Origin of the sequence: Amycolatopsis sp. NPDC051106 (assembly GCF_040682775.1) — a bacterium.
Classification (GTDB): Bacteria; Actinomycetota; Actinomycetes; order Mycobacteriales; family Pseudonocardiaceae; genus Amycolatopsis.
Genome location: NZ_JBFBBQ010000010.1, coordinates 110847 through 168250, shown reverse-complemented (window position 1 = coordinate 168250; position 57404 = coordinate 110847). Strand labels below are relative to the sequence as shown.

Annotated in this window: 55 protein-coding genes and 1 tRNA gene (2 of these 56 cut by a window edge); 38 read left to right on the top strand and 18 right to left on the bottom strand. The window is 71.0% G+C overall.

Features of this window, described 5'->3' with window-relative positions; genetic code table 11:
- Both AB0M83_RS11330 and AB0M83_RS11325 read left to right on the top strand, forming a co-directional pair.
- Positions 1 to 230: the end of an aldo/keto reductase gene (locus AB0M83_RS11330; protein WP_364515795.1), read on the top strand. 739 nt of this gene lie to the left of the window's left edge; 230 of the gene's 969 nt are visible here — the last part of the coding sequence; its start codon lies beyond the left edge, outside the window; its stop codon occupies positions 228 to 230.
- Positions 227 to 1084: an amidohydrolase family protein gene (locus tag AB0M83_RS11325; protein ID WP_364515793.1), complete on the top strand. Its 858-nt coding sequence runs from the start codon at positions 227 to 229 to the stop codon at positions 1082 to 1084. The genes AB0M83_RS11330 and AB0M83_RS11325 overlap by 4 nt, the downstream gene beginning before the upstream one ends.
- A 34-nt stretch (positions 1085 to 1118) precedes the next feature.
- Here the strand turns inward: AB0M83_RS11325 and shbA are convergent, their stop codons facing one another.
- The 4 genes from shbA to AB0M83_RS11305 form a co-directional block, all read right to left on the bottom strand.
- Complete coding sequence (gene shbA / locus AB0M83_RS11320; RefSeq protein ID WP_364515791.1) at positions 1119 to 1775, bottom strand: RNA polymerase sigma factor ShbA; 657 nt, start codon at positions 1773 to 1775, stop codon at positions 1119 to 1121.
- 255 nt (positions 1776 to 2030) lie between these two features.
- A complete protein-coding gene (locus tag AB0M83_RS11315; protein WP_364515789.1) occupies positions 2031 to 2327 on the bottom strand; it encodes a DUF202 domain-containing protein in 297 nt (98 codons plus the stop codon).
- Between the two features lie 364 nt (positions 2328 to 2691).
- Positions 2692 to 3045, bottom strand: a complete 354-nt coding sequence (locus AB0M83_RS11310; protein WP_364515787.1) for a DUF202 domain-containing protein — start codon at positions 3043 to 3045, stop codon at positions 2692 to 2694.
- An 11-nt stretch (positions 3046 to 3056) separates the two neighbouring features.
- The gene (locus tag AB0M83_RS11305; protein ID WP_364515785.1) at positions 3057 to 3536 is read right to left on the bottom strand and encodes a GtrA family protein; all 480 of its coding nucleotides are present in this window, start codon (positions 3534 to 3536) and stop codon (positions 3057 to 3059) included.
- 148 nt (positions 3537 to 3684) lie between these two features.
- Between AB0M83_RS11305 and AB0M83_RS11300 the strand changes: the two genes are divergently transcribed.
- Together AB0M83_RS11300 and AB0M83_RS11295 are read left to right on the top strand one after the other, a co-directional pair.
- On the top strand, positions 3685 to 4095 hold the full coding sequence (locus AB0M83_RS11300; protein WP_364515783.1) for a hypothetical protein: 411 nt from the start codon (positions 3685 to 3687) through the stop codon (positions 4093 to 4095).
- 81 nt (positions 4096 to 4176) lie between these two features.
- Positions 4177 to 4470 carry an iron-sulfur cluster biosynthesis family protein gene (locus AB0M83_RS11295; protein ID WP_284743642.1) on the top strand — a complete coding sequence of 98 codons (294 nt, stop codon included), beginning with the start codon at positions 4177 to 4179 and terminating at the stop codon, positions 4468 to 4470.
- A gap of 44 nt (positions 4471 to 4514) precedes the next feature.
- Here the strand turns inward: AB0M83_RS11295 and AB0M83_RS11290 are convergent, their stop codons facing one another.
- The 4 genes from AB0M83_RS11290 to AB0M83_RS11275 all read right to left on the bottom strand — a co-directional run bounded on the left by AB0M83_RS11290 (position 4515) and on the right by AB0M83_RS11275 (position 9680).
- Positions 4515 to 5636, bottom strand: coding sequence for a glycerate kinase (locus AB0M83_RS11290; RefSeq protein ID WP_364515781.1), 1122 nt, complete (start codon positions 5634 to 5636; stop codon positions 4515 to 4517).
- Entirely contained in the window at positions 5633 to 6565 is a 933-nt protein-coding gene (locus AB0M83_RS11285; protein ID WP_364515779.1) for a D-glycerate dehydrogenase, read from the bottom strand. The genes AB0M83_RS11290 and AB0M83_RS11285 overlap by 4 nt, the downstream gene beginning before the upstream one ends.
- Positions 6566 to 6595: 30 nt before the next feature.
- A complete protein-coding gene (locus AB0M83_RS11280; RefSeq protein ID WP_364515777.1) occupies positions 6596 to 7483 on the bottom strand; it encodes an SGNH/GDSL hydrolase family protein in 888 nt (295 codons plus the stop codon).
- Between the two features lie 106 nt (positions 7484 to 7589).
- Entirely contained in the window at positions 7590 to 9680 is a 2091-nt protein-coding gene (locus tag AB0M83_RS11275) for an alpha-galactosidase (protein WP_364515775.1), read from the bottom strand.
- A gap of 76 nt (positions 9681 to 9756) precedes the next feature.
- Between AB0M83_RS11275 and AB0M83_RS11270 the strand changes: the two genes are divergently transcribed.
- From AB0M83_RS11270 to AB0M83_RS11135, 28 genes are all read left to right on the top strand, one after another.
- A complete protein-coding gene (locus AB0M83_RS11270) occupies positions 9757 to 10947 on the top strand; it encodes an ROK family protein (RefSeq protein ID WP_364515773.1) in 1191 nt (396 codons plus the stop codon).
- Positions 10948 to 10966: 19 nt separating this feature from the next.
- A complete protein-coding gene (locus AB0M83_RS11265) occupies positions 10967 to 12235 on the top strand; it encodes an extracellular solute-binding protein (protein ID WP_364515839.1) in 1269 nt (422 codons plus the stop codon).
- Positions 12235 to 13188 carry a sugar ABC transporter permease gene (locus tag AB0M83_RS11260; RefSeq protein WP_364515771.1) on the top strand — a complete coding sequence of 318 codons (954 nt, stop codon included), beginning with the start codon at positions 12235 to 12237 and terminating at the stop codon, positions 13186 to 13188. Before AB0M83_RS11265 ends, AB0M83_RS11260 begins: the two co-directional genes overlap by 1 nt.
- Positions 13188 to 14021 carry a carbohydrate ABC transporter permease gene (locus AB0M83_RS11255; RefSeq protein WP_364515769.1) on the top strand — a complete coding sequence of 278 codons (834 nt, stop codon included), beginning with the start codon at positions 13188 to 13190 and terminating at the stop codon, positions 14019 to 14021. The genes AB0M83_RS11260 and AB0M83_RS11255 overlap by 1 nt, the downstream gene beginning before the upstream one ends.
- 23 nt (positions 14022 to 14044) lie before the next feature.
- Complete coding sequence (locus AB0M83_RS11250) at positions 14045 to 15352, top strand: glycoside hydrolase family 27 protein (protein ID WP_364515767.1); 1308 nt, start codon at positions 14045 to 14047, stop codon at positions 15350 to 15352.
- Positions 15353 to 15519: 167 nt separating this feature from the next.
- Positions 15520 to 16329 carry a CoA transferase subunit A gene (locus tag AB0M83_RS11245; protein WP_364515765.1) on the top strand — a complete coding sequence of 270 codons (810 nt, stop codon included), beginning with the start codon at positions 15520 to 15522 and terminating at the stop codon, positions 16327 to 16329.
- 151 nt (positions 16330 to 16480) lie between these two features.
- Entirely contained in the window at positions 16481 to 17233 is a 753-nt protein-coding gene (locus AB0M83_RS11240) for a CoA-transferase subunit beta (protein WP_364515763.1), read from the top strand.
- A gap of 159 nt (positions 17234 to 17392) precedes the next feature.
- Entirely contained in the window at positions 17393 to 18574 is a 1182-nt protein-coding gene (locus AB0M83_RS11235) for a thiolase family protein (protein ID WP_364515761.1), read from the top strand.
- Positions 18575 to 18586: 12 nt separating this feature from the next.
- A complete protein-coding gene (pcaH, locus tag AB0M83_RS11230) occupies positions 18587 to 19324 on the top strand; it encodes a protocatechuate 3,4-dioxygenase subunit beta (protein ID WP_364515759.1) in 738 nt (245 codons plus the stop codon).
- On the top strand, positions 19321 to 19875 hold the full coding sequence (gene pcaG / locus AB0M83_RS11225) for a protocatechuate 3,4-dioxygenase subunit alpha (RefSeq protein ID WP_364515757.1): 555 nt from the start codon (positions 19321 to 19323) through the stop codon (positions 19873 to 19875). Before pcaH ends, pcaG begins: the two co-directional genes overlap by 4 nt.
- Before the next feature lie 13 nt (positions 19876 to 19888).
- A complete protein-coding gene (gene pcaD / locus AB0M83_RS11220) occupies positions 19889 to 20692 on the top strand; it encodes a 3-oxoadipate enol-lactonase (RefSeq protein WP_364515755.1) in 804 nt (267 codons plus the stop codon).
- Between the two features lie 11 nt (positions 20693 to 20703).
- Positions 20704 to 21108: a 4-carboxymuconolactone decarboxylase gene (gene pcaC / locus AB0M83_RS11215; RefSeq protein WP_364515837.1), complete on the top strand. Its 405-nt coding sequence runs from the start codon at positions 20704 to 20706 to the stop codon at positions 21106 to 21108.
- Positions 21109 to 21118: 10 nt separating this feature from the next.
- Positions 21119 to 21949: an IclR family transcriptional regulator C-terminal domain-containing protein gene (locus AB0M83_RS11210; protein WP_364515753.1), complete on the top strand. Its 831-nt coding sequence runs from the start codon at positions 21119 to 21121 to the stop codon at positions 21947 to 21949.
- A gap of 156 nt (positions 21950 to 22105) precedes the next feature.
- Entirely contained in the window at positions 22106 to 22693 is a 588-nt protein-coding gene (locus AB0M83_RS11205) for a nucleotidyltransferase family protein (protein WP_364515751.1), read from the top strand.
- 289 nt (positions 22694 to 22982) lie between these two features.
- Positions 22983 to 23861 carry a MoxR family ATPase gene (locus tag AB0M83_RS11200; protein WP_364515749.1) on the top strand — a complete coding sequence of 293 codons (879 nt, stop codon included), beginning with the start codon at positions 22983 to 22985 and terminating at the stop codon, positions 23859 to 23861.
- A 39-nt stretch (positions 23862 to 23900) separates the two neighbouring features.
- Positions 23901 to 25628, top strand: coding sequence for a hypothetical protein (locus AB0M83_RS11195; protein WP_364515747.1), 1728 nt, complete (start codon positions 23901 to 23903; stop codon positions 25626 to 25628).
- Between the two features lie 255 nt (positions 25629 to 25883).
- A tRNA-Arg gene (locus AB0M83_RS11190) sits at positions 25884 to 25957 on the top strand.
- Positions 25958 to 26099: 142 nt separating this feature from the next.
- Positions 26100 to 27212 carry a VWA domain-containing protein gene (locus tag AB0M83_RS11185; protein ID WP_364515745.1) on the top strand — a complete coding sequence of 371 codons (1113 nt, stop codon included), beginning with the start codon at positions 26100 to 26102 and terminating at the stop codon, positions 27210 to 27212.
- Positions 27205 to 28317 (top strand): XdhC/CoxI family protein, encoded by a 1113-nt coding sequence (locus tag AB0M83_RS11180; RefSeq protein ID WP_364515743.1) that lies wholly within the window; start codon positions 27205 to 27207, stop codon positions 28315 to 28317. Before AB0M83_RS11185 ends, AB0M83_RS11180 begins: the two co-directional genes overlap by 8 nt.
- Before the next feature lie 222 nt (positions 28318 to 28539).
- A complete protein-coding gene (locus AB0M83_RS11175; protein WP_364375056.1) occupies positions 28540 to 29064 on the top strand; it encodes a (2Fe-2S)-binding protein in 525 nt (174 codons plus the stop codon).
- Entirely contained in the window at positions 29064 to 31505 is a 2442-nt protein-coding gene (locus tag AB0M83_RS11170) for a molybdopterin cofactor-binding domain-containing protein (protein WP_364515741.1), read from the top strand. Before AB0M83_RS11175 ends, AB0M83_RS11170 begins: the two co-directional genes overlap by 1 nt.
- Positions 31502 to 32356 carry a xanthine dehydrogenase family protein subunit M gene (locus AB0M83_RS11165; protein ID WP_364515739.1) on the top strand — a complete coding sequence of 285 codons (855 nt, stop codon included), beginning with the start codon at positions 31502 to 31504 and terminating at the stop codon, positions 32354 to 32356. The genes AB0M83_RS11170 and AB0M83_RS11165 overlap by 4 nt, the downstream gene beginning before the upstream one ends.
- Before the next feature lie 87 nt (positions 32357 to 32443).
- Complete coding sequence (locus AB0M83_RS11160) at positions 32444 to 33208, top strand: SRPBCC family protein (protein WP_364515737.1); 765 nt, start codon at positions 32444 to 32446, stop codon at positions 33206 to 33208.
- A 723-nt stretch (positions 33209 to 33931) separates the two neighbouring features.
- A complete protein-coding gene (locus tag AB0M83_RS11155) occupies positions 33932 to 35227 on the top strand; it encodes a GGDEF domain-containing protein (protein ID WP_364515735.1) in 1296 nt (431 codons plus the stop codon).
- Positions 35228 to 35529: 302 nt separating this feature from the next.
- Positions 35530 to 36597 carry an NAD(P)-binding domain-containing protein gene (locus AB0M83_RS11150; protein WP_364515733.1) on the top strand — a complete coding sequence of 356 codons (1068 nt, stop codon included), beginning with the start codon at positions 35530 to 35532 and terminating at the stop codon, positions 36595 to 36597.
- Between the two features lie 495 nt (positions 36598 to 37092).
- Positions 37093 to 38649: a discoidin domain-containing protein gene (locus AB0M83_RS11145; protein WP_364515835.1), complete on the top strand. Its 1557-nt coding sequence runs from the start codon at positions 37093 to 37095 to the stop codon at positions 38647 to 38649.
- Positions 38650 to 38657: 8 nt separating this feature from the next.
- Positions 38658 to 39890 (top strand): MFS transporter, encoded by a 1233-nt coding sequence (locus AB0M83_RS11140; RefSeq protein ID WP_364515730.1) that lies wholly within the window; start codon positions 38658 to 38660, stop codon positions 39888 to 39890.
- Positions 39887 to 40819 carry a hypothetical protein gene (locus AB0M83_RS11135; RefSeq protein WP_364515727.1) on the top strand — a complete coding sequence of 311 codons (933 nt, stop codon included), beginning with the start codon at positions 39887 to 39889 and terminating at the stop codon, positions 40817 to 40819. The genes AB0M83_RS11140 and AB0M83_RS11135 overlap by 4 nt, the downstream gene beginning before the upstream one ends.
- Before the next feature lie 233 nt (positions 40820 to 41052).
- On the opposite strand, the gene iolD is transcribed toward AB0M83_RS11135, so the two are convergent.
- The 8 genes from iolD to AB0M83_RS11095 form a co-directional block, all read right to left on the bottom strand.
- On the bottom strand, positions 41053 to 42888 hold the full coding sequence (iolD, locus tag AB0M83_RS11130) for a 3D-(3,5/4)-trihydroxycyclohexane-1,2-dione acylhydrolase (decyclizing) (RefSeq protein WP_364515724.1): 1836 nt from the start codon (positions 42886 to 42888) through the stop codon (positions 41053 to 41055).
- On the bottom strand, positions 42885 to 43775 hold the full coding sequence (iolB, locus tag AB0M83_RS11125; protein ID WP_364515721.1) for a 5-deoxy-glucuronate isomerase: 891 nt from the start codon (positions 43773 to 43775) through the stop codon (positions 42885 to 42887). The genes iolD and iolB overlap by 4 nt, the downstream gene beginning before the upstream one ends.
- Positions 43772 to 44662, bottom strand: coding sequence for an aldolase (locus AB0M83_RS11120; protein WP_364515718.1), 891 nt, complete (start codon positions 44660 to 44662; stop codon positions 43772 to 43774). Before AB0M83_RS11120 ends, iolB begins: the two co-directional genes overlap by 4 nt.
- Positions 44659 to 45588: a 5-dehydro-2-deoxygluconokinase gene (gene iolC, locus AB0M83_RS11115; RefSeq protein WP_364515716.1), complete on the bottom strand. Its 930-nt coding sequence runs from the start codon at positions 45586 to 45588 to the stop codon at positions 44659 to 44661. Before iolC ends, AB0M83_RS11120 begins: the two co-directional genes overlap by 4 nt.
- Entirely contained in the window at positions 45585 to 46364 is a 780-nt protein-coding gene (locus tag AB0M83_RS11110; protein WP_364515713.1) for an ATP-binding cassette domain-containing protein, read from the bottom strand. The genes iolC and AB0M83_RS11110 overlap by 4 nt, the downstream gene beginning before the upstream one ends.
- Positions 46361 to 47392 carry an ABC transporter permease gene (locus tag AB0M83_RS11105; protein ID WP_364515833.1) on the bottom strand — a complete coding sequence of 344 codons (1032 nt, stop codon included), beginning with the start codon at positions 47390 to 47392 and terminating at the stop codon, positions 46361 to 46363. The genes AB0M83_RS11110 and AB0M83_RS11105 overlap by 4 nt, the downstream gene beginning before the upstream one ends.
- A gap of 77 nt (positions 47393 to 47469) precedes the next feature.
- Positions 47470 to 48465, bottom strand: coding sequence for a sugar ABC transporter substrate-binding protein (locus AB0M83_RS11100; RefSeq protein ID WP_364515710.1), 996 nt, complete (start codon positions 48463 to 48465; stop codon positions 47470 to 47472).
- A 24-nt stretch (positions 48466 to 48489) separates the two neighbouring features.
- Entirely contained in the window at positions 48490 to 49368 is an 879-nt protein-coding gene (locus tag AB0M83_RS11095) for a TIM barrel protein (RefSeq protein WP_364515707.1), read from the bottom strand.
- A gap of 112 nt (positions 49369 to 49480) precedes the next feature.
- Here AB0M83_RS11095 and AB0M83_RS11090 point away from each other — a divergent pair, with 112 nt between their 5' ends.
- From AB0M83_RS11090 to AB0M83_RS11080, 3 genes are all read left to right on the top strand, one after another.
- Positions 49481 to 50515: a LacI family DNA-binding transcriptional regulator gene (locus AB0M83_RS11090; RefSeq protein WP_364515704.1), complete on the top strand. Its 1035-nt coding sequence runs from the start codon at positions 49481 to 49483 to the stop codon at positions 50513 to 50515.
- Between the two features lie 82 nt (positions 50516 to 50597).
- Positions 50598 to 51596, top strand: a complete 999-nt coding sequence (locus AB0M83_RS11085) for a Gfo/Idh/MocA family oxidoreductase (protein ID WP_364515701.1) — start codon at positions 50598 to 50600, stop codon at positions 51594 to 51596.
- Positions 51597 to 51605: 9 nt separating this feature from the next.
- On the top strand, positions 51606 to 52085 hold the full coding sequence (locus AB0M83_RS11080; protein WP_364515698.1) for a GNAT family N-acetyltransferase: 480 nt from the start codon (positions 51606 to 51608) through the stop codon (positions 52083 to 52085).
- Between the two features lie 73 nt (positions 52086 to 52158).
- Here the strand turns inward: AB0M83_RS11080 and AB0M83_RS11075 are convergent, their stop codons facing one another.
- Positions 52159 to 52467: a hypothetical protein gene (locus tag AB0M83_RS11075; protein WP_364515695.1), complete on the bottom strand. Its 309-nt coding sequence runs from the start codon at positions 52465 to 52467 to the stop codon at positions 52159 to 52161.
- A gap of 96 nt (positions 52468 to 52563) precedes the next feature.
- Complete coding sequence (gene asnB, locus AB0M83_RS11070; protein ID WP_364515692.1) at positions 52564 to 54405, bottom strand: asparagine synthase (glutamine-hydrolyzing); 1842 nt, start codon at positions 54403 to 54405, stop codon at positions 52564 to 52566.
- A gap of 403 nt (positions 54406 to 54808) precedes the next feature.
- On the opposite strand from asnB, the gene kdpF reads away from it, so the two are divergent.
- The 3 genes in view from kdpF to kdpB are tightly spaced (each overlapping or abutting the next) and all read left to right on the top strand, a layout consistent with a single transcriptional unit that may run on beyond the window.
- Positions 54809 to 54910 carry a K(+)-transporting ATPase subunit F gene (gene kdpF / locus AB0M83_RS11065; protein ID WP_364515690.1) on the top strand — a complete coding sequence of 34 codons (102 nt, stop codon included), beginning with the start codon at positions 54809 to 54811 and terminating at the stop codon, positions 54908 to 54910.
- Positions 54910 to 56571: a potassium-transporting ATPase subunit KdpA gene (gene kdpA, locus AB0M83_RS11060; RefSeq protein WP_364515687.1), complete on the top strand. Its 1662-nt coding sequence runs from the start codon at positions 54910 to 54912 to the stop codon at positions 56569 to 56571. The genes kdpF and kdpA overlap by 1 nt, the downstream gene beginning before the upstream one ends.
- Positions 56568 to 57404 carry the beginning of a potassium-transporting ATPase subunit KdpB gene (kdpB, locus tag AB0M83_RS11055; protein WP_364515685.1) on the top strand. The gene runs 1221 nt beyond the window's last position, so only the first 837 of its 2058 coding nucleotides appear in the window; it begins with the start codon at positions 56568 to 56570; its stop codon lies off the right edge, out of view. Before kdpA ends, kdpB begins: the two co-directional genes overlap by 4 nt.

Here is a 57404-nt window from a genome sequence, read left to right as displayed (position 1 = left end):
GGATCGCCGAGGTGTGCGCGCGGCACGGCGTCGAGCTGCCGGAAGCCGCGCTGGCGCTGCCGATGGCGCATCCCGCGGTGGCGTCGGTCGTCGTCGGCGCGCATGATCCGGACCAGGTCGCCGTGAACGCGCGCCGCGCCCGGGCCGCGGTGCCGCTGCGGCTGTGGAAGGAACTGGTCGACGCGGGCTTGCTGCGCGCCGACGTCGTCATCGCCGGAGGCGCTTCATGATCGACGCCCACCACCACCTGTGGGACCCGTCGCGGCGCGAGTACCGGTGGATGGCGGGGACGGCCCTCGACCCGATCCGCCGGCCGTACACGGTGGACGACCTGCGCGCGGTCACCAAGGCGGCGGGCGTGCACGCGACGGTGCTGGTCCAGACGGTTTCGTCGGCCGAAGAGACGGCGGAGTTCCTGGCGACGGCTTCGGCGGAGCCGGTGATCGCGGGCGTCGTCGGCTGGGTGGACCTGGCGGCTCCGGATGTCGTGGACCGTTTGGCCGCACTGCGTGAGCAAGGTCCGCTGGTGGGGATCCGCCACCAGGTGGAGGCGGAGCCGGACGACGACTGGCTGCTGCGGCCCGGCATCGTCGCCGGGCTGAGCGCGGTGGCGTCGGCCGGGCTCGCGTACGACCTGCTGGTGCGCCCGGCGCAGCTGCCCGCGGCCACCGAGCTGGCGTTGCGGTTGCCGGAGCTGCGGCTGGTGCTGGACCACGCGGCGAAGCCCCCGATCGCGGCGGGGGAGTGGGAGCCCTGGGCGTCCGGGGTGGCGGCGCTGGCCGCGCGGGAGAACGTCGTGTGCAAGCTCTCCGGGCTGGTCACGGAGGCGGACTGGACGGGCTGGGAGGTCGGGCACCTGCGCCGGTACGTCGACCACGTGCTGGACGTCTTCGGCCCGTCGCGGCTGGTGTTCGGTTCGGACTGGCCGGTCTGCGAGCTGGCCGCGTCTTATGAGCTGGTCCTGGACGCGGCGATCGCGCTGACCGGCGGGCTTTCGGATGCCGAGCGGCTGGGCGTGTTCGAGCACAACGCCCGCCGCTGCTACGGCTTGGATGCGAGCGGGGAGACCTCTTCCAGGGGGTAAAAGAGGTGTCCCCGCCCGCCGCTGGGGTGGTCTGTCAGAACTCGTCGTCGTGGATCATGCCGCGCAGCCGGGTCAGCGCGCGGTGCTGCGTGACGCGGACGTTGCCCGCGGAAATCCCGAGCGCTTCGGCGGTCTCCTGCGCCGAGAAGCCGACGGCGATGCGCAGGGTCAGGATTTCCTGCTGCACGCGCGGCAGCGAGGCGAGCAGCCGGCCGAGGCGGGCGCCGAGGTCGAGGTGCAGCGCGTGGGTCTCGGGCTCGTTGCCGCCGGCGAGCGGGCGTTCCGGGAGCTCGGGGACGGGCTCGGAGCGGTCGCGGGCGACGGCGCGGTAGGCGTCGGCGACCTTGTTGGCCGCGATCGCGTGGACGAGGTAGAGGAAGGAGCCGCCGCGGTCCTGATAATCCGGAAGGGCCTTCAACACCGCGAGGCAGACCTCCTGGGCGACGTCGTCGGCCGACAGGTAGGAGAGGTCGCGGCCCCCCATCCGGGCCCGGCAGTACCGCACCACGACCGGCTCGATCATCTGGAGCAGGTTGTGGATGGCGGCCGGGTTGCCCTCGCCCGCGTCCTTGACGAGCGGGTCGAGGTCCTCCTTGGTGAGGCGTCCACCGGGCCGCGGCAATGACTCCGGGGTCCGATAATCGCGGACGTCGCTGGCGGATTGCTCGGTGGTCCTCGGCGGTGCAGTCATGAGTCGTCTCCCCGGCCGACCCTCGACCGTCGCTGCCGGGGGGTCAACTCTCTGTGACGTTCTGATCGCAAGATACTCCGGGAGACCCGGTCTTATCTGCGTTCCGTGCGACGCTGGGTAATCGTAAGCATGTGGTGGCACATCAGTCCAGATTTCAAGTACCAATACCCCGTTAGCAGCAGTGGTCGTGATGTTACCGCGACCAGGCCCCGCACATTGCGATTAATCGGTTTCAGGATGTGCCGACTTCACTCGTCAGTGGAGGACCGCCACGGAAGTGGCAGTCACGGTCACGGCGAGCGACGCGATGGCGGGCAGGACGGGGCTCATCACGACCGGCCGGGCGATCCGCAGCGCCCGTTCGCGGCGCACGCCCACGGCTGCCAGCAGGGCGGATGTCACCGCGGCGAGCAGTGCGGGGACCAGGGAGACACCCCAATGGCGCTGGGCGGCGGAGTGCAGGAGAAGTACGGTGCAGGCGGCGGAGGCGAGGGCGGTCCGCCGCCAGGCGAGCCCGGTGCGCTCCGCCTGAGCGCCATCGGGGGCGGTCATGGGATTACCCGCAGAAGGATGACGGTACTTCTGACGTCGCGATAATCGCGAAGTGGCGGTATTCGGGGGGCGAGCCGAGGTTGGGCGGCGCTGGGCCGAATGGCGCGAACGGCGGTCGGCAAGGCTCGGCGGGGATGTTCGGACGGCTGGACGGTGTGTGCGCTGCGTGGCCGAGCGTGCGGATCCGGTTCGGCTCGGGTGGTGCCGGGGCAGTGGTGAAGGTTCACGCTGGGCTGCACCCGGATGGCCCGGTGCGGCTGGTGCGGGTGTCGGATCGGTGTGGTCCGAGTGGCACGTGGCCGGGAGACTTCGGACCGCTGTCGGCCGGGCCTGCGCGGCGGCGCGATCGCCACGTGCCGCCGGCTCACGACAGCACCAGCAACACCGCCGCCGCCACGGTCAGTGCCAGCAGGCCGCCCGTCAGCGCCACTATCGTCCAGCTTCGCGGCAACGGCTGCCCGGCCCGCATCGCGATCTGCACCCGGCGCCACCGCGGATAGGCCGTCGCGGCCAACGCCGCCGCCAGTACCACGCACAGCCCGGCGAGCACCGCGCTCGCCGCCGCCGGGGCGGGGACCAGCTGGTGCACCGCGACCCCGCCCGCCAGTAGACCCAGCGCCGTCCGGATCCACGCGAGGAACGTCCGCTCGTTGGCCAGCGTGAAGCGATAGTCCGGTTCACTGCCGCCCTCGTGGGGCGTGATGTCTTCCGAGGCCACGCCTCCAGACGCTAGCCGCTGTGGGCCGCCGCAGCCCTTTCGGCGCGGTGCGCGAACACCCACCAGCGCAGCACCGCGAACCGCACGAACCCGCCGACCAGGCTGGCCAGCAGCAGCGTGCCGGTCTCCTCCCACGACGTCGGCCGGTCGACGACCGCGTCGAGGATCGCCAGGACGGCCGAGCCGTACCCGGCGTAGAAGGCGAACGTCAGCAGGTCCTGCAGGTGCCGCTTCCCGGCGTTGCTGGGCCGTCCGGCGAAGGTGACGCGGCGGTGGAACTCGGTGTTCCCGACCGTGGTCAGCGCGATCGCGACCAGGTTCGCCACCTGGGAGCCGAGCTCGTCGTGCAGCAGGAGGAACAGAACGGCCTGCACGCCCGTCGTCACCACGCCGGCCACGACGTACCACGCGGCGTGCGTGCCGAGCTCGTGGTGCCGGTCGGGGTCGGTGGCGAGCAGCCGGTGTCCCGGTGCGCACCTGGTGGTGGCCATGATCCGAACCTACCCCGCGTTCACAAACTTGTGAATATGTTAAACCAGTTGAAGAATTGTGATCCCGGTGACACCGCCGCGGTTTCGGTCCCTGTCGCCTCGGGTAGGTCACCGGCGATGACTACTGCCTACGCGCCTGGAGAAACCCGTGAGTGACCGTGACGCGGCCGAACCGGAAAGCCTCGACCCCAGCGAGGCGCTGGACGAGGACGAGCTGCGCGTCGACCCCCTCGAAGAGGGCATCGAGCCGCCCGAGCACTGGAGCGCCGCCGACCGCTTCGGCACCACGCCCAGAGAAGTCCGCGAAGGCGAGCCGATGGACCAGCGCCTCGCCGAAGAGGTGCCGGACACCGAGTCGGAGCCGGTCCCGGAGCGCCCGCTCGCGGTGACCCCGGCCGACCAGCTCGACGAAACCGTCGAGGACGCGCCGGCCGACTTCGAGCAGGTGGCCCCGGCCGACGAGGTGCCGCACCGCCACTCAAACTCCGATCCGCGCGAAGAGGCGGACTACGCGGGCGGGTCCGTGGCGGACGCCATCCGTGAGGCGCGGCAGGGCTGATCCGCTCAGACTGCACGGCCGAACGGACGCCCCTAGCGTGGGGCCCCAGTGCACCGGACCGCGACGAAGGGAAGGCCGAAGATGCTGACCGTGACCGAAGCCGCCGCCGAGGCGATCACCGCACTGACCAGCCAGGGGGAGGGTGACGCCGGGCTCCGCCTGGCGGTCCAGAACGCCGACGGCGAAAGCGCCCAGCTGGCGCTGTCCGTCGCCCCCGAGCCCGCGGCGGGCGACAGCGTGCTGGGTGCCGAGGAAGGCCCGAAGGTCTTCCTGGAACCGCAGGCCGCGGCGTTGCTCGACGACAAGGTGCTCGACGTCCAAGAGGACGAAGCCGGCGGAGTCGCCTTCGCCGTGCTGCCGCAGCACACGAGCTGACCACGGCGGACGGGCCTTTCGCAGCGGTGCGGGAGGTCCGTTCGCTAGCGGGCCGCCCACTCGCTGACCAGCACCGCGGCGCGCACCCGCAGCAGTTCCGCCGCATTCGCCTGCGCGTGCTCGACCGACGGAGCGTGGTCGATCAGCGCGCTGCTCCCCACCACTCCCAGCCGCGCCAGCCCGGCGGCATCGAGCTGGATCCGCCCGGCCAGCGCCAGCAGCGGAACCCCGCACGGCCGTGCCCGGTCCGCGATCCCGGCGGGCGCCTTGCCGTTCAGGCTCTGCTCGTCGAGCGAACCCTCCCCGGTGATGACGAGATCGGCGCCTTCCAGGGCCTGATCGACGCCGGTCAGCCCGGCGATGAGGTCGAACCCGGATTCGACGATCCCGCCGAGGGCGATCGCGCCCGCCGCGACCCCGCCGCCGGCACCCGCGCCCGGGATCCGCGAGACGTCCGGAGCGCCCCCGACCTGCAGCGCGTGCGCCCACCGGCCCAGCGCTTCGTCGAGCAACGTCACCTCCGCCGGCCCCGCGCCCTTCTGCGGCCCGAACACCGCCGCGGCGCCGTCCGGGCCCAGCAACGGGTTCGTGACGTCGGTGGCGACGGCGACGCTGACCCCGTCGAGACGTTCCCGCACCGGCGTCAGCTCGGTCGACGCGACCCGCGAAAGCGTCCCGCCGCCCAGGCCGACCGGCGCGCCGAACGCGTCCAGCACCCCGGCCCCGAGCGCACTGAGCATCCCGGCCCCGCCGTCGGTGCTGGCCGTGCCGCCGACCGTCAGGACGAGGCGGCGAGCGCCGTGGATCAACGCGTCCGAGAGCAGTTCTCCGACGCCCCAGGTGTGCGCGCCCAGCGCGGTTTCCGGGCTGGGCTGGACGAATTCGATCCCGCACGCGCGCGCCGATTCGATGTACGCCGTGCCGTCCAGCACCGCATAGGAAGCCTGGACCGCGTCTTCGAGCGGCCCGCGAACGGTCAGCCGGACGATCCGCGCGCCCGCCGCTTCGAGGACGTCCAGGGTGCCTTCGCCACCGTCGGCGACCGGGCACGAGACGATCTCGGCGTCCGGCAACGCGTCCCGGACGCCGAGCGCGATGGCCTCGGCGGCCTCGACCGCGGTGAGACTGCCCTTGAACTTGTCGGGTGCGATGACGATCCGGGTCACGGCTTCACCTCCGTCAGCGGGGGACGCCCGGCGAGCACCGCCGCGACGTTGCGGGCCGCCAGCACGGCCATCGCCGTGCGGGTCTCGACCGTGGCGGACCCGAGGTGCGGGCTCAGCACGACGTCGTCGCGGCCGAGCAGCCGCGGTTCGACGTCGGGCTCGTGCTCGAACACGTCCAGCGCGGCGCCGGCGATCTCTCCGGCTTCGAGCGCGTCCGCCAGCGCGGCTTCGTCGACGACCGGGCCGCGTGTCGTGTTCACCAGGTAGGCGCCGGGTTTCATGGCGCGCAACGCGGCCGCGTCGATGAGGTGCCGCGTCTCGGGGGTCAGCGGGCAGTGCAGCGAGACGACGTCCGCGCGCGCCAGGAGTTCCTCGAAGGAAACGGAACCCTGCTTCGACCGTCCCGAGTGGATGATGTCCATGCCGAACGCCTCGGCGCGTTTCGCCACCGCCCGGCCGATCTGCCCGTACCCGACGATGCCGAGCGTCTTGCCCTGCAGGCCCGAGCCGAGCAGGAAGCCGAGGTGGAACGACCACGGCGTGCGCGAGCGCAGCAGCCGTTCCCCTTCGCCGATCCGCCGCGTGACGGCGAGCAGCAGGCCGAACGCGAGGTCGGCGGTCGCGTCGGTCAGCACTCCTGGCGTGTTCGTGACGACGACCCCGCGGGAAGCCAGCGCCGGGACGTCGACGTTGTCGTAGCCGACGGCGACGTTCGCGACCACCTTCAGCCCGGGCCCGGCAGCGTCGGCGAGCGCGCCGTCGAGCCGGTCGTGCAGCATCCCGACGACGGCCGAAGCGCCGGAGACGAACTCGTGCAGTTCCCCGGCCGTCAGCGGACGGTCGGCGGGCGACACCACCACGTCGCCCGCCTCGGCCAGGACCTTCACCGCGTCGTCGGGAATCCATCGGGTCACCGCGATCTTGGGCACCCCGACAGCCTAGTTCACGGGACCGACAATTCAGCCTCGCTGGACCGCGGCGAGGACGATCTCCGACTGCGCGGCGGCTCCGGCGCCGTTGGGGTGGAAGGGGAACGCGAGGAGCAGCGGGTTGCTCGCGGAGATCGGGAGCAGGCCTTCGGCGTAGCGCACGGTGGGCGCCTGGCACGCGTCGTGCCCGACGGTCGGGGTGTAGGTGTCGACGAGTTCGGCGTCGTCGGCCGCGGCGACCCGCGCCAGCATGGCGTTCATCGAGAGGAACTTCGCCTGCAGGTAGGCGACGTCGCCGTCGGCGATCGGGATCACCGGCCAGCACCCCTTCCCGCTCGCGGGCAGCCCGGCGAGGTAGTTCACCAGCAGGACCCGTGCCTGCGGTGAGCGTTCGTGGATCTGCCGCAGCGCGTTGGCGACCTTCGGTTCGCTCGCCGTGACCGCGTTTTCCAGCTGGTCGACGCCACCCGCGGTGAACTTCGCCTTGCACGTGCTCACCGGCAGCAGGTTGAGGCACTTGGTCACGGCCGAAGCGAGCCCGATGTCGTTGCCGCCGATCCCGACGGTGACCAGGTCAGTGGTGGCCGTGAGCCGGTCGAACTGCGGCGGGTTCGTGCCGCCCAGCGGCAGCTTCTGCGGCTGCGTGAAGTCGGTCGTCGTCGCGCCGCCGCAGCTGGCGTCGCGGAACGTTTCGACGCCCAGCGCGCCGGCCACCTCGTGCGGATAGTCCGAAGTGGACTGTGCGCAGTCGAGCGGGGTGAACTCGGTGGTGGGCGGGAAGGTGACGAAGACGTCGGCGGTCCACGAGTCACCCAGGGCGACGTATTCGTGGTAGCCCGCGCTCGCCGACGCCGGAGCGGCGAAGGCGAGCATGGCGAGCGCGGGCACGACGAGCAGAGCGGACAGGCGCTTGCGCATGCTGCCTCCGTTGGCGAGCGAAGTGAAGGACTTTCACATTCGACTCACGTCCGGTGAAAAGTCAATGCGGCTCACCCGTGCCGGTCACGCCGATCGGCGTGGGTAATCAGACCCTGGTCAGCCGCACCACCGCGCTCGCGTACCCGCTCCCAGGCAGGTCGACGTCGAGGCCGTGGCTCAGCAGCACCGCGCCGTCGTGCACGACGCCGCCGGAGTCGCGGTACCGCCCCGCCGGGTCCAGCCCCGCGAGCCGCGGCGGCGTGACCGGGCGCGCGAACTCCGCGGGCCGCCGCCAGAAGAAGACCACGACCTCGGCGTCCAGCACGTACTGCACCGCGGTCAGCGCCGACGTCGCCGGGTCGGTCAGCCGGTACAGCTCGCCGTGCTGCACCACGGGCCGGATCTTCTTGTACAGCGCCACGAGGCCGGCGGCCTCGGAAAGCTCGGCGGCGCTCCAGCGCGGCAGGTCGCCGCCCAGGCCGAGCACACCCGCCATCGCGACGTGGAACCGGAAGCTCAGCGGCGCCTCGCGGCCGGTGGTCGGGTTCGGGCTGTCGGTGACCCAGGCCGACATCGTGCCGGCGGGGTAGAGCTGGCCGTAGCCGTGCTGGATGCTGATCCGATCGGCGGCGTCGGTGTTGTCGGACGCCCAGATCTCGTCGGTGCGCGCGAGGATTCCGAGGTCGGTGCGCCCGCCGCCGCCCGCGCAGCCCTGGATCCGCAGCGCGGGGTGGTCGGCGCGCAGCCGGTCCAAGATGGTGTGCACCGCGCGGACGTGCTCGACCCAGAGCCGTCCCGCGTCCTCGCCCGCCGCGGGCCAGCCGGCCTCGGTGAACGCGCGGTTCATGTCCCACTTGAGGTAGTCGATGCCGTGCTCGCCGACCAGGCGGTCGAGCCACTCGTGCGCCCAGTCCGCGACGTCGGCGCGCGCGAAGTTCAGCACGAGCTGGTTGCGCAGCGTGGTGCGTGACCGGTTCGCCATGTGCAGCACCCAGTCCGGGTGCGCGCGATAAAGCTCGCTGTCCGGGTTGACCATCTCCGGCTCGACCCACAGCCCGAACTTCATGCCCCGGGCGTGGACGGCGTCGACGAGGGGCTGCAAGCCGGCCGGGAAGCGCTCGGCGTTGGCGGTCCAGTCGCCGAGCCCGGCGGTGTCGCCGGTGCGGGCGCCGAACCAGCCGTCGTCCATGACGAACAGCTCGGTCCCGAGCTTCGCCGCGGCTTCGGCGAGGGAGGTTTCGGTGGCTTCGTCGACGTCCCAGCCGGTCGCCTCCCAGGAGTTGTAGACGATCGGCCGCAGCTCTTCGGGGTGCGGTTGGACGAACTCGCGGACGTAGGCGTGCCACCGCCGGCTCGTGCCGCCGAAGCCGTCGGCCGCATACAGCCCGGCGAACACGGGCGTCTCCCACGTCTCGCCGCGCAGCAGCCGCCAGCCGACGTGCTCGTGGCCGAAGCCGCCGGTCCACGTGACGCGGCCGGTGTGCGTGTGCTCGACGGTGATCCGCCAGCTCCCGCTCCACGCCAGCGCGGTCGACCACACCTCGCCCGACGTCTCGGTCGCGTCGCCCGCGTCGAGCATCACCCAGGGGTTGACCTGGTGGCTGGAGACGCCGCGACGGCTGGTCAGCGTGGTTTCGCCGACCGGCAGCGGTTCGCGCAGCACACCGTATTCGGCGCTCCACGCGCCGGACGTCCGGGTGAGCCGCGCGCCGGCGCGCCGGGGGAGCGTCCACGACGCGGAATCCGTGCGCAGCAGGGAAATCGGGACGTCGCCGGTGTTGCGCAACGACGTCCAGCGCTCGATCACCTCGCCGCGGGCGCGGTAGTGCAGCGAGAGTTCGAGGGGGTAGTGCCGGTCGGCGAGCCGGACGACGAGCGCGTCGTCTTCGATCGCGAAGCCGTCGTAACGCCACTCGAGCGCCGACGTCCCGTCTTCGTACCTCACGGCCAGCGCCGCGACGCCGAAGAAGGCGCCGCCTTCGGCCGGCAGTTCCTGCCGCTCGTCACCCGGCTCGTCGAAGCTGCTGTCGGCCGGGTTGCGGCGCGCGGCGACCTGCGTGGCCTGCGCCAAGGTCAGCGGCGGGCCCCAGTGGACGTGCCGCGGCCGGTCGTCGGCGTCGAGCCGGAACGCGTACGAGCTGTCGGGGGTGTGCAGCAGCCAGAGCCGGTGCGCGGGGTCGTGTTCGACGAGCGACATGATCCCGAGCGTAGGCAGGACCAGCCAAAAAATAAATTCTTGACGAAGTTAATTAATCCTGCCTACCCTTCCGGCCATGCCTCGCAGTGCACCGGCAAGGGCGCCGATCACCAGTCCCGCGGCAGCGACCGTGTTCACCACGGTCCTGACCGAGGGGCCGGTCTCCCGCGTCGACGTCGCCCGGCGTACGGGTCTGTCGTCGGCCGCGGTCACCAAGGCGGCCCGGCCGTTCATCGAAGCCGGTTACCTCGAAGAGCTCGCCTCCGAAGGCCGCACGGGCCCCGGCGCCGGGCGCCCCGCGAACCCCCTGGCCATCCGGCCCGACCGCGAGTACTTCGTCGGCGTCAAGATCACCGGCGACGACCTGATCGGGGTGGTCACCGACCTGCGCGCCGACGTCCGGGCCAGCGCCCACCACGCGCTGAAGAGCCACGACGTCGGCCACGTCGTCCGCGCGCTGGCCGACCTCGTCGGCGAGCTGCTGGCCGGCCCGACCCCGGACGGCACGAGCAACCTCCGCGAGCGCGCCTACTGCCTGGGCGTCGCGGTGTCCGGCGACGTCGACCGCGCGTCCGGCGTCGTCCGGTACTCGCCGTTCCTCGGCTGGCGGGACGTGCCCCTGGCTTCACTCTTGGGAGAAGCGACCGGTCTGACCGTGACGCTGGAGAACGACGTCAAGGCCCTGGCCGTCGCCGAGCAGTGGTTCGGCGAAGGCGTCGGCGCGTCGTCGTTCGCGCTGGTCACGGTGGGAACCGGGATCGGCAGCGCGCTCGTGGTGAACGGCGACCTGGTCCGCGGCGCGCACGGCGTCGCGGGCGAGATCGGGCACGTCCCGGTCGCCGACGGCGGACCGCCGTGCCACTGCGGCGGCCGGGGCTGCGTCGAGGCGATCGCCTCCACCGAAGCGATTTTGACGCGGGCTCGCGAGGTCTCCGGAGAACCCGCGCTGGACATGGAAGACGCCGTGGCCCGCGCCCGGGGCGGCGACGAACCGCTGCGCGAGGTGTTCGCCGGGGCCGGCCACGCGATCGGGCTCGGCCTGGCCGCGCTGGTCAACCTGTTCGGCCCGGAGCGGGTCGTGGTCTCCGGCGAGGGCGTCGCCACCTACGACCTGTTCGAGGAGCAGATCCGCCGGACCTTCGCGGTCCAGGCGTTCGGCAGTGCCGCCCGCTGCGGCCTGGTGATCCGGCCCCTGCCGTTCGAGGAGTGGGCGCGGGGCGCGGCCGCCGTCGCCATCCAAAGTCTTTTCGTCGCCGAGAGCGTCTAAGGAGTCCCTTGTGAGCCCCATGAATCGCCGAAGCTTCCTGGTCGGTTCCGTCCTCTTCGCCGGTGGCGCCGCACTCGCGGGCTGCACGAGCGATCCGCTGAACAAGAACGCGGGCGCCGCTTCCGGCGCCAAGGTCACGCTGCAGCAGTGGTACCACGCGTACGGCGAATCCGGGACACAGCAAGCCGTCCAGCGGTACGCGCAGGAGTTCACCAAGGCCCACCCGGACATCGCGATCAACGTCAGCTGGATCGCCGGCGACTACGAGACCAAGCTCAACTCCGCGATGCTCACCGCGCAGGCACCGGACCTCTTCGAACTCGGCGACTTCCGGTACCAGAACGTCAAGAACGGCCTGCTCGCACCGCTCGACGACGTCATCGCCCCGGCCAAGGCCGACTTCAGCCCGGCCGCGCTGGACACCGTGACCGTCGACGGCAAGATCTACGGCGTCAAGATGATCGACGACGTCATGATGCTGTACTACCGCAAGTCCGCGCTGCAGGCCGCGGGTGTGCAGCCGCCGCAGACGTTCGCCGAGCTCCTGGAAGCGACCCGGAAGCTGAACACGGGCAAGCAGAAGGGCCTTTACGTCGGCACCGACGGCGTCGGCGAGGCCGCGACGCTGCTGCTCTGGTCGTCCGGTGCGGACTTCTTCGACAGCAGCGGCAAGAAGGTCGCCTTCGCCTCGCCCGAGGCCGTCGCCGCGATCGCCGGGCTCAAGCAGCTGCACGACACCGGCGGCCTGCTCCAGGGCTACCCGACCGACTGGTCCGACCCCGGCGCGTTCGCCAACGGCGCCACCGCGATGCAGTGGGGCGGCCTCTGGTCGCTGCCGGACATCAAGAAGGCGCTGGGTGACGACTTCGGCGTCGTCGCGTGGCCGAAGTTCGGCGACGCCGGCAAGCAGGTCGCGCGGGTCGGCGGCTGGTACCAGCTGGCCAACGCGAAGTCTGCTCATCCGGATGCGGTGAAGCAGTTCATCGACTGGCTGTGGATCAAGAACGCCGACCTCCAGAAGGACTGGTGCGTCAAGTACGGCTTCCACATCCCGGCGCGCAAGCCGGTCGCCGCGCAGACCACCGAGTTCTCCAGCGGCCCGGCGAAGGACGCCGTCACGATCTCGCAGCAGAACGGCAAGTCCTACTCGGGCCTGTGGAACAAGGCGTCGGCGACGCTGTTCCTGCAGGCCGCGACGAAGATCGCGAACGGGCAGGCCGACCCGGCCGCCGAACTCGGCGACGCGGCGAAGAAGGCTCAGGCCGAAGTCGACAAGCAGCTGGCCTGATGACGGCCGTGCTGGAGGCTCCGCCGGTCACGGTGGCGCCCGAGAAACGCCGCCGTCGCCGCGACTGGCGCGCGATCGGCGCGTTCGCGGTGCTGACCGGGCCCGTGGTGATCGGGCTGGGACTGTTCAAGTACGTCGCGATCGCGTGGAGCTTCCTGCTCAGCTTCAACGACGCCCGCGGCACGATCACCCTCGGGCACTGGATCGGCTTCGACAACTACGCGTTCCTGCTCGGCGACGACGCCTTCCTGACGTCGCTGGCGACGATCGCGCTCTTCACCGTGGTCATCGTGCCGATCACCTTCGTGGCGTCGCTCGGTCTCGCGGTGCTGATCAACAGCATCAAGCGCGGCAAGGCGTTCTTCCGGACGATCTTCCTCATCCCGGCGGCGGTGTCGTACGTCGTCGCGGCGCTGGTGTGGAAGATGGCGCTGTTCAACGGGCTGCCCTCAGGCGTCGCGAACGTCCTCGGCGGGCTGTTCGGCGCCGACCCGGTGCCGTGGCTGTCGGAGACGAGCCCGCCGGTGTACTGGGTCGCGGTGGTGACGCTGCGGCTGTGGCTGCAGGTCGGGCTGTACATGATCCTGTTCCTGGCCGGGCTGCAGGCGATCTCGCCGTCGCTGTACGAAGCCGGCGAACTCGACGGCACGACGAAGTGGCAGGCGTTCCGGTACATCACGCTGCCTCAGCTGCGGAACACGTCGGTGGCGGTGCTGCTGCTCATCCTCATCGCGGCGTTCCAGGCGTTCGACGAGTTCTACAACCTCTTCGGCACGGGGCTTTCCGGCACGGCGACCGCACCGGTGAAGCCGCCCCTCGTTTATCTGTACGACTCCGCGCTCGGCGACCAGAACTACGGCGTCGGTTCGGCGGGCTCGTTCCTGCTGACCGTGCTCATCGTCGTGATCACCCTGCTGCAGGGCCGGTTCGTCGGCTTCGGGAAGAAGGACTGATGGCCGTCCTCCCGGTGTCCCGCAAAGCGCCGAAGTACGTCTTGGCTTCGGTGCTGTCGCTGATCTTCCTGCTGCCGTTCTACATCATGCTGCGCAATGCGCTGATGACGCGGCAGCAGGTCAGCTCGCCGGACTGGTCGTGGCTGCCGGACCCGCTGTCGTGGGTCAACTTCGGCGACCTGTTCGCCGACGCGTCGGTGCCGATGGCGCACTCGCTCTGGAACTCGTTCCTGGTCGCGGTCGTCACCGCGCCGGTCGGCACGCTGTTCGGCTCGATGGCGGGGTACGCGCTGGCCCGGATCAACGTGCCCGGACGGCGTGCGGTGTTCACGTACGTGCTGGTCACGCTGATGATCCCGCAGTCGGTGACGTTCGTGCCGACGTTCGTCGTCGTCGGGTCAATGGGCGGGGTCAACACGGAGTGGGGGATCATCGCGCCGAACCTGTTCAGCGCGTTCACCGTGATCCTCTTCCGCAACTTCTACCTGCGGTTCCCCGCCGAGATCGAAGAGGCGGGCCGGCTCGACGGGCTCGGTTACCTCGGCGTCTACCGGCGGCTCGTGCTGCCGAACTCGGGGAGCATGATCGCGTCGCTCGGCGCGCTGATGTTCATCGAAAGCTGGAACGCGTTCCTGTGGCCGCTGGTGATCGGGCAGGACCCGTCGTCGTGGACCGCGCAGATCGCGCTTTCGACGTTCCTGACCGCGCAGTCGGTCAACCTGCCGGCGCTGTTCGCCGGCGCTCTGGTCACCATCGCGCCGCTGGTCGCGATGTTCCTGGTCGCCCAGCGGTTCATCGTCAGCGGGATCGCCGCGAGCGGGCTCAAGGAGTAGGTCCCCCTATCGAGGAGTGTTCAGTGAAGCGCCTCCTTTCCGTTTTCTTCGCCATGCTCGGATTTCTTGCCTTCCTGGTGCCCGTCGCCGACGCGCGGACGCCGTTCGTCCGGCCGTTCATGGGCTGGAGCAGCTGGAGCCTCGAGTCGTCGACCCGCGCGGGTTACGGCACTTCGTGGCTGAACGAGTCACACGTCCGCGACGCGGCTTCGGCCATGGCTTCGAAGCTCAAGTCCGCGGGCTACACCAACGTCAACATCGACTCCGGCTGGAACGCGGACCAGTCGTGGGTGTTCCACACCGACGTCAACGGCATCCCGACGCCGGACCCGGGCAGGTTCCCGTCCGGGATCCCCGCGTTGGCTTCCTACGTGCACGGGCTCGGGCTGAAGCTCGGCCTGTACGCGGTGACCGGGCTGGAGAAGGAGGTCTACGACAAGAACGCGCCCATCCTCGGGACCTCGTGCCACGCGCAGGACATCGCCTACCGGCCGCTGACGCCGTCCAACGGCTGGGGCGGCAACTGGAAGGTCGACTTCGGGAACCCGTGCGCGCAGAAGTACTACGACTCGATCGTGGCCCGCTTCGCGTCCTGGGGGGTCGACTTCGTCAAGGTCGACGGCACGACGGCCGACAACGTCCCGGACATCGCGGCTTGGTCCAGGGCGATCGACCACTCGCGGCGGCCGATGTGGCTGACGGCGAGCGCGTGGCCGGTGCCGCGGTCCATCGGGCCTTCTCTCGCTCCCTACGCCAACAGCGTGCGGATCGACACGGACGTCGAGTGCTACTGCGACACCGTGTCCACGTGGGACAGCTCGGTGAAGGCGCGGTGGGCCGACCTGCCGGGCTGGCAGGGCGTCTTCGGCCCGCAGTACCGGCCCGACCTGGACTCGATGCCGATCAGCAACAACACGGGGTCCGGCATCCAGGACGGCATCTCCGACGTCGAGCGGCAGAGCGTGATGACGTTCTGGTCGATGGCGTCGTCCCCGCTGTACGTCGGGGGCGACATCTACTTCCTGGACTCGTCCGCCGTGTCCATCCTGACGAATCCCGAGGTCATCCGCGTCGACCAGTCGGGGACGTACGCGACGCAGGTGACCGGCGGGAACCTCCAGGTGTGGAAGAAGCGCGCGCCGGACGGCCGGACGTACGCGGCCGTCTACAACCTCGGCTCGACGCCCGCCGACATCACGGTGGACCTCGGAATGCCGGGCGCGCGGCCGGTGCGTGACCTCGTCGCGCGGACGGACCTCGGGCGGTTCCGGGGCTCGTGGACGGCTTCTTCGGTGCCGCCGCACGGCTCCCGCCTGGTCCGGATCGGCTGACGTTCTTCCTTCGAAGGGGACTTTCCTCGCCGCGCACGCGAGGAAAGTCCCTTCGTCGTGCCTGCGTCATCCATTGGGCGGAAGACGTCTGGTCCGGGGCCCGATGGTCGTGCTATGTTCGGTTGCAGAACGAGTGTGCGTCATGCGAACGGATGCAGAGGAGTGAGATGGCAGAGCTGCTGTCACTGGAGGAGGCCGTCGGCCGGCTGGTGCACGACGGCGACACCGTCGCGCTCGAGGGCTTCACGCACCTCATCCCGGTCGCGGCCGGGCAGGAGATCATCCGGCAGGGCCGGCGGGGTCTCACGCTGGTGCGGATGACCCCGGACATCGTCTACGACCAGCTGATCGGCGCGGGCTGCGCCAGCAAGCTGATCTTCTCCTGGGGCGGCAACCCCGGCGTCGGCTCATTGCACCGCTTCCGCGACGCCGTCCAGCACGACTGGCCGGTGCCGCTGGAGATCGAGGAGCACAGCCACGCCGGCATGGCGAACCGGTACGTCGCCGGCGCGTCCGGCCTGCCGTTCGCGGTGCTGCGCGGCTACACGGGCACGGATCTCCCGGCCCAGACCGACACGATCAAGCCCATTACGTGCCCGTTCACCGGTGAGCGCCTCACCGCGGTCCCGGCGCTGAACCCGGACGTCACGATCGTCCACGCCCAGCGCGCCGACCGGGCCGGCAACGTCCAGATGTGGGGCATCACCGGCGTCCAGAAGGAAGCGGTCCTGGCGGCGAAGCGCTCGATCGTCACGGTCGAGGAGATCGTCGACGAGCTGGAGCCCCGCCCGGGCGCGGTGATCCTGCCGTCCTGGGTGGTCACCGCGGTGGCCGAGGTGCCGGGCGGCGCGAAGCCGTCGTACGCGGCCGGGTACTACGAGCGCGACAACTCGGCGTACCAGGCGTGGGACGAGGTGGGCCGCGATCGCGAGGAGTTCACGAAGTGGCTGAACGAGCTGACCGGGGTGAAGGCATGACCCCCACCCGTCGTCCCCATCCGCACGCGCCCGGCTCTCCCTCGAGGCCGGTGGTCGCCGCCTCCTTCCCCGGGGCGGCGCCCACCGGCTGGAGCCCGGCTCCGGCACCTCACCCCGGCATCGCCGACACCCGCACCGCGGAGGCAACCGCATGAGCACGGAGTACACCGCCGACGAGATGATGAGCGTCGCGGCGGCCCGCGCCCTCGGCGACGGCATGTCCTGCTTCGTCGGCATCGGCCTGCCCTCCAAGGCGGCGAACCTGGCCCGCCGCGCGCACGCCCCGAACCTCACACTGATCTACGAATCGGGCTGTCTGGGCGCGAAGCCGTCGCGCCTCCCGCTTTCGATCGGCGACGGCGAGCTGGCCGACACCGCGGACGCGGTGGTCAGCGTGCCCGAGGTGTTCAACTACTGGCTCCAGCCCGGCCGCATCGACGTCGGTTTCCTCGGTGCCGCCCAGCTCGACAAGTTCGGCAACATCAACACGACCGTGATCGGCTCGGACTACCACGACCCGAAGGTCCGCCTCCCGGGTGCGGGCGGCGCCCCGGAGATCGCGGCGTCGTGCGGCGAGGTGTTCATCGTGCTCCGCCAGAGCCCCCGGGCGTTCGTGGAGAAGGTCGACTTCGTCACGTCGTTCGGCCACGGCTCCGGCAAGGGCGACCGCGAAAAGCTCGGTCTCCCGGGGCAGGGCCCGACGCTGGTCGTGACGGATCTCGGCCTGATGCGTCCCGACCCGGAGACCGCCGAGCTGACCCTCACCGAGCTCCACCCCGGCGTGGAGCTCGAGCAGGCGATCGCGGCCACGGGGTGGAAGCTGAAGGTCGCGGAAGACCTGAAGATTACCCCCGCCCCGACGGAGCAGGAGCTCACCCTCCTGCGAGAGCTGGAGAAGGCGTGACGGCATTCGAGTTCTCCGTCGCCGCGCGCGCCCACCACCTCCGCCGTGGCAAGGTGAGCCGGTGATCGCCGCCCCGCGCGCGGCTCTCGCAACCGCACCGAACCGTCTCCACCCCACCACTCCGGCGACCCCCGCGCCGCCGACCCGGAAGGCGAACGCATGACCGACGTCTACGTCCTCGACGCGATCCGCACCCCGTTCGGCCGCTACGGCGGCGCACTGGCCGGCGTCCGCCCGGACGACCTGGCCGCGGGCGTCCTCAAGGCCCTCGCGGCGCGCAACGACCTCGATCCGTCCACAGTGGACGAGGTGACCCTCGGCGACGCGAACGGCGCGGGCGAGGACAACCGCAACGTCGCCCGGATGGCCGCCCTCCTGGCGGGCTGGCCCACGAGCGTTCCCGGCAGCACCGTCAACCGCCTCTGCGGCTCCGGCCTCGACGCGGTGATGCAGGCCAGCCGCGCGATCCAGGTCGGCGACGCCTCGCTGGTGGTCGCCGGCGGCGTCGAGTCCATGACCCGCTCGCCGCTGGTCATGCCGAAGCCGGAGAAGGCCTTCCCCGCCGGCAACCAGACCCTCTACAACACCGCGCTCGGCTGGCGCATGGTCAACCCGGCGATGCCGTCGCAGTGGACGATCTCCCTCGGCGAGTCCACCGAGCTGCTCGCGGAGCGCTACGGCATCAGCCGCGACGAGCAGGACGCTTTCGCCGCCCGCAGCCACGTCAACGCGGCGAAGGCGTGGGACGAAGGCTTCTATGACGACCTGGTCGTCCCGGTCGAAGGTGTGGACCTGGCCCGCGACGAGGGCATCCGCCCGGACTCCAGCACCGAGAAGCTGGCCAAGCTGAAGCCGGTCTTCCGGAAGGAGAACGGCACCGTCACGGCGGGCAACGCCTCCCCGCTGAACGACGGCGCGTCGGCGCTCCTGCTCGGTGACGAAGCGAGCGCGAGCCGGCTCGGCGCGACCCCGCTGGCCCGGATCGCCGGGCGTGGCGCGGCGGGCGTCGACCCGGACGTCTTCGGCATCGGCCCGGTGCGCGCGGCGGAGATCGCCCTCGAGCGGGCCGGCATCGGCTGGGACGACCTGGTGGCGGTCGAGCTCAACGAAGCGTTCGCCGCGCAGTCGCTGGCCTGCCTGCGCGACTGGAAGAAGCTCGACCCGGAGATCGTGAACACCCACGGCGGCGCGATCGCGATCGGCCACCCGCTCGGCGCGTCCGGTGGCCGCATCCTCGGCACCCTGGCGCACGACCTGCACCGCCGGGGCGGCGGCTGGGGCCTGGCCGCCATCTGCATCGGCGTCGGCCAGGGCCTGGCCGTCGTCCTCGAAGGCCGGTAAAGGAGAGAAGACGTGGCTACTCCGACCGAATTCAGGCTGCCCCGCTACGGCGAGGAGCCCGAAGGCACGCACCCCCCGCTCGGCTATCCCGGCTACCGCTCCACGGCGCTGCGGCACCCCAAGCAGGACCTGGTGCTGCTCCCGCAGATGCTGACCGAGGTCACCGGCCCGCTGCTCGGCCCCGGCCGTCTCGGCGAGTTCGACAACGACCTCACCCGTCAGCACGCGGGCGAGCCGCAGGGCCAGCGGATCATCGTCACCGGCCGGCTGCTCGACGGCGACGGCCGCCCGGTGCGCGACTCCCTCGTCGAGATCTGGCAGGCCAACGCGGGCGGCCGCTACCGCCACACCGGCGACCGCTGGCCGTCACCGCTCGACCCGAACTTCGACGGCGTCGGGCGCGCTCTGACCGACAGCGACGGCCGCTACACCTTCACCACCATCAAGCCGGGCGCGTACCCGTGGAAGAACCACGACAACGCGTGGCGCCCCGCGCACATCCACTTCTCGGTGTTCGGCTCGGCGTTCACGCAGCGGCTGGTCACCCAGATGTACTTCCCGGACGACCCGCTCTTCTCCCAGGACCCGATCTTCAACTCCATCCCGGACGAGAAAGCCCGCCAGCGCATGGTTTCGCGCTACGACCACGAGATCACGCAGTCGGAGTGGGCGCTGGGGTTCCAGTTCGACATCGTGCTCCGCGGGCGCGACGCGTCGGTGTTCGAAGAGGAAGAGGACGAAGACGAATGACCAAGCTGCTTCCCACCCCTTCGCAGACCGTCGGCCCGTACCTGTCGATCGGGCTGCCCTGGCCCGACGGCCCGCACGTCGTCCCCGAGGGCACACCCGGCGCGTTCTGGATCCGCGGCATCGTCCGCGACGGCAACGGCGACCCGGTCCCGGACGCGATGATCGAGACGTGGCAGGCCGACCCCGACGGCGGGTTCCGCCACCCCGACGACCCGCGCGGCGAGGCGTCCGGCGACTTCCGCGGCTTCGGCCGCTGCCCGACCACCCCCGAGGGCACGTACGGGATCCACACCCTGCTCCCGGGCGTCGTTCCCGGCGAGGGCGGCACCGCGCAGGCCCGCCACATCGACGTGTCGGTGTTCGCGCGCGGGCTGCTCAACCGGTGCGTCACGCGGATCTACTTCGAGGACCAGGACAACTCCGGAGACCCGGTGCTGGCGACGGTGCCGGCGGAGCGGCGCGGCACTTTGATCGCGGCCAAGACCGAGGACGGCTACCGCTTCGACGTGCGCCTCCAAGGCGAGGGCGAGACGGTGTTCTTCCGGGTGTGACGTCCTTCCCGGTATGACGAACGCGAACGGAGGTGACGGCGTGGGTGCCGTCCGGCTGCACCGGATCGTCGAAGGGCTCGAAGACGGTCCGGTGGTGGTGTTCGGGGGATCGCTCGGCAGCGACCTCCGGATGTGGGAACCCCAGGTGGTGCCGCTGCTGGAGCGCGGCTTCCGGGTGGTCCGCTACGACACGCGCGGGCACGGCGCTTCGCCGGTGCCGCCGGGGCCGTACGACCTCGAAGACCTCGGCTTCGACTTCCTCGCGCTGCTCGAGGACCTCGGCGTCGCGAAAGCGCACCTCGTGGGCCTGTCGCTCGGCGCGATGACGGGCATGTGGCTCGGCGCCCACGCGCCGGACCGGATCGCGAGCCTGGTGCTCTGCTGCACGTCCGCGAAGCTCGGGCCGCCGCAGATGTGGGCCGACCGCGCCCGCCTGGTGCGGGAGAAGGGCACCGGCGCGGTGGCCGCGGCCGGCGTGAGCCGCTGGCTGACGCCGGGCTACGCCGAGCGGCACCCGGATCGCGCCGCGTTCCTGCGCTCGATGATCGCCGCCGTCCCGGCCGAGGGCTACGCGGCCTGCTGCGGCGCGATCGAGCGGATGGACCTGCTCGACGTGCTGCCGAAGATCACCGCGCCCACGCTGGTCATCGCGGGTGCGGACGACCCGGCCACGCCGCCGGAGGGCCACGCCGACCTGATCGCGGCGGGCATCCCGGGCGCGCGGCTCGAGGTCGTGCCGGACGCCGCGCACCTGGGCAGCTACGAACGGCCCGAAGAATTCACGAAGCTGATCCTCGAGCACCTGGAGGCGCTGTGACACCGAAAGACATTAGCGAAGACCGTCACGAGCAGGGCATGAAGGTCCGGCGCGAGGTGCTCGGCGACGAGCACGTCGACCGCGCGGTCGCGGGCACGACGGACTTCAGCCGCCCGTTCCAGGACTACATCACCGAAGGCGCGTGGGGTTCGGTCTGGTCCCGCGACGGCCTCGACCGCCGGACGCGCAGCTGCGTCACGCTCGCGGCGCTGACCGCGCTGCAGGCGCACAACGAGCTGGCGATGCACGTCCGCGCCGCGGTCCGCAACGGCCTCACGGCGGCGGAGATCGGCGAAGTTCTGCTGCACACGGCGGTGTACGCGGGTGCTCCGGCGGCGAACGCGGCGTTCGCCATCGCCCAGCGCACCTTGGCCGAGCTCGGCGAGCCGAGCGCCCGGCCGGCCGACGCCGGATAGGGTGCCGGGCATGGACACGGGGAGGCCCATCGAAGCCGAGCTCGACAGCGAGCCGGCCCACCGCGGCGCCCACCACGTCCAGTCACTGGAGCGCGGCCTGGCGGTGATCAAGGCGTTCCACGCGGACGCGGCGGAGCTGACCCTCAGCGACGTCGCGCGCGCGACGGGCCTGACCCGCGCCGCGGCCCGCCGTTTCCTGCTGACCCTGACCGACCTCGGTTACGTCCGCACGGACGGCAAGTACTTCTCCCTGACCGCTCGCGTGCTGGAGCTGGGGTACTCGTACCTGTCGAGCATGACGCTGCCGGAGGTGGCCCAGCCCCACCTGGAGCACCTGTCGGCGGGGGTGCGCGAGTCCAGTTCGGTGTCGGTCCTGGAGGGAACGGACATCGTCTACGTGGCGCGGGTGGCGGTCTCGCGCATCATGACGGTGAGCATCAACGTGGGAACCCGCTTCCCGGCGTACGCGACGTCGATGGGTCACGTCCTGCTGGCCGGCCTGAGCCGGGCGGAGCTGGAGGCGTACTTCGTGGTGGCGAAGCTCGACCGCCTCACGGACCGCACGGTCACGGCCCCCGACCGCCTCCGCGCGGAACTGGCCAAGGTGACCGACCAGGGCTGGGCGATGGTCGACCAGGAGCTGGAGGAAGGCCTCCGCTCGGTGGCGGCCCCGATCCACGACCGCACGGGCCGGGTGGTGGCAGCGGTGAACCTGTCGACGCACGCAAGCCGCACCACGGCGGAGTCGGTGGAGAAGGACCTGGTCCCCCCACTGCTGGAGACGGCCCGCTCGATAGAAGCCGACCTGGCGATCGGCGCCCCCGGCCGCGCCCATGGCTGAGAACGCGGTCCGGGCGGCTGGGGCGGAGGACCGGGCGTTGCCTGCTTCTACCGAGCCCCTGCTCGGGGCTGCCCACCGGGCGCCCGTTGCGCCGGTAACGCCGGCGACGCGGCCCGGTGCCGGTCTTCTGCTTGCCGTCACGAAGCTGGTGCGCCGATGACCGCAGCCACTCCGCCCGTCGCCGGCTTGCTTCTCGCCGCCGGGGCCGGCCGCCGGTTCGGCGGCCCGAAGGCCCTCGCCGAACTCGACGGCCGACCCCTCGTCCTGCGCGCACTCGCCACCCTGACCGCGGCCGGCTGCGATCCCGTCCGGGTCGTTCTCGGTGCCGCCGCCGACGAGGTCAGCGCGCTTCTGCCCGATCCGGCCCAAGCGGTGCGGGCCGCGGGCTGGGAGACCGGCATGGGCGCCTCCCTCAAAGCCGGCCTCGCCGCGCTCTCCGAGGAACCAGGCCCGGTCGCGGCCCTGGTCCACCTCGTCGACCTGCCGTGGGTCGGCGCCGACATCCTCGCCCGGGTCGCCGCCGGCGCGACGCCTGAAATCGTCGCCCGCGCGGCCTACGACGGTGTCCCCGGCCATCCGGTCCTCCTCGGCCGCCGCTGGTGGCCCGAAATCGCCGAAACGGCCCAGGGCGACCGCGGCGCCCGAGACTGGCTGTCGACCCGCGCCGATCTGAAGCTCATCGAGTGCGGCGACCTCGGCAGCGGCCGCGACGTCGACCACCGCACCGACCTCCCCACCGCCTGACCACCGGCCCGCCCCACAAGCCGACTCCCCAGGCACGCGACCCGACCGTCCAGGTACACGAGCCGACTCCCCAGGTACACGAGCCGACTCCCCAGGTACGCGAGCCGACCCTCCAGGTACGCGAGCCGACTCCCCAGGTACGCGAGACGCCCCGCCAAACCGTCGTGTCGACCCTTCAATCACGCGTGTCGTCCATCCAGGCACGTGTCGTCCGCCCGATCACGGCACCACCAGCCCCCTCGGCCCCGGCGACCCGCGCGTAGCCGCCGCGCCGCCTACGATCGACACTGTGACGGACTCGCTCGCCTCGCCTGAAGAACTTGCCGCCGCGCTGGACGGGACCGGCTACCTCGCCGACGACGGGCTCGCCACCGCCGGCTTCCTCGCCCTGCGGATGGGCCGCCCCCTCTTCTGCGAAGGCGAACCCGGGACCGGCAAGACGTCGCTCGCCATCGCGCTGGCCACTGCGCTCGGCCGCCCGCTCGTGCGCCTCCAGTGCCACGAGGGCATCGACGCCGCCCAGGCGCTCTACGAATGGGACTTCCCGCGCCAGCTCCTGCACCTGCGGGCCCTCGAAGCCGCCGGGGACGGGGGGCTCGACGTCGAGGCCGCCGAGCGCTCGCTCTACACCGAACGCTTCCTCCTCGCGCGCCCGCTGCTGCAGGCCTTGATCACCGCGCCGTGCGTGCTGCTGATCGACGAGATCGACCGGGCCGACGACGAGTTCGAAGCCTTCCTCCTCCAGTTGCTCGACGAGCACGCCGTCACCATCCCCGAGTACGGCGAAATCCGCGCCGCGGAGCCGCCGCTCGTCGTGCTGACCTCGAACCGGACCCGGGAAGTGCACGACGCCCTCAAGCGCCGCTGCCTCTACCACTGGCTGGAACACCCCGACCTGACGCGAGAGGTCACGATCCTGCGTCGTAGAATCCCCCAGATAGGGGAAGTTTTGGCTCGGCAGATCGCTGAAGCGGTGCATCGGCTCCGCGAAATGGACTTGTTGAAGCCACCCGGAGTAGCGGAGTCACTCGACTGGGCGAGAGCCCTGCTGGCTTTGCAGCGGGACGAGCTGGACGCGGCGACGGCGGCGCGCACGCTCGGTGCTGTCCTGAAATACAGCGAAGACCTCGACCGTGTCCGGGCCAAGCTCGACGCTTTGTTCGCCTGACCGGCCCGGGGTATCCGAAGGCATGGGAGGGCCCGAGGTATGAGCGTGGCGGAGACGACCGAAGCGAGGCCGTCGGCCGGCCGGCAAGCGGAACCCGAGGTGACCGCCCCGAGGCGGTGGCCGGCCCGGCTCGCCGCCGTGGCGGCCGTCCTGGGCGGCACCGCGCTGATCGCCGTGCACGCTTCGTTCTACGGCCACTGGCTGATCGACGACGCCGCCATCACCTTCGCCTACTCGCGCAACGTCGCCGACGGGCTCGGGCCGGTGCTCCAGCCCGGCGTGGCGCCGGTCGAGGGGTACTCCAACCCGACCTGGATGGTCCTGCTCGCCCTCGGCAAGCTCGTCGGTCTCTTCGACCACGGGACGCTCTTCGGCGTCTCCGACCAGATCCTCTTCCCGAAGGCGCTGGCGCTGGCCTGCTGCGCGGGCGTCCTGGTTCTCTTCCACGCCGGCGCGAAGACGCTCAGCCGCCGCCCCGCGCTCGTCACCTTCGTCGCCGGGGCCGCGCTCGCCGCGAACCCGTCGTTCGTGATCTGGTGCTTCTCCGGCTTGGAGAACTCCTTCTACGCGCTGACCGTCGCCGCGCTGGCCGTGCTCCTCCTGCGGTCGGTGCTGAGCGGCAGCCTGCTGACCCACCGCGTCGCGATCGGCGCCGGCGTGCTCGCCATGCTGGCCGCGCTGACCCGTCCCGACGGGATCATCTACGCGGGCGCGTACCCGATCGCCGTCGCCGTCTTCCTGAAGCGGGACGCGCTCGGCCGCAGCGTCCGCGCGGTGGTCGTCTCGGTCGCCGCCTTCGTCGTGCCGTTCGGCGCCTACGTGGTCTACCGCTGGTTCGAGTTCGGGCGCCTGCTGCCCAACACCGCGGTCGCGAAGGGCCAGGAGCCGCCCGACCTCGGCGACCTCGCGCGGCCGGGCGAAATCGTGTCCTACGCGGGCTGGCTGCTCGCCGCCGCCGTGGTCGGCTGCCTGGCGGTGCTGCTGGTCAAGCCGGGCCGGCTGCGCGCCGGGCTGATCGCGTTGCTGGTTCCGTTCGGCCTGGCCGTCGCCGCGTTCATCGTGCTCGAGTACGACTGGATGGGGCACCTGCGGTTCGCGACGCCGGTCTGGACGGTCGGCGCCCTCCTCGGCGCGACCGCGGTCGTCGAGACGTTCGCCTTGGTCCGGGTGCGCGGCCGCGTCGTCCTGGCCTGCCTGCTCGTCGCCGCGTCGGTCAGTGCGATCGGCGGCTACTACGACCAGGGCACCAAGTACCGCGCCGACGTGAAGACGGCGATGTGTGCCGTCGCGGAGCGGGACGACACCGCGATCAACGGGTTCGCGGACCTCCTGCGGCTGCCGGACACGGCTTCGGCCGGGGTGATCGACCTCGGCGGCACGGCGCTGGGCAGCCGGCTCCGGCTGCTCGACCTCGCCGGGCTCGGCGACGCCCCGATCGCGGACTACCTGCACGTCGCCGACTTCGCCGGTCTGCGGGACCACGTCTTCACGACGGCGAAGCCCGAACTGATCGTTTTCGTCGGCTCGTGGAGCAGCACCCTGCAGTTCGACCAGGATCCGCGGTTCGAGCGCGACTACGCCACGATCTTCGCCCGGAACGACGCGAAGAACCAGGCCACGTACCACGTCCGCCGCGACCTGGTGGACGACGCGAAGTTCGCCGAACTGCAGGCGTTCGCGCAGCGTGCGCTGCCGCCGGTCCTGGCGAGCAACGACGTGGCGCGACGCCGCGGCTGCGCGAACATCGTGCCGGGCTTCACGGCCTGACAGTCTACAAAGGACCGGAATTAAATGCGTTGCCCGGTAGGCCGGGCTCCGGCATTCTTTTCCCGTACCGCGGAAACCACCGCCGAGAGGAGGAGATCGTGAACCGGCAAGCGCACCACTGCGGCACGATCTCCCGTGCCGTTCGCTGAATCTTCCTGAAGGCTCTTCGCGCCCACCCCTCGCTACCTCGGGTCGGTCGCCGCGAAGAGCGCGGTCTGCGCCCGTCCGGGGAGGGGCGTGCGCGCAGACCGCCCCGTCCCGGTAGCTCAGCAGGACAGAGCGCGGCGCTACGAACGCCGAGGTCCGAGGTTCGACTCCTCGCCGGGACACCGAAGGTAGGCCTCCGGCCCCCGTTTTCCATGCTACCGGCGCGCACCGACAGTTTCGGGTGCCCGCCGTTGCCTTGTCCACACGGCAGCCCTCCGCGTCCACAGGCCGACCCGCGCGGCCGGATGGGCGCACAATGGAGTCATGACCACCGCCGCCGACCCCGTCGCCGGGTACGCCGGGTTCGCCGCTGCCCTGCGCGAGGCCGGGGTGGCCTGCGATGCGCGCCGCGTGCAGGCCTACCTGGCCGCCGTCGGCGAGATCGACGTCGCCGAACCCACCCAGCTCTACTGGGCGGGCCGGCTCACCCTGTGCTCCAGCCCTGACGACCTCCCGTACTACGAAGAAGCCTTCAGCCAGTGGTTCTCTATCGAATCCACGACCCCGCAGCGCGCTAAGTCCGCCGCGCCGAAGCAGGCCCGGATCGCCCCCCTGGTCGACGCCGGCGGCGGGAACGCCGAGGGTGGTGACGGCCCCGAGCAGCTGAAAGTCGCCGCGAGCGACCACGAAGTCCTGCGCCACCGCGACCTCGCCGCGCTGACCACCGCCGAACGCGAACACCTTCGCGAGCTCCTGGCCACCTTGAAGCCCGTGCCCCCGAAGCGGCCGGCCTCGCGAAGGACCCCGGCGAAGCGTGGCCGGCTCGACCCCTCCCGCACCCTGCGCGCCATGCTCGCCAGCGGCGGCGAACCCCTGAAACTGGCCTACGTCCGGCGGGCCAGCAGGCCTCGCCGGGTCGTGCTGCTCATCGACGTCTCGGGGTCGATGAGCCCGTACGCCGACGCCCTGCTCCGGTTCGCCCACGTCCTCACGCGCAGCGCACCGCAGTCCGTCGAGGTCTTCACCCTCGGCACGCGGCTGACCCGCGTCTCCCGCCAGCTGCGTCAGCGCGACCCGGAACGCGCGATGCTCGCGGCGGGCTCGGCGGTGCCGGACTTCGCCGGCGGCACCCGCCTCGGCGAGACGCTGCAGGCCTTCCTCGACCGCTGGGGCCGGCGCGGCGTGGCCCGCCGCGCCGTGGTCACCGTGTTCTCCGACGGCTGGGAGCGCGGCGACACCGGTCTGCTCGGCGAGCAGCTCGCCCACCTGCGCCGGCTCGCGCACGCCGTATTCTGGGTGAATCCGCACGCCGGCCGTGCGGGGTACGCTCCGGTCCAGTCGGGCATCGTGGCCGCTTTGCCCCACATCGACCGGCTGCTGGCCGGGCACACCCTGGCCACTTTGGAACGACTGCTCGGGGAGATTTCCGATGCGTGACGTACTGGACGACGTGTTCCGCCGCTGGTCCGACGGGGAAACGGTCGGGCTCGGCACCGTGGTCGCCACCTTCTCGTCGGCGCCCCGCGCGCCCGGCGCGGCGATGGTCGTCGCCCCGGACGGCACCGTCGCCGGCAGCGTGTCCGGCGGCTGCGTCGAAGGCGCCGTCTACGAGCTCGCGCAGGAGGTCGTCCGCGAGCGCAAGCCGGTGCTGCAGCGCTACGGCGTCACCGACGACGACGCCTTCGCGGTGGGCCTGACCTGCGGCGGGATCATCGACATCTACGTCGAGCACGTCGACCGCGCGTCGATGCCGGAGCTCGGCGACGTCGTCGCGTCCGTGCGCGGCGGCGAACCCGTCGCGGTCGTCACGATCATCGAGCACGAGCAGGAAGGCCTGATCGGCGAGCACATGATCGTCTGGCCGGACCGCACCGAGGGCTCGCTGGGGTCCTCGCGGATGGACGACGCGGTGGCCGACGACGCGCGTGGCCTGCTGGCCAGCGGCCGCACCGGCACCCTGCACTACGGCCCGGACGGGCAGCGGCGCGGCGAGGGCATGGCGGTGTTCGTCAACTCCTTCGAGCCGCCGCCCCGGCTGCTCGTGTTCGGCGCGATCGACTTCGCCGCCGCGATGGCGCGCATGGGCGCCTACCTCGGCTACCAGGTCACGGTCTGCGACGCGCGGCCCGTGTTCGCCACCAGCAGCCGCTTCCCGGACGCGCACGACGTCGTCGTCGACTGGCCGCACCGCTACCTGGAGGGCGAAGCCGCGGCCGGGCGCATCGACCAGCGCACGGCCATCGCCGTGCTGACCCACGACCCGAAGTTCGACGTCCCGCTGCTCGAGGTCGCGCTGCGCCTGGACGTCGGGTACGTCGGCGCGATGGGCTCCCGCAAGACGCACGACGACCGCTTCGCCCGCCTGCGCGAGGCCGGGATCACCGAGGCGGAGCTGGACAGGCTGTCGTCGCCGATCGGCCTCGACCTCGGTGCCCGCACCCCGGAGGAGACGGCGGTGTCGATCGCGGCGGAGATCATCGCGCTGCGGTGGGGCGGCGGCGGCAAGCGGCTCGCGGAGCTGACGGGGCGCATCCACGGCTGACGGCTTTCCGGCGTGCGCTGCTCCGGGTGGCCCACAAAAGTTCACCCATCCGGACTTCCGCAGATTCGGGTTTCTCCAGAGGATCGCCGCGTATCTGCGGAACGGGTAGTTGAACGTATGACATCAGGACTTGTCCGCGCGAAGGTCGCGTAGCACGCTCGGAGGTCTGTGAGCCCGATCACGGTCGGGCGGGCCGTTCCCGAACCGGCTTTTGGAGGCCTGATGCGCATCACCGTCACTGTCGACGGGACCAAGTACACCGACGAAGTCGAGCCCCGCACCCTGCTCGTGCACCACCTGCGAGAGAAGCTGGGCAAGGTCGGCACCGTCGTCGGCTGCGACACCAGCAACTGCGGCGCCTGCACCGTCCACCTGGACGGGCACAGCGTGAAGTCCTGCTCTGTGCTGGCCGTGCAGGCCGACGGCTGTGAGGTCACCACCATCGAAGGCCTCGCCCGCGACGGGCAGCTGCACCCGGTGCAGAAAGCGTTCCACGACAACCACGCCCTGCAGTGCGGGTTCTGCACGCCCGGCATGATCATGCAGTCGATCGACCTGCTGGCCGACAACCCGGATCCGGACGAACAGGCCGTCCGCGAAGGGCTCGAAGGCAACCTCTGCCGCTGCACCGGCTACCAGAACATCGTCCGCGCGGTCCGCGACGCCGCGCAGAACATGAGCCCCGGCGCCGGCCCCGAAGCCGAGCGGATCGCCGAAACCAAGCACGCCGGCGTGGGTGGTGACTGATGACCGCCACGATCGAACCGGAAGTCGGAAAGTCACGGCGCCGCAAGGAAGACGAGCGGCTGATCACCGGCCGCACCCGCTGGACCGACAACATCGCGCTGCCCGGCCTGCTGCACATGGCGGTCCTGCGCAGCCCGTTCGCGCACGCCAAGATCGTCTCGATCGACACGTCGGCGGCCAAGGGCGCGTCCGGCGTCGTCGCCGTCTACACCGCGAAGGACCTCGACCCGGACGGCTCGATCGGCATGCCCTGCGCGTGGCCGATCACGCCGGACATGAAGGCGCCACGCCGCCCGGTGCTCGCCGCCGACACAGTCAACTTCGCCGGTGAAGGCGTCGCGGTCGTCGTCGCGCGGACGTCGGCCGAAGCGCACGACGCGCTCGAGGAAATCGACGTCGAGTACGACGAGCTGCCGGTCGTCCTCGACATGGAAGCCGCCATTGCCGACGGTGCCGCGCTGGTCCACGAGGACCTCGGCACCAACACGAGCGCGGTCTGGAAGTTCGACTCGGCCGAGGCCGGTACCGGCGGCAACGTCGAGGACGCGATCAGCTCGTCGGAGGTCGTCCTCAAGCGCCGCTTCCGCCAGCAGCGGCTGGTCCCGGCGTTCATGGAGCCGCGGGCGTGCGTCGTCGACCCGACCAGTACCCAGATCACCATGTGGTCGGCCACGCAGGTCCCGCACATCCTGCGCGTGATGTCCGCGCTGACGCTCGGCATCCCCGAGCACAAGCTGCGCGTGATCGCCCCGGACGTCGGCGGCGGCTTCGGCGGCAAGATCGGCGTCCTGCCGGAAGAGATGATGTCGCTGCTCGTCGCGCAGAAGCTCGGCAAACCGGTCAAGTGGAACGAGACGCGGTCCGAGACGATGCTCGCCGCGCACCACGGCCGCGACCAGATCCAGGACATCACCATCACCTCGACCCGCGACGGCCAGGTGACCGGTCTCAAGGTCGAATTGCTCGCCAACCTCGGCGCGTACAACGGTCTCGTCGGCCCCGGTGTGCCGATCCTCGGCGCGTTCATGTTCAACGCGATCTACAAGATCCCGGCGTACCACTTCGCCTGCACGAACGTGTACACGACGACGACGCTGACCGACGCCTACCGCGGCGCCGGCCGGCCGGAGGCGACGTTCGCGATCGAGCGGATCATGGACGAGCTCGCCGTCGAGCTCGGCATGGACCCGATGGAGCTGCGCGAGAAGAACTGGATCAAGCACGAGGAGTTCCCGTTCACCACGGTGTGCGGGCTGACCTACGACTCGGGCAACTACGAGGCCGCCACCGAAAAGGCCAAGCAGCTCTTCGACTACGACGGCCTGCGCGCCGAACAGGACCGGCGCCGCAAAGCCGGCGACAAGGTGCAGCTCGGCATCGGCATCTCGACGTTCACCGAGATGTGCGGGCTCGCGCCGTCGCGGGTGCTCGGCTCGCTGGACTACGGCGCCGGCGGCTGGGAGTACGCATCGATCCGGATGCTGCCCACCGGCAAGGTCGAGGTGACGACCGGCGCGTCCGCGCACGGCCAGGGCCACGAGACCGCGTGGAGCCAGATCGTCGCCGACCAGCTGGGCGTCGCGTTCGAGGACGTCGAGATCCTGCACGGCGACACCCAGTCGTCGCACAAGGGCATGGACACCTACGGCTCGCGGTCGCTGGTCGTCGGCGGGATCGCCGTCATCAAGGCCGCCGAGAAGGTCGTCGCGAAGGCCAAGCCGATCGCGGCGCACCTGCTCGAATGCGCCGAGGACGACCTCGAGTTCGCGAACGGTAAGTTCACGGTGAAGGGCACGGACACGTCCACCGGCATCGGGGACATCGCGCTCGCGGTGTTCGCGGCGCACAACCTGCCCGACGGGATCGAGCCGTCGCTCGACTCGGACGCGACGTTCGACCCGGAGAACTTCTCGTTCCCCCACGGCACGCACCTGTGCGCCGCCGAGGTGGACACCGAGACCGGGCGGATCAAGCTGCGCTCGTACGTCTGCGTCGACGACGTCGGGGTCGCGGTGAACCCGCTGATCGTCGAGGGCCAGGTGCACGGCGGGCTCGCGCAGGGCATCGCGCAGGCACTGTTCGAAGGCACCGAGCACGACGACAGCGGCACGCTGACGACCGGCACGTTCGCCGACTACCTGCTGCCGTCGGCGGCGGACCTGCCGTCGTTCACCACCGACCGCACGGAGACGCCGGCGACGTCGAACCCGCTCGGCGCCAAGGGCGTCGGCGAAGCGGGCACGATCGCGTCCACCCCGGCGGTGGTCAACGCGGTGATCGACGCGGTGCGGCAGTTCGGGGTCAACGACATCGAGATGCCGTTGACGCCGATGCGGGTGTGGCACGCCATCCAGCACGGCACCACCGACGCCGGCGGCCCCGGCCGCGACGAAGCCGGCGGCGGCCTCGGCTCCATCGACGCCACCGGAGGTGCGCAGTGATCCCGGCTTCCTTCGACTACGTCCGCCCGTCCACAGTGGACGAAGCGGTGCAGGCGCTGGCGTCGGCGGGTGAGGACGCCAAGGTCATCGCGGGCGGCCAGAGCTTGCTGCCGGTGCTGCGGATGCGGCTGGCGGCGCCGACGACGCTGATCGACCTCGGGCGCGTCGCGGAGCTGCGCGGCGTGCGGGAGGAGGGTGACGAACTGGTCATCGGCGCGATGACGACGCACTACGACGTGCAGCGTGACGCGCTGATCGCTTCGCACGCCGCGTTGCTCAAAGAGGCGACGGACACGGTCGCCGACCCGCAGATCCGCCACCGGGGCACGCTGGGCGGCGCGATCGCCCACGCCGACCCGGCCGGGGACCTGCTGGCGCCGGTGCTCGCGCTGGACGCTTCGCTGGTGCTGGCCGGGCCTTCGGGACGCCGGACGGTGCCGGCCGCGGAGTTCTTCCAGGACCTGTTCACCACGGCGCTGGCCGCGGACGAGCTGCTGGTCGAGGTCCGCGTGCCCAAGCACACCGGGTGGCGGGCGCACTACGAGAAGTTCAACCGGGTCGCCCAGGCGTGGTCGATGGTCGCGGTCGCGGTCACCGTCCGTACCGAAGCGGGCGTCATCGAGGAGGCCCGGGTCGCGCTGACGAACATGGGCTCGACCCCGGTGCGGGCGTCCGGTGTCGAAGCGGCACTGGTCGGGGTCCAGGCTTCGGCCGACTCGATCGCCGCGGCGGCCTCGCACGCGGCGGAAGGCACGAATCCGCCGGTCGACAGCAACGCCGACGTCGAATACCGCCGTCACCTGGCCCAGGTCCTGACGGGCCGGGCGATCGCGGCGGCGGCCGGCGCCTGAGGTTCGAGGTTCGTCCCCCTGGCCGCCGCCCCGGCGGCGGCTAGGGTGGGCACCGGCCCTCGTTGTCATCAGGAAGGAGGTCGGCCCGTGCGGCTCGACCACGAATTCACCGTCCCGGCTCCGATCGGCGAGGTCTGGCAGGCGGTCGTCGACCCCGAGCGGGTGGCCCCGTGCATGCCGGGCGCCACGCTGACGAAGGTCGAAGGGGACAAGTTCAGCGGGACGGTGAAGGTCAAGCTCGGACCGATTTCCCTGCTGTACAAAGGAAATGGCGAGTTCCTGGAGAAGGACGACGCCGCGCACAAGGTGACGATCAAGGCATCGGGCAAGGACTCCCGAGGCTCGGGCACGGCGGCGGCAACGGTGACGCTGACGCTGACGGAGGCCGACGGCGCAACGCACGGTTCGGTGGCGACGGCCCTGTCGATCACGGGCAAGCCGGCCCAGTTCGGCCGCGGCCTGATCAGCGAGGTGGGCGGCAAGATCCTCGACACGTTCGCGGGATGTCTGTCGGGCAAGCTGGCCCCGGCGGCCGAGCCGGCCCCGGCCCCGGTGGCCGCGGCACCGACGCCCGAGCCGACGGCAACCGCGGAGCCGGTCGCCGAGCCGGCTCCTGCTCCTGCTCCGGATGCGGCGGTCAAGCCGGCTCCGACGACACCGGAGATCAACACGGACCCCAAGCCGGCCGCGGAGCGGCCGCCGCTGCGAAGCGTCCCGGCGGCCCCGGAGGCGGAAGCGATCGACTTGCTCGACTACGCGGGCCAGTCGGTGCTGAAGAGGCTGGCGCCGGTGGTGGTCGCCATCGCGGCGGTGGCCGGGTTGGTGGCGATCATCCGGGCGCTGCGCAAGTAGTTGCAGTTGATGTGGGCCTGCGCGCTGGCTCCTTGAGGCGGCTCGCGGGTCTTGCGGCTGTTCTTCGCGAGGGCTTCCGAGCCGAGTTCGTTGCTGGTCAACTGCTGCGCACGCAGGCCAGATTTGCCCTGGTGCGTGCGCGAAAGCTGGCCGTAGTGCGCGCACTGCGCACGCAAGCCGGATTTGCGCCGGTGCGTGCGCGGCGAAAGTTGGCCGGAGTGCGTGGGTGGGCCGCATTCGCGTCGGTTCATGGGCGGTGACTTGCGCGCGCGGTCGCGCGAACCGCACTATTCTCGCGTCGTGCAGGTGGGCCGGGCTTGCTCTGGTGTCCGTCGGCCGGTTGGTGAGCTGGATTGCGTCGCCGTGGTCCGGCGAGCCGTTCTGGTGGCGGCGATGCCGCGCACCCGTCCGGTGTTATGGCGCGATCCTTCTGGCCCGATCTCGCTGGTCGCGTTGGTCGCGCCAGCCCGCGACCGGGAGCGCGGGATGGGATTCCCACTTCGGCGTTCTCGCGGGCGCTTTCCCGGAGCGATGATCCGGTCGTGGGCCGCTGAGCTGGGCGGATCTACCCTGCGCGGGTCTTCGGGCAGGAGCGTTGCCCGCAATTCGCCCGGACTGGCGACGCGCGTCGTCGGAACGGCTACGCTGGGCAACCTGGTCGGCCGAACTTCGCGCAAGGGGTAACGTCACGATGCCGGTCCGTCACTTCTGTGGCTTCGGCTCTTGAGAGCCCAGGCCGCCGTGCGCCGGGAAGCGCTTTCCGCCTGGCCGGGCTGGCCCGCGCGGTGGGAGATGTGGGCGGGGGCGAAAGCCCGCTGGATCACCTACGCACTCGGCTGTGAACTGGTCGCCGTCGTGGCGACCGGGGTCGCGCTGGTCACCGGCTTCGGCGGACCCGTGCGGCCGGTCTGGTTCGCGGTGCTGGTCGCGCTCGGCGTCGCCCAGGCGGAAATGTCGCGCCGCATCGAGCGGCTGCGGCGGTGGATGAGCGGGCAGACCCACATCAACGTCACGTCGGTCTGGTACCTCGCCGGCGTCGTCCTGCTGCCGCCGGCCTGGGTAGCGCTGCTGGCTGTCGTGCTTTACGCGCACCTGTGGGTGCGCGTGTGGCGTCAGGTCCGTACGCGGCCCGTGCATCGTTTCGTCGCCAGCACGGCTTGGGCCATGCTCTCGTGCTTCGCCGCTTCGTCCGTTCTCGCTGTGTCAGGCCTGCACGGGACGCCGTTGCAGACCCCGCGCGGGCTGCTGGCGCTCTGCCTGGCCGCGGCGGTGTTCGAGCTGGTGAACATCGGCCTGGTCTCGGCGGGGATCTACCTCTACACGAGCAAGCGCTCGGCGGCCGACCTGATCGGCACGTGGGAGGACAACGCATTCGAACTCGCGACGCTGTGCCTCGGCGGCCTCGCCGCGCTGGCGCTGGCCGAGCAGCCGGTGCTGGTGGTGTTCGTCGTGGCGCCGTTGCTGCTGTTGCACCGCTACCTGCTGCTGAAACAGCAGTTGCAGGTCGCGGCCGTCACCGACGAGAAGACAGGCCTGCTCAACACCGCCGGCTGGCACGACTCCGCGGCGCGCGAACACGCCCGGGCACAGCGGCGCGGCCCCGCCGGCGGCGGCTTCGCGGTGCTGATGATCGACCTCGACCACTTCAAGCGCATCAACGACACGTACGGTCACCTCACCGGCGACGACGTCCTGGCCGCGGTCGCGATCGCGATTTCCGAGGCGGTGCGCCAGGGCGACACGGTCGGCCGGTTCGGCGGCGAGGAGTTCGTGGTGCTGCTGCCGGGCATCGGCCGCGCCGACGTGCTCGGCATCGCCGAACGCGTGCGGGCCGCGGTGGGCGAGCTGAACGTCGTGATCTCGACGGGCAGCGGGACGGTTCGCGTGAGCGGCTTGTCGGTGTCGATCGGGGTGGCCCGCCACCCGGAAGCGGGCCCGACGCTCGACGACGTGCTCCGCTCGGCTGACGCCGCGTTGTATCGCGCCAAGGAGGCGGGGCGGAACCGCGTTGCCGTGTGACGTCTGGTTGCTCGGTCGAGTGGCTGAGAGTCGAAGTGGGTTCGGGCTGGGCGTGAGGGCCGGGAACCGGTCGGCCGGGTTGGGCGCGGCGCCGGCAGCGGCGTGGCTCGGTCGGATGGCTGGTCGCGGTGGCCGACGCACGAGTCGGTTCGGGTGGGCGCCGGCCTCGGTGTGGCGGCGTTGTCGTCTGCGGCCCGTGCCAGGTCCGGTGAGGTGACCCGGCCACTCGGCGCTTCCGTGAAGGCGGGCGCGCTGTGATCCACGGCGCGAAATACCCCTGGCCGTCAGCCGTTGAAATCGACATGAGCGGTGCGGATCACGAGGCCGACGTCGTGGTGATCGGTGCGGGGCAGGCCGGGCTCTCGGCCGCCTATCACCTGCGCCGGGCCGGGTTCGCCAACGACGGTGGCTTCGTCGTGCTCGACCACGGGAAGCGGGCCGGGGGTGCCTGGCAGTACCGGTGGCCCTCCCTCGTGCTCGGCAAGGTGCACGGCATCTACGACCTGCCCGGCATGGCCTTCGGCAGCCCGGACGTGACACGACCCGCCTCCGAAGTCGTTTCGGAGTACTTCGCGCGCTTTGAAAGCGTCTATGACCTCCCGGTGTTCAGGCCCGTCGACGTCCAGTCCGTGACGCGGGCGGGGGAGCGGCTGGTGGTGGCGAGCCCCGCGGAGTCGTGGGCCGCGAAAGCCGTGATCAGTGCTACCGGCACCTGGGACCGGCCCTTCTGGCCGCACTACCCCGGCCAAGAAACCTTCGCCGGCCGTCAGGTGCACACGGCGGACTACACCGGCCCCGAAGAGTTCCGTGGCCGGCGGGTCGTCGTGGTCGGGGGTGGGGCGTCGGCCGTTCAGCTACTCATGGAGTTCGCTCCGCTCGCCCGCGCGACCGCCTGGGTGACACGGCGCCCGCCCGTGTGGCGCGATGAGCCGTTCAGCGAGAACTGGGGACGGGACGCCGTCGCGAAGGTCGACGAGCGGGTGCGGGCCGGGCTGCCGCCGGAGAGCGTCGTGAGCGTGACCGATCTCGCCGTGACGCCGGAAGTGCGCGCCGCGCGTGCCGCCGGGATCCTCGAGCGGCGGCCGATGTTCGAGCGCATCACGCCCGAGGGGGTCGCCTGGGCGGACGGCTCTCGCTTCGACGCCGACGTCATCCTCTGGGCGACCGGGTTCCGCGCGGCGATCGACCACCTCGCGCCGCTGCACGTCCGGGAACCCGGGGGCGGGATCCGGATGGACGGCACGCGCGTGGTGCGCGAGCCGCGGCTGCACCTCGTGGGGTACGGGCCATCGGCCAGCACGGTCGGGGCGAACCGGGCGGGTCGCGCCGCTGTCACCGAGATCAAGAAGCTGCTGCGTTCGGACGGATGAGGTCATACATCCGAAGCTACCCGAACACCTGTGCGAAGATCATCGCTGGATCGGGTGAATTGGGAAGACGGCTACCGGCGCGATTTTTGTTGTGAAATAAGGGAAACGGCGCGGCGCGGATGGGCGCTGCCCCCCGGTTCCCATGCTACCCGCGACCACCGACAAGACCGTCGACAAGACCGCCGACAAACCGCCGGAAAACCGGCGGCGAACCGGGAAAAGTCGGGAGCCTGCGGAGCCCGTCCCGCGCCACGGGGCACTGCGCCGGTCAGCGGGAACCCCTCTGCGCTGGGAAAACACGAAGAACCTCACCCTCTTGACCGATTCAACGGCAAGACACGTCTTGTCAGCCGAAACCGGTCACCGATACAGTCCGCCTTAGTTAGGAAACTTTCCTAACAGCTAGAAACGCCGCAGCCCACCAGCCACCGCCAGGCCCAGAAGGAGCGCGACGTGCCGTCGACCCGCCTACGAACATTCGCCCGCCTCACCCCGGTGATAGCGGCGATCACCCTGCTGCCCTCCGCGTTCGCCGCGGCCAGCACCCAAGCCGACGTCCTGCTCTCGCAAGGGAAACCCGTCGCGACCTCCACCGTCGAAAGCTCGTCGTACGCCGGTGCGAAGGCCGTCGACGGCAGCACCACCACCCGCTGGGCCAGCGCCGAAGGTGCCGACCCGCAGTGGCTGCGGATCGACCTCGGCCAGTCCGCCGCGATCCACCGCGTGCTCCTCACCTGGGAAGCCGCCTACGCCAAGAAGTACCGCATCGAAGTCTCCGATGACGGCACGAACTTCACCTCTGCCACCGCCGTCGACAACGGTGACGGCAAGACCGATGACCTCACCCTGAACGCCCACGGCCGGTACGTCCGCTTCGTCGGCGTCACCCGCGCGACGAGCTACGGCTACTCCTTCTGGGAGATGCAGGTCTTCGGCTCCACGGACTCCTCCGGCGACACCCAGGCCCCGACCACCCCGACGGGCCTGACCGCCGGCACGACCACCGCCACCAGCGCCGCCCTCACGTGGAGCGCCGCCACGGACAACGTCGGCGTCGCCGGGTACGACATCCTGCGCGACGGCACCGTCGTCGCCACCAGCACCACCCCGTCCTACACCGACAACGGCCTCACACCCGACACCGGCTACTCCTACGCCGTCCGTGCCCGCGACGCCGCCGGGAACGTCTCGAACGCCAGCTCGCCGGTCACCGTGAAGACCAAGGCGGGCAGCGGATCGGGCTTCGTCCTCGCCGCCGCCGGCGACATCGCCGAACGCTGCACCTCGAGCAGCTCGAGCTGCGCCCACGTCAAGACCGCCAAACTGGTCGAGCAGATGAACCCGGCCGCCGTGATCACGATGGGCGACAACCAGTACGACGACGCCCACCTCTCGGACTTCAAGTCCTACTACGACAAGACGTGGGGCAGGTTCAAGAGCATCACCCACCCGATCCCGGGCAACCACGAGTCCTACGACGACACGCCGTTCAAGGGCTACGAAGACTACTTCGGCGCCATCGCCAAACCGCAGGGAAAGCGGTACTACAGCTGGGAAATGGGCAACTGGCACTTCATCGCCCTCGACTCCAACGACTTCGTCACCCACGACGACCTCGCCGAGCCGCCCCAGATCACCTGGCTCAAGCAGGACCTCGCCAAGAACACCAAGGGCTGCGTCGCCGCCTACTACCACCACCCGCGGTGGAGCTCCGGTGACCACGGCGACAACCCCGACAGCACCGAGCTGTGGAACATCATGACCGCCAACAAGGTCGACCTGGTCCTCAACGGTCACGACCACGACTACGAGCGGTTCGTCCCGCAGAACGCCGACGGCAAGGCCGACGCCAACGGCCCGGTCGAGATCGTCGGCGGCTCCGGCGGTGCCAACCTCTACGACCTGAGCCCGGCGCACCAGACGACCGCGAAGCTGCTCAAGACCTTCGGCGTCCTCAAGCTGTCGATGACGGACACGTCGTTCCAGTCGCAGCTCGTCGGCGTCGACGGCAAGGTCCTCGACAGCAGCCCGACCTACCCCTGCCACCAGTAGGAGCGGGCATGTACATCGCGGCAAGCCGTACCTCGGACCTGGCGGCCGGCACCGACCGGAAACCCGCACTGAAACGCGTGTCCGCCAACGTGGTGGCGCTCGGGATGGTCAGCCTGGTCACCGACGTCTCCTCGGAGATGGTCACCGCCGTCCTCCCGCTCTACCTGGTGCTCGGCCTCGGCCTGAACCCGCTGCAGTTCGGGCTCCTCGACGGGCTCTACGCGGGCGCCACGGCCCTGGTGCGGGTGGCCGGCGGGCACCTCGCCGACCGGTGGCGGCGGCTCAAGGCCGTCGCCGGGTTCGGGTACGGCTTGTCCGCGGTGTGCAAGCTCGGCCTGGTCGCGGCCGGCTCGTCGGTCGCGGCGATCGGCGTCGTCCTCGCCGCCGACCGCACCGGCAAAGGTCTGCGCACCGCCCCGCGCGACGCCCTCATTTCCCTCAGCAGCACACCGGACGCGCTCGGCCGCTCGTTCGGCGTGCACCGCGCGCTCGACACCGTCGGCGCGTTCCTCGGCCCCCTGGTCGCGATGGCGGTGCTCGCCCTGAGCCTCGGCAGCTATACGAGCGTGTTCTTCACCAGTTTCTGCGTCGCCGCGATCGCCGTGCTGCTGCTGGCGTTGTTCGTCAAGGATCACCCCGGCGGCGTCGACCGCGCCGCGGTGTCGCTGCGCATGGCGGCGAACCTCCTGAAACAGAGCGACTTCCGGCGCGTGACGATCTGGGCCGCGTTGCTGGGCCTGGTGACCGTCGGCGATTCGTTCGTCTACCTCGTCCTCCAGCGGCGCTGGGAGATCGCGGCCACGTTCTTCCCGCTGCTGCCGCTGGGCACCGCCGGCGTCTACCTGGTCCTGGCCGTGCCCCTCGGCAAGCTCGCCGACCGCGTCGGCCGCTGGCCGGTGTTCCTCGGCGGCCACGGGGCGCTGGGCCTGGCACTCGTGCTGCTCTGCGGCCCCCAGGCCGGCATCTGGCTCGCCGTCGTCGCGCTCGGCCTGCACGGCGTGTTCTACGCGGCCACCGACGGCGTCCTCATGGCCGCCGCCGGCCCGCTCATCCCGCGTGATCTCCGGGCCACCGGGATGGCCGTCGTGCAGACCGGGCAGGCCGTGGCCCGCATGCTCTCGTCCGTCCTCTTCGGACTGGCCTGGACGCTCTGGGACCTGCGGCCCGCGGTGCTCGCCGCCGCGGCCTGCCTGGCCCTGGTCGCCCTGGCCGCCGCCTTCGCGAAACCGGTGCGCCCGTGAAGAAACTCGTCCTCGCCCTCCTCGGCACGGTCCTGCTGATCGCCGCGGCCGTCGTCTACACCGTCAGCGCCCGCCACGGCACCGCGGACGCCGAGCCGGCCGCCCAGCTCACGCTGAGTCCCGGTCAGCTGCTGTTCCGCGACACCGCCACCGGCCGCGTCGGCACCCTCGACCTGGGAAAACGGCGGCTCAGCGGCCTGAAGTGTGATCGCTTCGCGGTGGCGAAGCAGACTGCGGTGTGCCTGGCCGTGCGGCCGGGGACACTCCCGGCGGTGACCGACGTCCTCGTCCTCGACGACCACCTCGCCGTCCGCCACACCGAGGCGCTGCCGGGCACGCCCAGCCGCGCCCGCGTGTCCCCGGACGGCAAGCGCGTCTACTGGACGCTCTTCGTCACCGGCGACTCGTACTCGCAGACCGGCTTTTCGACGCGCGCCGGGCTGTACGAGGTCGACACCGGCCGGCTCGTCAAGACGATCGAGGAACTCCCGGTGTTCATCGGTGACCAGCGGTACTTCGCCGCGGACGTCAACTACTGGGGCATCACGTTCGCCCCGGACGGCAACCGCTTCTACGCCACGCTCGGCAGCAAGGGCAAGACCTACCTCGTCGAGGCCGATTACCAGCGGTACCGCGGGAAAACCCTCCGGGAGAACGTCGAATGCCCGTCGCTCTCCCCGGACGCCACCCGGATCGCCTTCAAGAAGAAGACGGGTGAGGGCGTGTGGCGGCTGTCGGTCCTCGACCTGAGAACCATGAAGGAAACCGAGCTGGCGGAACAGCGGAGCGTGGACGACCAAGCCCTGTGGCAGGACGACCACACCGTTCTCTACGGGCTGGACAACGCCGTCTGGGCGGTCCCGGCGGACGGCTCCGGCGCGCCACGAGAACTCGCCCGGAACGCCGCGTCGCCGGCCGTCACGGGGTGACGCCGACCGCCGCGAACAACGTCCGCACGCACCGGTCACGCAGCTCCTCCTGGGTGACCGTCGGCTGGTCGAGCGCTACGACTTCGAGATCGATCCGTCGTACGAACTCAAGATCGTCGAGTCGTTGACGCTCAAGCCGAATGGGTTCACGCTGCAGCCGCGGGTGCGTTCGGCGCCGAAAATGTCGGTGCCCTCCGGTAACGTGGAAAGCGGGGGCGCCCCCGCGGCCGGGGTCAGGACCTGAGGTAGCGCACCTGATCGGCTTTCGAACGCTCGTACTCGTCCCGGCCCGCGAGGTGCTCGGGCACGCCGACCTCCCACCACGCGCCGGCCTCGGTCCACGCCGACGGCTGCGTCTTCACCACGACCACCGCCGGACGCCGCTCCGACACCGCCGCCTCGCGGGCGCGGGCGTAGGCGGTGCGTAGCGAGTCCACATCGGACGCCGGGAAGACCAGGCAGCCCAGCGATTCCGCGTGCCGCGCGAAGTCCACTCGCGGCGGCGAGACGTGGGAAGTCGTGCAGTCGGCGTAGAAGTTGTTGAACGGCTTCCCGCCCTGCCCCTCCTGGAGCCGCCCGATCACCGCGTAGCCGTCGTTGTCGCAGACGACCGCGACGAACGGGTGACCCGCGAACGCGGCCGAGAACAGCTCGGAGTTCAGCATCAGGTACGAACCGTCGCCCAGCAGGGTCGTGACCAGGCCCGGATGGGCGATCGCCGCGCCCCACGCGCCGGACAGCTCGTAACCCATGCAGGAAAACCCGTACTCGACGTCCATTGAAATCGAGCCGGAGCCGCGCCAGCCGCCGATCAGCTCGCCCGGCAGGCCGCCGGACGCCGTCATCACGTAGTCGTCCGGCGCCGAGAGGTCGTTCACCACGCCCACGACCTGGGCGTAGGACGGAACTTCGGCGGCCGCCGAGCGCAGCGAATCGACGTGCGCGTCCCAGGAAACCCGCTCGGCCGCGGCCCGCGACGTCCACGCCGGGTCGACCCGCCAGCTCTCCAGCTGCGCGCCCAGGTCGGCCAGCCCCGCGTCGGCGTCCCCGACCACGGACAGCGCGCCGTGCTTCACCGCGTCGAACCGGGCCGCGTTGAGCGCGAGCAGGCGGACGTCGGGGGAGAAGACCGTCCACGACGCCGTCGTGAAGTCCTGCAGCCGCGTCCCGACGGCCAGGACGACGTCGGCCGTGGCCGCGAGGACGTTCGCCGACGTCGAGCCGGTGATGCCCAGCGGTCCGGCGTGCAGCGGATGGTCGTGGGCCACCAACGTCCGGCCCGCCGTGGTCTCCACCAGCGGGATCCCGTGCCGTTCGGCGAAGTCCAGCGCACGTTTCCCGGCGCCGGAGTACCGGACGCCACCGCCGAGCACGAGCAACGGCCGTTGCGAAGCACGCAGGACACCCGCCGCTTCGGTGACCGAACGCCGGTCGGGACGCGGCCGCAGCGGCCGGTGCGTCACCGGTTCGAACAACGCGTCCGGGAAGTCGTACGTCTCCGCCTGGACGTCCTGCGGCAGCGCCAGCACCGCCGGTCCGCTGTCCGCCGGGTCCGTGAGCACCCGCGCGACCTGCGGCAACGTCGAAAGCAGCTGCTCGGGCCGGGTGATCCGGTCGAAGTAACGGCTGACCGCGCGGAAGGCGTCGTTGACCGTCGCGGTCGCGTCGCCGAAGGGTTCGATCTGCTGCAGCACCGGGTCCGGCGCGCGGCCGGTGAACGTGTCGCCGGGCAGCAGCAGGACCGGCAGCCGGTTGGCGTGCGCGACCCCGGCCGCGGTGACCATGTTCAGCGCGCCCGGCCCGATCGACGACGTCACGACGCCGACCTGCCGCCGGTGCGTGGCCTTCGCGTACCCGACCGCGGCGAGCGCCATGCCCTGTTCGGTGTGGCCGCGCCAGACCGGCAGCTCGCCGCGGTGCTCTTCCAGGGCGGTCCCGAGGCCGAGCACGTTCCCGTGCCCGAAGATCGCGAAGACGCCGGGGAAGAGCGGGACTTCGCGCCCGTCCAGGGTTTCCGAGCGCTGCGCGAGGATCCAGCGGACCAGCGCCTGAGCCGTCGTCAGCTTCACTGGACACGCCCTTCGTGGCTCGTCACCGGACAGCGGGGATCGAGGTCCTGCGCCGCCCACGTGTCGCGCACCCAGCCGTGCGCGGGGTCGTCGCAGAACGCCATCGACCGCTCGTCCGCGGGGCCGGCCAGGACGTTCAGGTAGTACATCGGGTAGCCCGGCGCGGCCACGCACGGACCGTGGTAGCCGCGCGGGATCAGGAAGACGTCGTGGTCGCGCACGGCGACGTCCTCGTCCAGCTCGCCGTCGGAGGTGTACGTCCGGTGCAGGCCGAACCCCTCGCGTGACGGCGTCACCCCGTCTCGGCCGGCGATGCGGAAGTAGTAGATCTCCTCGTTGACGACCTCGCACTCGCTCGCTTCGTCGTGCTTGTGCGGCGGGTACGACGACCAGTTGCCGCCCGGCGTGATCAGCTCGCACGCGTTGAGCTTGTCGGCGTGGTCCCACACCCCGGGCACGCCGAAGTTGGTCACCTGCCGCGTCGCCTGCCCGGCGCCGCGGACCTCGACCGGGACGTCTTCGGCGGGGCCGTACTTCGGGGAGAGGCGACGGGTGCAGCGGGCCATCGGCAGCGCGACCTGCGCACCGGTCTCGGAAGTCAGCTCGACCTCGGCGTCGCGGGGGACGTAGACGAAGTCCGTGACCCGGGTGAACACCGACTCACGCCCTTCCAGCTCGAACTCTTCGCCGTCGACGCGGACCGTGAGCGAGCCGGACAGCGGGAGCACGAACGCCTCGAACTCGCCGGTTTTGACCGTGCGCGGGAGCCGGGTGCCGATCCGGAGCACCCGCAGCCCCGTGTAGGCCCAGCCCGCCGAATCCGGGGTGAGCCGGACCGGGTCGGCGTCGTCGGAAAGCGTCCCGAGTGGACGGTGCAGCTTGCTCACTTCGCGGCCTCCAAGACCTTCGCGGCGGCTTCGACGGCGGCACCGACGTCGCCGTCGGGCGGGTAGAGCAGGGTGCGGCCGACGACCAGGCCGCGGACGACGTCGTGGCGCAGCGTCCGGCCCCACGAGGCGAGATCGGCGGCCGGATCGCCGGTCGGCACGCCGCCGAGCACGACCACCGGCAGCGTCGTCGCGCCCAGCACGGCGGCCGAGTCGGTCGAGGGGAGCTTCAGCCACGTGTGCGCGGACGTCGTCCCGAGCCCGGACGCGACCGTGACGGCCCGCGCGAGCGACCCGGGATCCTTCTGCAGCACGAGCTTGCCCTCCGAGCGGAGGTAGGGGAGCGGCTCGACCATCGCCACCAGGCCGTACGCGGCCAGTTCGGTGACGGCGTCGGCGCAGGCCTGCAGGGTCGGGACCGTGCCCGGGTCGGAGTCGACGAGCCGCAGCAGCATCTTGCCGCCGTCGAGTCCGCAGTCGACGAGGGTGCGGGCGTCATAGCCGGTGAACCGGTCGTCGATCTCCCAGTCGGCGCCGGCCAGGCCGCCGCGGTTCATCGAGCCGAAGACGACCTTGTCGTGCAGCGCGCCGAGCAGGAGCAGTTCCTCGACGATGTCGGGGGTGCCGAGGATGCCGTCGACCGCCGGGTTGGCGAGGGCGACGAGCAGGCGGTCGAGAAGGGTTCGCCGGTCGGCCATGGCGAGCGGGTCTTCACCGACGCCCAACGCTCCGCGGGCCGGGTGGTCGGCCGCGACCAGGAACAGCGTGCCCTGGTCGGACAGGAGGTGGGGACGCCGTTTGCGGGTCGCGTACGCCTGGCGGATCGCGCCCGGGTTCGTGGCCCGCGTGTGCAGGAGGTCGCGCCAGCGTTCGTCGGTGAGGATCACAGGAGCTCCTCGATCTCGGCGACGGTCGGCATGGCATCGGCGCAGGCCAGCCGGGATGCGACGAGCGCGCCCGCCGCGTTCGCGTACTCGGCGATGCGGACCGGCTCCCAGCCGGACAGCAACCCGTGGATCAGCGCGCCGCCGAAGCCGTCGCCGGCGCCGAGCCCGCAGACGACCTCGACGCGTTGCGGCGGCACCGTCGAACGTCCCTCGGGCGTCGCCACCAGGACGCCGTCGGCGCCCTTCTTGATCACCGCGAGCCGCAGGCCGCGTTCGAGCATCCGGTCGGCGGCGGCGTCCGGATCCGCGGTGCCGACGGCGACTTCGGCCTCGGTGCGGTTGCCGACCGCGACGGTGACGTGGTCGAGCAGGGCGCCGATCTCTTCCCGGGCCTGGTCCACCGACGGCCAGAACATCGGCCGGTAGTCGAGATCCAGGACCGTGTGCTCACGACGCCCGCGGGCCTCCAGGATCTTCCGTTGCGTGGTGCGGGCGGGCTCGGCGGAGACGCCGGTGCCGGTGACCCACAGCAGCGGCACCGACTCGACGACGTCCCACGGCACGTCCTCGTCGGTGAGGGTGAGGTCGGGCGCGATGGGGGAGCGGTAGAACAGCAGCGGCGGGTCCGCGGGCGGGTTCAGCTCGCAGAACACCACCGGCGTCTGGAGCTCCGGCGACGTGCCCACGTGCGCCGAGGACACGCCGAAGCCTTCGAGGGCCTGCCGGACGTAGTCGCCGAAGCCGTCGGGGCCGACCTTGGTCAGCACCGCCGTGCGCCGCCCGAGCCGCGCGGCGGCGACCGCGACGTTGGTCGCGGTCCCGCCGAGCGACTTGGCGAACGTGCTGACGCCGGCCAGGGGAACGCCGCTCTGTTCCGGGTAGAGGTCGACGCCCACCCGGCCGATCGTCAGCGCCTCGAGACTCACGCCTTCTCCACCTGCCGCAGTTCGTGTTCCAGGGCTTCGAGTTCCGCACCGCCCGCCATCTGCCGGGTCAGCTCGTTGATGTCGATGTCCTTCTTCTCGTACGAGCCGAGCGGCGCGCCGCGCTTGAGCAGCAGGAACCGGTCGGCGACCGGGTAGGCGTGGTGCGGGTTGTGCGTGATCAGCACGACGCCGAGCCCGCGGTCCCGCGCCTGCGCGACGTACTTGAGCACCACCCCGGCCTGCTTGACGCCCAGCGCGGCGGTCGGCTCGTCGAGGATCAGCACTTTCGCGCCGAAGTACACCGCCCGCGCGATCGCGACGCACTGGCGTTCACCGCCCGACAGCGTCCCGACCGGCTGCTCGACGTCCCGCAGGTCGATGCCCATGTCGGACAGCGCCTGCTTGGTCGTCTCGCGGCCCTTCTTCCGGTCGAGCATCTTGAACGGGCCGAACCCGGTCGTCGGCTCGGACCCGAGGAAGAAGTTCCGCCAGACGCTCATCAGCGGCACCACGGCGAGGTCCTGGTACACCGTCGCGATGCCGTGGTCGAGCGCCTCCCGCGGCGAGGCGAGCCGGACCGGCTGCCCGTCGATGAGGAACTCGCCGCGGTCGTGCTGGTGCACGCCGGCGAGGATCTTGATCAGCGTGGACTTCCCGGCGCCGTTGTCGCCGAGCACGCAGGTCACCTCGCCGGCGTTGACCACAGTGGACACATCGCGCAGCGCGATGACACTGCCGTAGGTCTTCCCGATCTCGCGTACTTCGATGAGGCTCATCGCCGGACCCTTTCCGCGCGCCGCCGGAAGGCGTTGTTCACCAGGACCGCGGCCAGCAGCATGATGCCGAGGAACAGCATGAACCAGTCGCTGTTCCACTGCGCGAACACGATGCCCTGGCGGGCCATGCCGAAGATCAGCGCGCCGATCGCCGCGCCCACCGCCGAGCCGAACCCGCCGGTGAGCAGGCAGCCGCCGATCACCGCCGCGATGATGTACTGGAACTCCAGCCCGATGCCCTGGTTCGCCTGGACGCTGGCGAAGCGCAGGATGTTGATCGAGCCGACCAGCCACGCGCCGAGCGCGGTGCCCATGAACAGCAGGATCTTCGTGCGCACCACCGGCACGCCGACCGAGCGGGCCGACACCTGCGACCCGCCGACGGCGAAGATCCAGTTGCCGAACCGGGTCCGGACCAGCAGCCACGCGGCGATCGCCGTGACGACGACCCACCAGATGATCGACGACTGGAACTCGGTGCCGCCGATGCTGAACGTGGACGCGAACAACCCGCCGGCGGACTCGTAGCCGCTGGTCGAGCGCATGCCCGAGACCTGGACGGTGTTGGTCACCCAGCGCGTCACGCCGAGGTTGAGCCCCTGCAGGGCGAGGAACGACCCCAGCGTGACGATGAAGCTGGGCAGCCCGGTCTTCATCACCAGCCAGCCGTTGAACGCGCCGACGCCGAGCGCGAAAGCCAGGGAGACTCCCAGCGCGAGCCAGACGTTCCACCCCGCCTGCGTCGCCAGGATCGCCGTGACCAGCGACGTCGACGCCGTCATCACGCCGGCCGAGAGGTCGAACTCGCCGCCGACCATGAGCAGCGCGACCACGACGGCCATGATGCCCAGGGTCGAGGAGTCGTCGAGCCAGGTCGCCACGCCCAGCGGGCTGAGGAACTGGCTGGTGACGACGGAGAAGAAGACGAACACGAGCACGGCGCCGAGCAGCGCGCCGATCTCCGGCCGGACGACCAATCGGTCGGTCAGGCTTTTCTTCCCCACGCGTTCGTCGGGCGTTGCCTGGATCTCACCGGCGTTTGGGGGGTCCAGGGGGGCTTGCCCTCCGGCTGGGGTCTGGGGCTCGGCCCCAGAAGACGCCGCGGTCATCGCGTGCCGCGCTCCGCGTACGGGGCCACGGTGTCGATGGTGGTCTTGTCGACGAAGCCGGGGCCGGTCTGCACCGGGTGGCCGCCGCCGATGGTGTTGCCGTTCTCCTTGTACAGCTTGAGGAACACGATCGGCAGGTAGCCCTGCTCGTACTGCTGCTGGTCGACGGCGAACAGGATCGTGCCGGCCTTGATGGCCGCGACGACGTCGGCGTTCAGGTCGAACGTGGCGACCTGCGCCTTCGAGCTCGCCTCCTTGGCCGCGTCCACCGCGCGGGCCGCGACCTGGGAGTTCAGCGCCAGCACCGCGTCGATCGACGGGTCGGACTGCAGCGCGCCGCGGATCCGGGCCTGCGCGTCGGTCGGGTTGGAGATGTCGACCTGCAGCGTGGTGACGGTGCCGAAGGTCTGCTTCGCGCCGTCGCAGCGCTGGTTCTGGCCGATGTTGCCGGCCTCGTGGATGACGCACAGCAGCTTCGTCTTGCCGGCGGCCTTGAGGCGCTGGCCCGCGCCCTGGCCCGCGAGGCCCTCGCTCTGCCCGACGTGCGCGATCGCGCCGAACTGCGCGCTGGAGTCCTCGCCGGAGTTGATCGTGACGACCGGGATGCCGGCCTTGACCGCGTTCTGGATCGACGTCTGCAGGGCCTGCGGGTTCGCCATGGAGACGACCAGGCCACCGACCTTCTGCGCGACCGCGTTGTCGATCAGCTTGGCCTGGTTGCCGGGGTCGCCGTCGGAGTAGTAGTCGACGCCGACGTTGAGGTCCTTGCCCGCCTGCTCGGCGCCGTTCTTCACCACGTTCCAGAAGGCGTCGCCGGCGCTGCCGTGGGTGACGACGGCGACCTTCAGCGGGCCGCCGGAGCTGGGCGCGGCGGCCGACGGGGCGCTCGAGCTGCTGGACGAGTTGTCGGCGCTCGGACCGCTGCAGGCGGACAGGACCAGCCCGGTGGCGGCGATCGCCGCCACGCCGGCCAGCTTCTTGAAAGAGAACACAGTCACTCCTTTGGGACCAGGTTTCTAGAGGGAGTCGATGATCTTCGCGAGGTGGGCCAGGCTGCGCCCGGTGTCCCGCCGGGGGAGGTCGTCGGGGCTCGAGTCGCCGAGGGCGGTGTCCTGTTCGAGGACGTACCAGCCGTCGTAGCCGGCCGCCTGGACGGAGCGCACCATCGACGCCACGTCCACGTCGCCTGCGCCGAGCGGGGTGTAGATGCCCCGCCCGACCGCGTCGGTGTAGCCGAGCCGGCCCGCGCGGACCTCGGCCGCCAGGTCTTCTCGGACGTCCTTCAGATGCACGTGTCCCACCCGTTCGGGATACCGCTTCGCCAGCTCGACCGGATCCGTCCCGCCGATCATCAGGTGCCCGGTGTCGAGGCACAAGCCCAGCGCGGAATCGGCGAGGAAGCGCTCGACCTCGGCCTGCTGTTCGACGTGCGTCCCGACGTGGGGGTGCAGCACGGTGCGCAGGCCGTGGGCGGCGGCGATGTCCCCGATCTTGCCGGCCGTGTCGACGAGCGTCGCCCATTCGGCGTCGGTGAGCTTCGGGCGTTCGTCGTAGCCGTCGAGCCCGGTCGCGGCGGCGAGCACGAGCACGTCACCACCGCACGCGGCGAACAGCGCGGCCGACTCCTCGGCTTCCTTGAGGGCGTTTTCCTGGTTCTCGTGGAGGACGACGGCGAGGAAGCCGCCGACGAGCGTCAGGCCGTGCTTCCCGAGCAGTTCCCGGAGCTCTGCCGGGTCGCGGGGGAGGTAGCCGGGCGGGCCCAGTTCGGTGGCTTGGACCCCGAGCGCCGCCATTTCCCCGAGCACGGTCGCCGCGTCGAGCACCCGCCCCCAGCCCGGCACTTCGCAGACACCCCAAGAGATCGGCGCGGCGGCTACTCGGATCGTCGCTGTCACCAGGGGCCTCCATTGGTCCGTTGGAGCGCTCTATTGATTAGAGCGCTCTAATCTTGTAGCGTCCGTCACAGCAAGTCAAGGCCGAGTTTTCGATGCTCAGGGGAGGTGCGGCATGCGTCCGACCATGGAAGACGTCGCCGCGCGGGCGGGGGTTTCCCGCGCGCTGGTCTCCCTGGTGATGAGGAATTCACCGAAGGTGTCCGACGCCCGGCGCGCCGCTGTCCTGCGCGCGGCCGAAGAACTCGGCTACCAGCCGCACGTGATGGCGCGGTCCCTGGCCAGCCGGACGTCCACGGTGCTCGGGGTGATGGTCAACGACCTGCGCAACGCCTTCTTCGCCGACATCGTCGAAGAGCTGGACAGCGCCGCGCAGGCGGCGGGCTTCGACCTGATCCTCAACACGGGCGGCCGCAGTCCCACACGCGAGTGGAACGCCTTGCACAACCTCCTTTCCTTCCGCCCGGCGGGGATCATCCTGCTCTCGCCGGTCGTCCCGGCGTCGGCGATCCAGGTCGCGGCCCGGCAGTGCCCGGTCGTGCTGGTCTCGCGGACCGCCCGCTCGTCCACAGTGGACACGGTGAACGACGACGGCGAGGCGGGTTCCGCACTGGCCGTCGACCACCTGGTCGGCCTCGGGCACTGGCGCATCGCACACCTCGACGGCGGTGGCGCGGCCGGCGCGGCTCAACGGCGGCGGGGCTTCGAGGCCGCCATGCGGCGGCACGGGCTCGAGCCGATCGTCGTGCGCAGCGAGCACACCGACATCGGGGGTGAGAACGCCGTGCGGGAGCTGCTGGCCGCGTACCCGCCGCCGGACCGGCCGACGGGGCTGGTCTCCGGCAACGACTTCAACGCCGTGGGGGCGATCTCGGCGCTCGAAGAGGCCGGGCTGCGCGTACCCGACGACGTGTCGGTCGTCGGCTACGACAACACGTCGCTCGCCGCGCTTCGCCACCTTTCGCTGACCACAGTGGACCAGCCACGCAAGGACATGGCCCGGCTGGCCTTCGAAGCGCTGATCGAACGCGTCCGCGGGGAGCGCACGGAGCCGGTCCGGCACCTGCTGCACCCCTCCCTGGTGGTCCGCGCGACCACCGCTCAGTTTCCGACCCGGCCGAAAGCAGGCCGCCCCCCGAGCGGCACGTGACCGTCGCTGCAAAGGCATTCGGCCGTGGCTGTGGCCGGGTCGGAAACCATTGGCACAGTTCCGAGACTGGAGGAGCACCACGATGAGGTTGGGACTGGCGGGCACCGGCCGGATCGGCACCGCGCACGCGGAGACGCTGAAGGGGTTCGACGAGGTGGAGTCGGTCGTCGTGGCCGACGTCGACCCGGCGCGAGCCCAGTCGGCTGCCGCGAAGCTGGGCGTCGAGACGGCTTCCCTCGACGAGCTGTTCGCCGCGGGCCTCGACGGCCTGGTCGTCACGGCCGCCACCGACGCGCACCCGGGCCTGATCATCGCGGCGGTCGACGCGGGCATCCCGGTGTTCTGCGAAAAGCCGGTCGCGGCCGACATCCCGGGCACCTTGGCGGTGATCGACCGCATCGGCGCGTCGGACGTCCCGGTCCAGATCGGCTTCCAGCGCCGGTTCGACGCGGGGTACGCGGCGGCGCGGGCGGCGGTCGCGTCGGGCGAGCTGGGCTGGCTCCACACCCTGCGCGCCACGACGTTCGACCCGGCGCCCCCGCCGGCGGAGTACGTGGCGCATTCGGGCGGGCTGTTCCGCGACTGCGGCGTGCACGACTTCGACATCATCCGCTGGGTGAGCGGCCGCGAGGTTTCCGAGGTGTACGCGATCGGCGCGAACCGGGGAGAGCGGTTCTTCGCGGACGCGGGCGACGTCGACACGGCGGCGGCGACGCTCACCCTGGACGACGACACGCTGGCGACGGTGTCGCTCACGCGCTACAACGGCGCGGGCTACGACGTGCGGCTGGAGGCGTTGGGGTCGGTGTCGGGCGTGGTGGTCGGCCTGGACGACCGGGCGCCGCTGCGCTCGGTGGAGCCGGGAGTGGCGCCGCTGCCGGGGCCGGCGTACCCGGGGTTCATGGAGCGGTTCCGCCCGGCGTACACGACGGAACTGCGGGCGTTCCTGGACGTCGTCGCCGGCCGGGCACCCTCGCCGTGCGTCGCGGCGGACGCGTTGGAGGCGTTCTACATCGCGGAGGCGTGCGAGGTGTCGCGCCGGGAGCGGCGTCCGGTGAAGCTGGCGGAGGTTCGCCGCTAACGTGGCGGGGTGACCGACGTAGTGCTCACCCCCTTGGACGAAGCCGCGCTGGCCCGGCTGCTCGACGCGGCCGTGACCGGGGCGGATCCCCTCGAGGTGATGCCGCCGGTCGACGATCGGCCCGGCTGGACCCCCGCCCGCCGGGACGCGTTCCGGGCGTTCCACCGCGGCCGCTCGCTCGACCCCGCGACCGCGGTGGAACGCACGTGGGTGATCGACGTGGACGGGACCGCGGCTGGTGCCGCCCGGCTGGAGCGCTCCGGGGACGCGGTGGAGGCGGGTGTCTGGCTGAGCCGTGCGGTCCGCGGCCGCGGCATCGGCCGTGTGGTGGCGGCGCTGCTGCTGGCGGAGGCCCGGACTTCCGGCGCGGCCCGGTTCATCGCCTCGACCACGGCCGGCAACCACGGCGCCCGGTCACTGCTGGCCGGGCTCGGCGCGGCACTCACCACCGACGGGGACGAGGTGACCGCGGAACTCCGGCTGAGCTGAAGCCCCGGACGTCATGGACCACTCTTCCCTGGCGTCCGGCGAGGTGAACGAGTCGTTCACGACGTCCCGGCGCTCACTCGGGAGAGCGCGAAGGCCGCAGCTTCGGCAGGATCTCCGTCCGCACGTACTCCAGCGCGTCCCGCTCCGGCAGGATGTGCGGCCCCTGCACCCACACGACCCCGTGCCGTCGCGCGGCGGCCGTGACGCGCTCCCGCAGCGGGCCCACCACCCCCGCGCCCAGGACCAGCGCCTCGTAAGCACCCAGCCGGGACAGCAGCGCTTCCTCCGACACAACGCCGTCCGCGGCGAGACCCGCCGCGGACAGCGCCGCTGTCACCCTCGAGACCGTGGCCGGGTTGCGGCCGAACAGCAGCACCTTCATGGCGCCAGCCTCACACCTCAAGGGCACTCGAGGTCAAGCGCCGTGAAGGCCTCCTCACCGGCCATAGGCGCCGGTAAGGAGGCCTTCACGGACAATTCAGTCGAGCTCGAGCGTGGGCTGGTACATCTCGATCCAGTGGTACAGGTCGAGCAAGCGGTCCAGTCCCACCCGCGCCGCCGGGTTCATGGTCGCCGGGTCCACTTCGGACACCCGGTGCGCCCACGTCTTGTCGACCAGGCCGAACACCGCGTGGCCCGGGTCCGCGAGGACCTCCTTGGTCTGCTGCTGCAACGCCGCCGCGTAGCCCGGGTCCTGCGTCGACGGGTACGGGCTCTTCACGCGGTCGCGCACCGAGTCCGGCAGGACGTGCTTCGTCGCGTGCCGCAGCAGGCTCTTCTCGCGCCCGTCGAACGTCTTCAGCGACCACGGCGTGTTGTAGACGTACTCGACCAGCCGGTGGTCGCAGAACGGCACGCGGACCTCCAGGCCCACCGCCATCGACGCGCGGTCCTTGCGGTCGAGCAGCATCCGCACGAACCGGGTCAGGTGGAGGTTGCAGATGACCCGCATCCGCGCGTCCTGCGCGGACTCGCCGTCCAGGTGATCGACCGAAGAAACCGCGGTCCGGTACTGGTCCGCGATGTAGGACTCCAGGTCCAGCTTCTGCCGCAGCTCGGTCGTGTACAGCGACGCCCGCTCGTCCATCATCGACGTCCGGAACGCCAGCCACGGGAACGTGTCCGCGTTGACGGCCTTCTCGTCGTGGAACCAGCGGTAACCGCCGAACACCTCGTCGGCCGACTCGCCCGACAGCGCCACCGTCGACTCGGCGCGGATCGCCTTGAACAGCAGGTACAGCGACGTGTCCATGTCGCCGAGCCCGGCCGGGATGTCCCGGGCCTTCAGCACCGCGCGCCGCACCGCCGGGTCGCTCAGCTCCGCCGGGTTCAGCATGACGTTCTGGTGCGCCGACCCGACCAGCTCCGCGACGTCACGGATGTACGGCGAGTCCGCGGTGTCGCGCATCTCGTCCGGCTTGAAGTTCTCCTCCTGGCCGAAGAAGTCGACGGAGAACGTCCGCAGCCGCTCGCCCTGCTCGGCGAGGTGGGGTGCGGCGAGACCGGTGACGGCACTCGAGTCGAGCCCGCCCGACAGCAGCACGCAGCGCGGGACGTCCGCGACCAGCTGGCGGTGCACGATGTCGGTCATCAGCTCGCGGACGCGGGCGACCGTGGTCTCCTGGTCGTCGGTGTGCTGCTTCGCGTCGAGCTTCCAGTACGTGCGGGTGCGCACGCCCTCGCGCGACACGGTGACGATCGTGCCGGGCTGGACCTCCTCCATGCCCTTCCACAGCGACCAGCCGGGGCGCTTGGTGAACGCCATCAGCTCGCGCAGGCCGTCGGTGTCGACCACCTTGCCCGCCAAGGGGTTCGCCAGGATGGCCTTCGGCTCGGAGCCGAACAGGACGCCGTCGCGGGTCGGGTAGTAGTAGAACGGCTTGATGCCCATCCGGTCGCGGATCATCACGAGCCGGTCGTCGCGCTCGTCCCAGATCGCGAACGCGTACATGCCGTTGAGGTGGTCGACGACCTCGTCGCCCCACTGCAGGTAGCCGTGCAGCACGACCTCGGTGTCGCTGTCGGTCTCCCACTGGTGGCCGAGCTTCGTCAGCTCTTCCTTCAGCTCGGTGAAGTTGTAGGCCTCGCCGCTGTAGACCATCGCGACGTCGCCGTTCGGCGTGTGCACGGACATCGGCTGCCGGCCGCCGGGCAGGTCGATGATGGCCAGCCGCCGGTGGCCGAGCGCGACGTGCGTGCGCACCCACGTGCCGACGTCGTCCGGGCCGCGGCAGGCCATGGTCTCCGTCATGGCGTCGACCACGTCCTGACGGCGGGTGAGGTCGGCGTCGTAGGAAACCCAGCCGGCGATACCGCACATAGTGATCCCCTCTCCCAAGGATTTGCTTAGCCGATACAACTATCGGTAACACAGGTGTAACACGGGCTGTAGATCTTGTCTGCCCGAATTGCACGTTCCGCACTTGTTCGGTCACGCGTTGTGTCGCGAGTCACTAACCAACCGCATACGGTGAGTACTGGGCAAACGTTTGCGTGACGCCCGCCACCGGCCATAAAGACGGCGTAAACGGGTGTCAGGAACGCATCAAGACGCCGTCAGCCCCAGGTCGGGACGAGGTCCCGGAGCCGCACAGTGAACGCGTCCGGTCACCGAACCCGGTGACCCGTCTTGAGAGGTGCCCTGTGGCCGACTTGCTCTACGCCGTCCTGCTGATCGGCGTGTTCGTGGTGCTCGCGCTGGCGCTGCGCGGGCTGGAAAAGCTGTGAGCGGCGCGGGAACTCCTGCCAACGTCGTCGGCGGGCTGCTGGCGCTCGGTCTGCTCGTCTACCTGTTCGTCGCCTTGATCAGGCCGGAGAAATTCTGATGTCCGACACGACGGCCGGGCTCATCCAGCTCGGCCTCCTCCTCGCCGCCCTCGCCGCGGTCTACAAACCCCTCGGCGATTACCTGGCGCGCGTCTTCTCGACCGAGAAGCACTCGAAGCTCGAGAAGGGCCTGTACAAGCTCTTCCGCGTCGACCCGGACTCCGAGCAGCGGTGGCCGACCTACGCCGCGGGCGTGCTCGGCTTCTCGTTCGTCTCGATCGTCCTGCTCTACCTGTTGCAGCGGCTCCAGCCGCTCCTGCCGTGGAGCCTGGGCCGCGGCTCGGTGAGCCCGGGCGTCGCGTTCAACACGGCGGTTTCCTTCGTCACCAACACGAACTGGCAGTCCTACGTCCCCGAGACGACGATGGGCCACTTCGTGCAGATGGCCGGGCTGACCGTGCAGAACTTCCTGTCCGCCGGCGTCGGCCTGGCCGTGGCGATCGCGGTCACGCGCGGGTTCGTCCGCGCGAAGACCGACCGGCTCGGCAACTTCTGGGTGGACCTCACGCGCGGCACGGTCCGCGTCCTGCTGCCGATGGCGTTCGTGTTCGCGATCGTGCTGGTCGCGCTCGGGGTCGTGCAGAGCCTCAAGGCGGGCGTCGCCGTCACCAACCCGGACGGCAGCTCCAGCACCATCGCGCTGGCCCCGGCGGCGAGCCAGGAGGCGATCAAGGAACTCGGCACCAACGGCGGCGGCATCCTCAACGCCAACTCCGCGCACCCCTTCGAGAACCCGAACGCCTGGACCAACTTGGTCGAGCTGTTCCTCATCCTGGTGATCCCGGTCAGCCTGACCCGCGCGTTCGGCAAGCTCGTCGGCAAGCCCCAGCAGGGGTACGTCCTGCTCGGCGTGATGAGCCTGCTGTGGGCGGCTTCGCTGGCCCTCATCTGGTTCTCCGAAGCCCACGCGAGCAACCCAGCCGCCTTGGCCGCGGGCGCGAGCATGGAGGGCAAGGAACAGCGGTTCGGCATCGGCCTGACGTCGATCTTCGCCGACACCACCACGGGTACCTCCACCGGCGCGGTCAACGGCGCCCACGACAGTCTCTCGGGCCTCGGCGGTGGGGGACCGTTGCTGAACATGCTCTACGGCGAGATCTCGCCCGGCGGGGTCGGTACCGGCCTCTACGGCATCCTCGTCATGGCGATCATCGCCATGTTCCTGGCCGGCCTGATGGTCGGGCGCACGCCGGAGTACCTGGGCAAGAAGCTCGGCAAGCGCGAGGTCACCTGCGCGGCGATCGCCATGCTCGCGATGCCGACCGTGGTGCTCCTCGGCTCCGGGATCGCGCTGCTGCTGCCGGACACGGCGGGCGCGCTCGGCAACGGCGGCGCGCACGGCCTGTCCGAAATCCTCTACGGCTACGCGTCCACCGGCAACAACAACGGCAGCGCGTTCGGCGGCCTGACCGCGACGAGCGACTGGTTCCAGTCGTCGTTCGGCGTCGCCATGGCGATCGGCCGGTTCGTGCCGATCCTCGCCGTGCTCTGCCTGGCCGGCTCGCTGGCCGCGCAACGCAGGGTGCCCGAGACCGCGGGCACCCTGCCCACCACCGGGCCGCTGTTCGCCACCATGCTCACCGGCACGGTGGTGCTCGTCGCGGCCCTCACGTTCATCCCGGCGCTCGCGCTCGGGCCCATCGCGGAGGCACTCGCATGACCGTCACCGAAGAACGACCCCAGGTGACTCCCGCCGTACACACCGGTCGCATCGGCGCCGGGGTCTTCAGCCCGCGCCAGCTGTGGACGTCACTGCCCGACGCCTTCCGGAAGCTCAACCCGAAGCACCAGCTCGGCAACCCCGTGATGTTCGTGGTGTGGGTGGGCTCCGCGCTCACCACGGTCTTCGCCGTAACCGACCCGAGCGTGTTCACCATCCTGATCGCCGTCTGGCTGTGGTTCACGGTCCTCTTCGCGAACCTCGCCGAGGCCGTCGCCGAAGGACGCGGCAAGGCGCAGGCGGAGTCGCTGCGGAAGTCGAAGAAGGAGACCGTCGCCCGCCGGCTCACCGCGGACGGCTCCGAGGAACAGGTGCCCGGGGTCGAGCTGAAGATCGGCGACCTGGTCGTCGTCGAGGCGGGTCAGGTGATCCCGGGCGACGGCGACGTCGTCGAGGGCATCGCGACCGTCGACGAGTCGGCCATCACCGGCGAGTCGGCCCCGGTCATCCGCGAGTCCGGTGGCGACCGCAGCGCCGTCACCGGCGGCACGACCGTGCTGAGCGACCGGATCGTCGTGAAGATCACGACCAAGCCGGGTGAATCCTTTGTGGACCGCATGATCGCGTTGGTGGAAGGCGCTTCGCGGCAGAAGACGCCGAACGAGATCGCGCTGACCATCCTGCTCTCGACGCTCACGATCATCTTCCTGCTCGCCGTCGTCGCGCTGCAGCCGATGGCCCGTTACTCGGGCTCCGAGCAGTCCGTGATCGTGCTGACCGCGCTGCTGGTCTGCCTGATCCCGACGACGATCGGCGCGCTGCTGTCCGCCATC

Coding starts and splice junctions, on each gene's coding strand:
- AB0M83_RS11325 (WP_364515793.1), top strand. CDS start 227: ATGATCGACGCCCACCACCACCTGTGGGACCCGTCGCGGCGCGAGTAC.
- shbA (WP_364515791.1), bottom strand. CDS start 1,775: ATGACTGCACCGCCGAGGACCACCGAGCAATCCGCCAGCGACGTCCGC.
- AB0M83_RS11315 (WP_364515789.1), bottom strand. CDS start 2,327: ATGACCGCCCCCGATGGCGCTCAGGCGGAGCGCACCGGGCTCGCCTGG.
- AB0M83_RS11305 (WP_364515785.1), bottom strand. CDS start 3,536: ATGGCCACCACCAGGTGCGCACCGGGACACCGGCTGCTCGCCACCGAC.
- AB0M83_RS11295 (WP_284743642.1), top strand. CDS start 4,177: ATGCTGACCGTGACCGAAGCCGCCGCCGAGGCGATCACCGCACTGACC.
- AB0M83_RS11280 (WP_364515777.1), bottom strand. CDS start 7,483: ATGCGCAAGCGCCTGTCCGCTCTGCTCGTCGTGCCCGCGCTCGCCATG.
- AB0M83_RS11275 (WP_364515775.1), bottom strand. CDS start 9,680: ATGTCGCTCGTCGAACACGACCCCGCGCACCGGCTCTGGCTGCTGCAC.
- AB0M83_RS11270 (WP_364515773.1), top strand. CDS start 9,757: ATGCCTCGCAGTGCACCGGCAAGGGCGCCGATCACCAGTCCCGCGGCA.
- AB0M83_RS11265 (WP_364515839.1), top strand. CDS start 10,967: ATGAATCGCCGAAGCTTCCTGGTCGGTTCCGTCCTCTTCGCCGGTGGC.
- AB0M83_RS11260 (WP_364515771.1), top strand. CDS start 12,235: ATGACGGCCGTGCTGGAGGCTCCGCCGGTCACGGTGGCGCCCGAGAAA.
- AB0M83_RS11255 (WP_364515769.1), top strand. CDS start 13,188: ATGGCCGTCCTCCCGGTGTCCCGCAAAGCGCCGAAGTACGTCTTGGCT.
- AB0M83_RS11245 (WP_364515765.1), top strand. CDS start 15,520: ATGGCAGAGCTGCTGTCACTGGAGGAGGCCGTCGGCCGGCTGGTGCAC.
- AB0M83_RS11240 (WP_364515763.1), top strand. CDS start 16,481: ATGAGCACGGAGTACACCGCCGACGAGATGATGAGCGTCGCGGCGGCC.
- AB0M83_RS11235 (WP_364515761.1), top strand. CDS start 17,393: ATGACCGACGTCTACGTCCTCGACGCGATCCGCACCCCGTTCGGCCGC.
- pcaG (WP_364515757.1), top strand. CDS start 19,321: ATGACCAAGCTGCTTCCCACCCCTTCGCAGACCGTCGGCCCGTACCTG.
- pcaD (WP_364515755.1), top strand. CDS start 19,889: ATGACGAACGCGAACGGAGGTGACGGCGTGGGTGCCGTCCGGCTGCAC.
- AB0M83_RS11210 (WP_364515753.1), top strand. CDS start 21,119: ATGGACACGGGGAGGCCCATCGAAGCCGAGCTCGACAGCGAGCCGGCC.
- AB0M83_RS11205 (WP_364515751.1), top strand. CDS start 22,106: ATGACCGCAGCCACTCCGCCCGTCGCCGGCTTGCTTCTCGCCGCCGGG.
- AB0M83_RS11195 (WP_364515747.1), top strand. CDS start 23,901: ATGAGCGTGGCGGAGACGACCGAAGCGAGGCCGTCGGCCGGCCGGCAA.
- AB0M83_RS11185 (WP_364515745.1), top strand. CDS start 26,100: ATGACCACCGCCGCCGACCCCGTCGCCGGGTACGCCGGGTTCGCCGCT.
- AB0M83_RS11180 (WP_364515743.1), top strand. CDS start 27,205: ATGCGTGACGTACTGGACGACGTGTTCCGCCGCTGGTCCGACGGGGAA.
- AB0M83_RS11175 (WP_364375056.1), top strand. CDS start 28,540: ATGCGCATCACCGTCACTGTCGACGGGACCAAGTACACCGACGAAGTC.
- AB0M83_RS11170 (WP_364515741.1), top strand. CDS start 29,064: ATGACCGCCACGATCGAACCGGAAGTCGGAAAGTCACGGCGCCGCAAG.
- AB0M83_RS11150 (WP_364515733.1), top strand. CDS start 35,530: ATGAGCGGTGCGGATCACGAGGCCGACGTCGTGGTGATCGGTGCGGGG.
- AB0M83_RS11140 (WP_364515730.1), top strand. CDS start 38,658: ATGTACATCGCGGCAAGCCGTACCTCGGACCTGGCGGCCGGCACCGAC.
- AB0M83_RS11110 (WP_364515713.1), bottom strand. CDS start 46,364: ATGAGCCTCATCGAAGTACGCGAGATCGGGAAGACCTACGGCAGTGTC.
- AB0M83_RS11090 (WP_364515704.1), top strand. CDS start 49,481: ATGCGTCCGACCATGGAAGACGTCGCCGCGCGGGCGGGGGTTTCCCGC.
- AB0M83_RS11085 (WP_364515701.1), top strand. CDS start 50,598: ATGAGGTTGGGACTGGCGGGCACCGGCCGGATCGGCACCGCGCACGCG.
- AB0M83_RS11075 (WP_364515695.1), bottom strand. CDS start 52,467: ATGAAGGTGCTGCTGTTCGGCCGCAACCCGGCCACGGTCTCGAGGGTG.
- asnB (WP_364515692.1), bottom strand. CDS start 54,405: ATGTGCGGTATCGCCGGCTGGGTTTCCTACGACGCCGACCTCACCCGC.
- kdpA (WP_364515687.1), top strand. CDS start 54,910: ATGTCCGACACGACGGCCGGGCTCATCCAGCTCGGCCTCCTCCTCGCC.